The 57,671-nt window shown below is 31.7% G+C and carries 45 protein-coding genes and 1 tRNA gene (2 of these 46 cut by a window edge); 33 read left to right on the forward strand and 13 right to left on the reverse strand.

The window, feature by feature from the left end; genetic code table 11:
- The 4 genes in view from glyS to N508_RS07795 are tightly spaced (at most 34 nt apart) and all read left to right on the forward strand, a layout consistent with a single transcriptional unit that may run on beyond the window.
- Nucleotides 1-1,613 carry the 3' portion of a glycine--tRNA ligase subunit beta gene (glyS, locus tag N508_RS07780; RefSeq protein ID WP_023275858.1) on the forward strand. It extends 457 nt beyond the left edge of the window, so 1,613 of the gene's 2,070 nt are visible here — the last part of the coding sequence; the start codon falls outside the window, past its left edge; it ends in the stop codon at nt 1,611-1,613.
- Between the two features lie 34 nt (nt 1,614-1,647).
- Nucleotides 1,648-3,105 carry a two-component system sensor histidine kinase NtrB gene (locus N508_RS07785; RefSeq protein ID WP_023275859.1) on the forward strand — a complete coding sequence of 486 codons (1,458 nt, stop codon included), beginning with the start codon at nt 1,648-1,650 and terminating at the stop codon, nt 3,103-3,105.
- Nucleotides 3,106-3,111: 6 nt separating this feature from the next.
- On the forward strand, nt 3,112-4,440 hold the full coding sequence (locus N508_RS07790) for a radical SAM protein (protein ID WP_023275860.1): 1,329 nt from the start codon (nt 3,112-3,114) through the stop codon (nt 4,438-4,440).
- A 32-nt stretch (nt 4,441-4,472) separates the two neighbouring features.
- Nucleotides 4,473-5,591 carry a 4Fe-4S dicluster domain-containing protein gene (locus N508_RS07795; RefSeq protein WP_023275861.1) on the forward strand — a complete coding sequence of 373 codons (1,119 nt, stop codon included), beginning with the start codon at nt 4,473-4,475 and terminating at the stop codon, nt 5,589-5,591.
- 1 nt (nt 5,592) lies between these two features.
- On the opposite strand, the gene N508_RS07800 is transcribed toward N508_RS07795, so the two are convergent.
- The 5 genes from N508_RS07800 to dprA form a co-directional block, all read right to left on the reverse strand.
- Entirely contained in the window at nt 5,593-6,795 is a 1,203-nt protein-coding gene (locus N508_RS07800; RefSeq protein ID WP_023275862.1) for a M24 family metallopeptidase, read from the reverse strand.
- Between the two features lie 843 nt (nt 6,796-7,638).
- On the reverse strand, nt 7,639-8,556 hold the full coding sequence (locus tag N508_RS07805; protein ID WP_023275863.1) for a tyrosine recombinase XerC: 918 nt from the start codon (nt 8,554-8,556) through the stop codon (nt 7,639-7,641).
- Nucleotides 8,543-9,880 carry a methylenetetrahydrofolate--tRNA-(uracil(54)-C(5))-methyltransferase (FADH(2)-oxidizing) TrmFO gene (gene trmFO, locus N508_RS07810; RefSeq protein ID WP_023275864.1) on the reverse strand — a complete coding sequence of 446 codons (1,338 nt, stop codon included), beginning with the start codon at nt 9,878-9,880 and terminating at the stop codon, nt 8,543-8,545. Before trmFO ends, N508_RS07805 begins: the two co-directional genes overlap by 14 nt.
- A 22-nt stretch (nt 9,881-9,902) precedes the next feature.
- Nucleotides 9,903-12,239 carry a type I DNA topoisomerase gene (gene topA / locus N508_RS07815; protein WP_051350776.1) on the reverse strand — a complete coding sequence of 779 codons (2,337 nt, stop codon included), beginning with the start codon at nt 12,237-12,239 and terminating at the stop codon, nt 9,903-9,905.
- A gap of 12 nt (nt 12,240-12,251) precedes the next feature.
- Nucleotides 12,252-13,376 (reverse strand): DNA-processing protein DprA, encoded by a 1,125-nt coding sequence (gene dprA / locus N508_RS07820; RefSeq protein WP_179077833.1) that lies wholly within the window; start codon nt 13,374-13,376, stop codon nt 12,252-12,254.
- A 328-nt stretch (nt 13,377-13,704) separates the two neighbouring features.
- On the opposite strand from dprA, the gene N508_RS07825 reads away from it, so the two are divergent.
- The 17 genes from N508_RS07825 to N508_RS07905 all read left to right on the forward strand — a co-directional run bounded on the left by N508_RS07825 (nt 13,705) and on the right by N508_RS07905 (nt 37,358).
- Nucleotides 13,705-15,063, forward strand: coding sequence for an RsmB/NOP family class I SAM-dependent RNA methyltransferase (locus N508_RS07825; protein WP_023275867.1), 1,359 nt, complete (start codon nt 13,705-13,707; stop codon nt 15,061-15,063).
- A 7-nt stretch (nt 15,064-15,070) separates the two neighbouring features.
- Nucleotides 15,071-16,429, forward strand: coding sequence for a L,D-transpeptidase family protein (locus N508_RS07830; protein ID WP_023275868.1), 1,359 nt, complete (start codon nt 15,071-15,073; stop codon nt 16,427-16,429).
- On the forward strand, nt 16,426-17,970 hold the full coding sequence (locus tag N508_RS07835; protein WP_023275869.1) for a M99 family carboxypeptidase catalytic domain-containing protein: 1,545 nt from the start codon (nt 16,426-16,428) through the stop codon (nt 17,968-17,970). Before N508_RS07830 ends, N508_RS07835 begins: the two co-directional genes overlap by 4 nt.
- Nucleotides 17,970-18,596, forward strand: coding sequence for a thiamine phosphate synthase (thiE, locus tag N508_RS07840; RefSeq protein WP_023275870.1), 627 nt, complete (start codon nt 17,970-17,972; stop codon nt 18,594-18,596). Before N508_RS07835 ends, thiE begins: the two co-directional genes overlap by 1 nt.
- Nucleotides 18,583-19,512 (forward strand): thiamine-phosphate kinase, encoded by a 930-nt coding sequence (gene thiL / locus N508_RS07845; protein ID WP_023275871.1) that lies wholly within the window; start codon nt 18,583-18,585, stop codon nt 19,510-19,512. The genes thiE and thiL overlap by 14 nt, the downstream gene beginning before the upstream one ends.
- A 342-nt stretch (nt 19,513-19,854) precedes the next feature.
- Nucleotides 19,855-21,396, forward strand: coding sequence for a flagellar assembly protein A (locus tag N508_RS07850; protein ID WP_023275872.1), 1,542 nt, complete (start codon nt 19,855-19,857; stop codon nt 21,394-21,396).
- Between the two features lie 37 nt (nt 21,397-21,433).
- A complete protein-coding gene (locus N508_RS07855; RefSeq protein ID WP_023275873.1) occupies nt 21,434-22,909 on the forward strand; it encodes an AAA family ATPase in 1,476 nt (491 codons plus the stop codon).
- A 9-nt stretch (nt 22,910-22,918) separates the two neighbouring features.
- Nucleotides 22,919-24,265, forward strand: coding sequence for a Trk system potassium transporter TrkA (gene trkA, locus N508_RS07860; protein WP_023275874.1), 1,347 nt, complete (start codon nt 22,919-22,921; stop codon nt 24,263-24,265).
- Nucleotides 24,262-25,752 (forward strand): TrkH family potassium uptake protein, encoded by a 1,491-nt coding sequence (locus N508_RS07865; protein ID WP_023275875.1) that lies wholly within the window; start codon nt 24,262-24,264, stop codon nt 25,750-25,752. The genes trkA and N508_RS07865 overlap by 4 nt, the downstream gene beginning before the upstream one ends.
- Nucleotides 25,749-28,016 carry a carbamoyltransferase HypF gene (gene hypF / locus N508_RS07870; RefSeq protein WP_023275876.1) on the forward strand — a complete coding sequence of 756 codons (2,268 nt, stop codon included), beginning with the start codon at nt 25,749-25,751 and terminating at the stop codon, nt 28,014-28,016. The genes N508_RS07865 and hypF overlap by 4 nt, the downstream gene beginning before the upstream one ends.
- Before the next feature lie 129 nt (nt 28,017-28,145).
- Complete coding sequence (locus tag N508_RS07875) at nt 28,146-29,009, forward strand: DUF4340 domain-containing protein (RefSeq protein WP_023275877.1); 864 nt, start codon at nt 28,146-28,148, stop codon at nt 29,007-29,009.
- A gap of 613 nt (nt 29,010-29,622) precedes the next feature.
- Nucleotides 29,623-30,618 (forward strand): NAD(P)H-dependent glycerol-3-phosphate dehydrogenase, encoded by a 996-nt coding sequence (locus N508_RS07880; RefSeq protein ID WP_023275878.1) that lies wholly within the window; start codon nt 29,623-29,625, stop codon nt 30,616-30,618.
- A gap of 33 nt (nt 30,619-30,651) precedes the next feature.
- Nucleotides 30,652-31,578 carry a branched-chain amino acid transaminase gene (locus N508_RS07885; protein ID WP_023275879.1) on the forward strand — a complete coding sequence of 309 codons (927 nt, stop codon included), beginning with the start codon at nt 30,652-30,654 and terminating at the stop codon, nt 31,576-31,578.
- Between the two features lie 3 nt (nt 31,579-31,581).
- Nucleotides 31,582-33,969, forward strand: a complete 2,388-nt coding sequence (locus N508_RS07890; protein ID WP_023275880.1) for a DNA polymerase — start codon at nt 31,582-31,584, stop codon at nt 33,967-33,969.
- 18 nt (nt 33,970-33,987) lie between these two features.
- A complete protein-coding gene (locus N508_RS07895; protein WP_023275881.1) occupies nt 33,988-35,064 on the forward strand; it encodes a sensor domain-containing diguanylate cyclase in 1,077 nt (358 codons plus the stop codon).
- A gap of 1 nt (nt 35,065) precedes the next feature.
- Complete coding sequence (gene hisD / locus N508_RS07900) at nt 35,066-36,334, forward strand: histidinol dehydrogenase (protein WP_023275882.1); 1,269 nt, start codon at nt 35,066-35,068, stop codon at nt 36,332-36,334.
- Nucleotides 36,335-36,737: 403 nt separating this feature from the next.
- The gene (locus N508_RS07905) at nt 36,738-37,358 is read left to right on the forward strand and encodes a hypothetical protein (protein ID WP_023275883.1); all 621 of its coding nucleotides are present in this window, start codon (nt 36,738-36,740) and stop codon (nt 37,356-37,358) included.
- Between the two features lie 8 nt (nt 37,359-37,366).
- Here N508_RS07905 and relB read toward each other — a convergent pair whose 3' ends face one another.
- Nucleotides 37,367-37,591 carry a type II toxin-antitoxin system RelB family antitoxin gene (relB, locus tag N508_RS07910; RefSeq protein WP_023275884.1) on the reverse strand — a complete coding sequence of 75 codons (225 nt, stop codon included), beginning with the start codon at nt 37,589-37,591 and terminating at the stop codon, nt 37,367-37,369.
- 138 nt (nt 37,592-37,729) lie between these two features.
- The gene (tmk, locus tag N508_RS07915; protein WP_023275885.1) at nt 37,730-38,419 is read right to left on the reverse strand and encodes a dTMP kinase; all 690 of its coding nucleotides are present in this window, start codon (nt 38,417-38,419) and stop codon (nt 37,730-37,732) included.
- A 210-nt stretch (nt 38,420-38,629) separates the two neighbouring features.
- Here tmk and nikR point away from each other — a divergent pair, with 210 nt between their 5' ends.
- Nucleotides 38,630-39,034, forward strand: a complete 405-nt coding sequence (gene nikR, locus N508_RS07920) for a nickel-responsive transcriptional regulator NikR (protein ID WP_023275886.1) — start codon at nt 38,630-38,632, stop codon at nt 39,032-39,034.
- 30 nt (nt 39,035-39,064) lie between these two features.
- Nucleotides 39,065-40,606 (forward strand): bacteriohemerythrin, encoded by a 1,542-nt coding sequence (locus tag N508_RS07925; RefSeq protein WP_023275887.1) that lies wholly within the window; start codon nt 39,065-39,067, stop codon nt 40,604-40,606.
- A gap of 667 nt (nt 40,607-41,273) precedes the next feature.
- Here N508_RS07925 and N508_RS07930 read toward each other — a convergent pair.
- Genes N508_RS07930 through pyrG form a run of 3 tightly spaced genes read right to left on the reverse strand, consistent with a single transcriptional unit; the run spans nt 41,274 to nt 45,496 of the window.
- Nucleotides 41,274-42,056, reverse strand: coding sequence for a sugar phosphate isomerase/epimerase family protein (locus N508_RS07930; protein WP_023275888.1), 783 nt, complete (start codon nt 42,054-42,056; stop codon nt 41,274-41,276).
- A gap of 5 nt (nt 42,057-42,061) precedes the next feature.
- On the reverse strand, nt 42,062-43,900 hold the full coding sequence (gene glmS, locus N508_RS07935) for a glutamine--fructose-6-phosphate transaminase (isomerizing) (RefSeq protein WP_023275889.1): 1,839 nt from the start codon (nt 43,898-43,900) through the stop codon (nt 42,062-42,064).
- Between the two features lie 21 nt (nt 43,901-43,921).
- Nucleotides 43,922-45,496: a CTP synthase gene (pyrG, locus tag N508_RS07940; RefSeq protein ID WP_023275890.1), complete on the reverse strand. Its 1,575-nt coding sequence runs from the start codon at nt 45,494-45,496 to the stop codon at nt 43,922-43,924.
- Nucleotides 45,497-45,674: 178 nt separating this feature from the next.
- On the opposite strand from pyrG, the gene guaA reads away from it, so the two are divergent.
- Together guaA and N508_RS07950 are read left to right on the forward strand one after the other, a co-directional pair.
- Nucleotides 45,675-47,213 carry a glutamine-hydrolyzing GMP synthase gene (gene guaA / locus N508_RS07945; RefSeq protein WP_023275891.1) on the forward strand — a complete coding sequence of 513 codons (1,539 nt, stop codon included), beginning with the start codon at nt 45,675-45,677 and terminating at the stop codon, nt 47,211-47,213.
- A gap of 35 nt (nt 47,214-47,248) precedes the next feature.
- Nucleotides 47,249-48,076, forward strand: a complete 828-nt coding sequence (locus tag N508_RS07950; RefSeq protein WP_023275892.1) for an LpxI family protein — start codon at nt 47,249-47,251, stop codon at nt 48,074-48,076.
- A gap of 4 nt (nt 48,077-48,080) precedes the next feature.
- Here the strand turns inward: N508_RS07950 and N508_RS07955 are convergent, their stop codons facing one another.
- A complete protein-coding gene (locus N508_RS07955) occupies nt 48,081-48,530 on the reverse strand; it encodes a hypothetical protein (RefSeq protein WP_023275893.1) in 450 nt (149 codons plus the stop codon).
- A gap of 408 nt (nt 48,531-48,938) precedes the next feature.
- Here N508_RS07955 and N508_RS07960 point away from each other — a divergent pair, with 408 nt between their 5' ends.
- Complete coding sequence (locus N508_RS07960) at nt 48,939-49,496, forward strand: hypothetical protein (protein ID WP_023275779.1); 558 nt, start codon at nt 48,939-48,941, stop codon at nt 49,494-49,496.
- Nucleotides 49,427-50,323, forward strand: a complete 897-nt coding sequence (locus tag N508_RS07965; protein ID WP_143815552.1) for an IS3 family transposase — start codon at nt 49,427-49,429, stop codon at nt 50,321-50,323. The genes N508_RS07960 and N508_RS07965 overlap by 70 nt, the downstream gene beginning before the upstream one ends.
- Nucleotides 50,324-50,474: 151 nt before the next feature.
- Here the strand turns inward: N508_RS07965 and msrB are convergent, their stop codons facing one another.
- Nucleotides 50,475-51,593, reverse strand: a complete 1,119-nt coding sequence (gene msrB / locus N508_RS07970) for a peptide-methionine (R)-S-oxide reductase MsrB (RefSeq protein WP_023275894.1) — start codon at nt 51,591-51,593, stop codon at nt 50,475-50,477.
- 127 nt (nt 51,594-51,720) lie between these two features.
- Between msrB and N508_RS07975 the strand changes: the two genes are divergently transcribed.
- Together N508_RS07975 and N508_RS07980 are read left to right on the forward strand one after the other, a co-directional pair.
- Nucleotides 51,721-52,566 (forward strand): hypothetical protein, encoded by an 846-nt coding sequence (locus N508_RS07975; protein WP_023275895.1) that lies wholly within the window; start codon nt 51,721-51,723, stop codon nt 52,564-52,566.
- Nucleotides 52,567-52,666: 100 nt separating this feature from the next.
- Entirely contained in the window at nt 52,667-52,987 is a 321-nt protein-coding gene (locus tag N508_RS07980; protein WP_023275896.1) for a hypothetical protein, read from the forward strand.
- 91 nt (nt 52,988-53,078) lie between these two features.
- Here N508_RS07980 and N508_RS07985 read toward each other — a convergent pair whose 3' ends face one another.
- The gene (locus N508_RS07985; RefSeq protein WP_023275897.1) at nt 53,079-53,828 is read right to left on the reverse strand and encodes a hypothetical protein; all 750 of its coding nucleotides are present in this window, start codon (nt 53,826-53,828) and stop codon (nt 53,079-53,081) included.
- Nucleotides 53,829-54,301: 473 nt separating this feature from the next.
- Here N508_RS07985 and N508_RS07990 point away from each other — a divergent pair, with 473 nt between their 5' ends.
- From N508_RS07990 to N508_RS08005, 4 genes are all read left to right on the forward strand, one after another.
- A complete protein-coding gene (locus tag N508_RS07990; protein WP_023275898.1) occupies nt 54,302-55,270 on the forward strand; it encodes a hypothetical protein in 969 nt (322 codons plus the stop codon).
- A 122-nt stretch (nt 55,271-55,392) separates the two neighbouring features.
- Nucleotides 55,393-55,477: transfer RNA gene (locus N508_RS07995), tRNA-Leu, on the forward strand.
- A gap of 710 nt (nt 55,478-56,187) precedes the next feature.
- Nucleotides 56,188-57,072, forward strand: a complete 885-nt coding sequence (locus N508_RS08000) for an IS30 family transposase (protein WP_179077821.1) — start codon at nt 56,188-56,190, stop codon at nt 57,070-57,072.
- A 522-nt stretch (nt 57,073-57,594) separates the two neighbouring features.
- Nucleotides 57,595-57,671, forward strand: partial view of a helix-turn-helix domain-containing protein gene (locus N508_RS08005; protein ID WP_023275900.1) — the 5' end (the start) only. The gene runs 349 nt beyond the window's last position; 77 of the gene's 426 nt are visible here — the first part of the coding sequence; the start codon lies at nt 57,595-57,597; its stop codon lies off the right edge, out of view.

Consider the following 57,671-nt stretch of genomic DNA (forward strand, 5'->3'; position numbering starts at 1 on the left):
TTAAATTTGTCCGCCCTATTCACTCTATTTTGTCTGTTTATGATGAGAAAGCCCTTGTTTTTGAAACTTATGGCATTACTGCTTCAAATATAACTTATGGACACAGGTTTTTAGCTCCTGATAAAATTGAAGTAAAAAGTGTTGCAGAATATAAAGAAAAACTAGAAAATGCTTATGTTTATGTTGATACAGAAACTAGAAGAAAAATTATTCTTTCCCAAATAAAAGAAATAGAAGCAAAAGAAAATATTACAGTAGAAACTGATGATGAGCTTTTAAATACAGTATCTGATTTAGTGGAATATCCTTATGCAATACTTGGCTCTTTTGAAGATTCATATTTAACACTTCCAGAAGAAGTGCTTATTACTTCTATGAAAATACATCAAAAATATTTTCCTGTTAGAAACAGTAATGACAGGCTTATTAATAAATTTGTTGGTATTGCTAATATTAAATCCCCTAATGGTGATGGAACTATCAGGCAGGGTTATGAAAGAGTGCTGAGAGCAAGGCTTAATGATGCATTATTTTTCTTTAATAATGATAAAAAAGTAAAGCTGGAAGAAAGAGCAGAGCAGCTTAAAAAAGTTGTTTATCAGGAAAAACTTGGCACAAGCTATGAAAAAATGGAAAGGTTTAAAGCTGTTGCTGGATTTTTAGCAGAAAAATTATGCAGTGATAAAAAAGAAAGTGTAGAAAAAACTGCATATCTTTGCAAAGCTGACCTTTTAAGTGAAATGGTTTATGAATTTCCAGAGCTGCAGGGTATAATGGGCTATTATTATGCTAAACATGAAGGTTTAGATGATGATATTGCCTGTGGTATAAAGGAACACTATCTTCCTAAATTTTCAGGTGATGTTCTTCCAGAAACAGAAACAGGCAGGCTTACTTCTATTGCTGATAAAATAGATACTATTGCAGGTGTTTTTGCTGCCGGTATGAAGCCAACAGGCAATTTAGACCCTTATGGATTAAGAAGAAATGCTATAGGCATTATTTCTATCATTGAGCAGGCAGGTTATAGAATAGAATTAAAAGATATTATAAATATTTCGTTTGATAAATTAAGCTCACATCTTGATTTTGATAAAAATAGTGTAATGAAAGAAGTATTATCTTTTATTAACCTTAGATATAGACAGATGCTTGTATCAAAAGATATTGTGGCATCAGATGTTTTTGATGCAGTATGTGATAAATCAAGCGATATTTTAAAAACATTAAACCTTGCAAAAGTATTGACAAATGCAAGATATACTGATGATTTCCAGACTATTGCTCAAGCATTTAAAAGGATTAACAATATATTAAAGAAAAATAACTGGGAAAAAGAAGAATTTTCTGATGAACTTTTACAGACTGAAGAAGAAAAAGCTCTTGGCAGTTTGATAAGAAACCAGAATATGCAGGCTCTTTTAGATGAAGAAAAAAATTATGCAACACTTGATGAGCTTATGAAGTTTGCTCCAGCTGTTGACAATTTTTTTGAAAAAGTTATGGTAATGGCAGAAGATACAAAAATAAGAGAAAACAGGCTTGGTTTAATAGCATGCCTTAGGAAAGTATTTTTAATTATTGGTGATTTAGGTGCAATAGCTGCTAAATAAATAAATTTCAGCCTTAAAATATTTGAGGTGCAGTATGAAACTGATTGAAATTATTAACAAACGCTGTAATTGTAAAGTAATCCATGTTGTTATAAAAAGCAAAATTGGAGAAAGAGTTGCATACAGAAATGTTTGTGAAGATAATTCTAAAGAATATATCCACCGTATCCATTCAGGCAGTATGGAATTGGAGATAAAGTATTCTGCAGATAAAGAATTATCAGATGAAGCTGTCAGCTTGCTTACAGATTTAATTGATGTTTATGTGGAAAACAGAGCTGCATGGGAAATTGACGAACATGTTTCAAAAAGCCCAGATATATATGCAGGAAGAGCCACTCTTGATGAGATGGTAAAAGTTGCAACAAATGCACTTGTGTATTCAAGCCTTTTTGATAAAGCAGCAGTTATGTTTTTTAATGAAAGACTTATGGAGCTGCGTGGTATATATATGATAGGTATACCGCCGTATACAGAAGAACAGGTAAAAGCATTTAGAAATAAGCGGGTGCCTGTGGAGCAATCTATTATAAAGAAGCTGCAGGAATATAATCAGTATCCAGACGATATTGAGATGCATTTAGAGCTGGAAGATAAAATTTTCAGCTCAATAGACAATGTAAAATTATCAAATCCGCTTATTATTGCACCAATGATGACTGGTAATAAAATATATGGCATATTAATTACATATTCAAATAATAAGTATACTAATACCCATATATTCACTACTCGCTCAACTGCACGGCTTTTAAATACTATGATGATGGCTGCTATCTCTAACCAGAAATATGAATACACAACATCATTTTATAAAGAAATAGAATCTGAAATGCGTAATAAGCAAAGTCTTGTTACTCTTGGAAACTATGTGGCAACTATTGCCCATGAAGTAAAAAATCCGCTTATTTCTATCGGCGGTTTTGCAAAACGGCTTATGAAAGCTGTTACAAATGAAGATTTAAAGCGTATGGCAGGCATTATCGCTGCAGAATCTATCAGATTAGAGCATTTAACGGAAGATATTCTTTCTTTTTCAAGAAAACGACCACCTAAAAAAGAAAAAATACTGCTTAAAAAGCTTTTTAGTGAGATTAAGCCATTGTTTGAGACAAGAATGGCAGAGCATAATTTTAAAATGAATATTGATATTCCTGATGATGCTTATATTTATGCAGATATTGACCAGATAAAACAGGTAATTGTCAATTTAATAACAAATGCTATGAATGTAATGGAAAATGATGGAACAGTTGCTGTTAATTTTCAGGAAAAAGATGGCAAAACAAATATTATGATTTCAGACAGTGGGCCGGGAATACCACTTGAAGTTATGCCTAATTTATTTAAGCCGTTTTTTACTACATCAAATTCTGGGACAGGTTTAGGTCTGCCAATAAGTAGAAAAATATTAAATAATCATAATGGTGATTTAACAGTATATAACAGTAAAAATGGTGCTGTTTTTACTATTATACTGCCAGTGGAGTAGGTTAAAGTGGTATACACAATTACTAAAGATAATATTGATGATTTAAAAAATAATGGCTTAAAAGCTGATGCAAAAAGATATATAGAGCAGTATGAAAACTTTTTAGAATATATAAAAGAAAGCGGAGCAGGTATATCCAGCAAAGATTATTCTAAAAAAGAGCAGGAACTTTTAAAAAAGCTGGAAGAAAAAGGTGCTAAAATATGCAACAGTGGCAAAAGTGTTGTAATTAATGCAGTATCCCCATCATGTGAGCACTGCCATACTGGTATAGGCTCTGCAACTTATATTCTTACTTTAAAATGCAACCGTGACTGTTTTTTCTGCACTAATAAAAATCAGGCAGATTATGCAGCAGGTGTTAATAAAGTATATGATATTATATCAGAATTTAAAACTCATTTAGGGTATTATAAAAAAATGAAATCTGTTGGTATAACTGGCGGCGAACCGTTATTATACCCAGAAAAATGTATACAGTTTTTAAAAGAAGTTAAAAAATCAGATAAAACAATTCAAACAAGAATATATACAAATGGGGATTTAGTTACTGAAGAAATGCTTAAATCATTAAAAGATGCAGGACTTGATGAAATCCGCTTTGGCTTAAAACCAGATGAAAATGGCAAAGTAGACCAAAAAAGCCTTGATAATTTAGCATTATCAGTAAAATATATAAAACGCACAATGGTAGAAATGCCTTTAACACTTGGAAAAGTAAAAGAAATGGAAGAGCTGATGATGGCTCTTGATAAAACAGGTATATTTGGCATAAATATATTAGAGTTTTTATACCCTTATGTGCATCCAGATGAATATAAAAGCAAAGGATATGAAGTTACAAAAAGACCATATAAAATTCTTTATCCTTATACTTATGCAGGCGGTGTGCCGATTGCTGGCAGCAGCATAGAATGCTTGGAAGTAATGCTATACTCTCTTGAAAATAATGTAAAAATGGGTATGCACTACTGCAGCCTTGAAAATAAATTAACTTCACAGCTTTATCAAAGCAATCATCATATTAAAATGAGTGAAATAGAATATTTTTCTGAAAAAGATTTCTTTTTGAAAACAGCAAAAGGATATGGAGATGATGCTGCTAAAATAAAAGAAGTGCTTGATGTAAATAAAATAGACCACTATATGTATGATACATCAAATAAAGTCATAGAATTTTCACCAACATATATTACTTTGTTAAAAGACTATGATATGGAACTGGGGCTTACTTATTTAGCTGTTGATTTTGATGAAGAATATGGCAGAAAAGTATTAAGAGAATATCAGATAAATAGAGTAGAGCCTAAAACTTTTGAATTATCTGATATTTAATAATATATTTTGCTTTAAATACAGGTGGTATATTGTTTAATAAAATAGATATTGCAAATATGGTGTTTGAGGGGGTATCTCGTTCTATTTCTATTGCCCCTAAATTCTGCTCTAAAATAAAACACAAAAGCTCACCATGTATAATATGTTATTCTTTATGTCCTGCTGAGGCAGTAACTATTGGCGGACCGGGGGAGACTATAAAAGTAGACTGGGATAAATGCACAGGCTGTGGAATATGTGTAAGCCAGTGTCCTGCTCAGGTATTCAGACTCCGCCATGGCGGGTATAGAAAATTTATTGATAATTTAAGCCGAAGTATTACTTCTCGCGGTGATTTAGTTATCACATGCAGTGATAATCCTGCTTACAGCAGACAGACTGCAGTTGTAGATTGTGCAGGCATATTTAATGTGGTAGATTTTATTGTGCTTTATCTGCATGGAGCTTCCCGCATAACTATAAAATACGGGCTTTGTATGGAATGTCCGTCTAAAAACGGCAGGCAGATTTTAGAGCAGGAAATAAAACTTTTAGAGCAGTTAAAAACTATATTTGAAGACTTAAATGATTTAGAAATAATATATGAATCTGATAACATATGCATAATATTTCCAAAACAGCTTCCTATTATTCAGCCGAAAGAAGAAGAAAAACCAAACCCAACAGTAAACAGGCGTGGGATGTTTAATTTTTTTAAAAATACACTGCAGGAAAGTATTTTAAAAAGTGCAGATATGATTACTGTGGAAAATTTAGAAGACAGGACTAAAATAGATTTTTCCCATGAAGAAACAGCAAGAAGAAAAATATTTTTAGACAGTATAATGTCTTTGGGCAGAATAAAACGATTAGATGTTGAAACTAATAATTTATTTAATAATATTGTAATAGATGAAACATGTGTTTACTGCGGTATGTGTGCAAGATTTTGCAATACTGGTGCATTATATATAAATGATGAAAGAACTGAAATCACATTTAATCCATCAAAATGTATATCATGCAGGCTGTGCGAAAGGGCATGCTATCATAATAAGCTGCACTATAAAGATACATTAAACTTAAAAACATTTTTTCAAGATAATGTCCTTGTTTCAAGAAACAGCGAAAGGATAACAATATCAGATATGAAAACATTTGATGTATAAGTTATAAATATTTACCAGCAACTATTACATCGTCAGCCTGCCCGTTAATAGATACACCGCCTTCTGCTGTAACAATATATGTATGCTGCATACCTGTTACACCATAACCTTCTAATGATGAGAAAAATCCTAGATTTATTACCATATTTTCTACAAGTGGTTTATCATTGTTTTTTGATATGATAGGAAATTCGTCAACAGCAAGTCCTGTTCCCCTGCCAAGATGTGTAAGAGTGCTATCTCCAAGCCCCATAAATGTGCCTTGTATTTCTGGATGAATATTATCCATAATTTCTGTATAAATATCGCTTGCTTTTGCTCCTGATTTTAAAATAAGGACTGCCAAATCTTTTAAAGTTTTGCAGTGCTCATGCTGTCTGCGGATATAGTCTATAAGGCTGTTAAAAGCATAGCAGTATGTGCATACTGAATGATAGCCGTTAACACCAAATACTGATGGAATTGTAATTAAATCATTTTGTTTTAAGGTGATTTTACTGCTTCCAAAAAATGGGGAAGCAGCATATAACCCTGTTATACCTGCTGGAATATCATATTTATAAATATTTAATGAACTTTCACCAAAAGCCACATTTACTGTTTGAAACTCCATACCAGCTCTTTCAAAGCGAACTATACCTTGATGTCCATTTTTCATAAATTCATTAAAAATAAGCAGAGCAGCATCACGCTCTGAAATATCTTCGGTTAAAAGCTCTGGCACTATATTTGTCATAATATCAGCATGTATTGCACCTGCTTCTTTTAATATATCAAGCTCATACTTGCTTTTTACACTTCTGCACATATTCAGTGCCGTATCGCATGAATATATTTTGCCAAACTCAAATTGTGAATTAAATTCTTCTAAAAGTTTGATTGTTACAAAACTTTTGTCTACAAATGCAGGGAAGAAAACATTAAGTGCAAGCTCGTTTTTAATGTCCTGCAGTTCTTTATATGCCATAACTTTACAGTATCTTATTTCTTCGGCTGCTCTTTCTACACTTCTTTTTACAAAATATACAGGCTCTTCATCTCTTTGTATAAAAAGTATACCGTCCTGCATAGTGCCAGTGAAATAATAAATGTTTACAGGGTTAAATATAAAAATATACCGCCATGTATCATCAGCCATATCCATAAAAGTAGTAAATTTTTTAAGTCTGTTAATAAGTTCTGCACCGGGCACTTTTGAATACATAAAAGCCTCACAAATAAAATGCTGCATAAGAATAACATAAGCATATATATTTTAAAAGCACAAAATTAAATAATATAAGGTAACTATTTTGTATTGTATAAATTCAAGCTGTATTTTGGTATGTAATTTTAATAGACAGAAGTATCTTATAAAAACAATATATAAACTGCGACATTATGTCATTATAAGCGAATGCGAATAATATAATCTCTATTTATTCTGCTGTAATCACTTGCATATTCAAAAAAATCTTTTTATTTTAATTTTATAAAAGTATAAATAAAAACAGCAGGTGTGCCTGCCTGCTGTTTTAATTGTGCAAAATATGGGAGAATTGTAAGAACGAATAAATCTTACTATTTGAAAATGCTTATCACCAATAAGCCTGAGTGCTAAAAATCTTAACTAAACAACTCCTTATATAATAACTTATTTCGGCTTTTATTACTTTTTCCTGCCGATGATTATTAATACCATTATTGATAATAAAAGTCAATAAAAATTTTAAAAAAAAGAAAAAAAGTTTGATATACAGCATAACTCATTAATAATAAAATAGTTTTCATAAAAAATGTTTTTATAAATATTATTTGTAGATTATAGTTTTATATATCTTTAAGATAATAAAAATTTTTTAAACTATTAAATTAAGATAATAATAGAAAAATCCCACAAACATTTATTTATAGGATTTAGCATTTAGGATAAAGTATAATTTATTTAGGCTCTTGATTAGTATCTTTATAAACTCTTTTAACTTTTAGAAGCTTCTTTTAGTCTACGGGTTTATTTTATCATGGGTAGTGGTAAGTGTTTTTCTGAAAAATAGAGAAAAAATTTATTTTACTGCTTATCTTTTTTTGCCATAGGGTGAGATTCATCATATACTTTTAAAAGTGAAGATAAATCACTGTGGGTATATTTTTGTGTAGTGGCAAGTGATTCATGCCCTAAAAGCTCTTGTATAGAGCGTAAATCTGCACCGCCTTCAAGCAGGTGGGTCGCAAAAGTGTGCCTGAAAGAGTGTGGTGAATAATCAAGGGGAAGTCCAGCTTTTTTAAGATATGCTTCTACTACTCTGCGGACAGTTCTATCTGTCATGCGAGTGCCAAGTCTGTTTATTATTAAAGCATCGCTGTCTACTATCCTGTTATCTGCTGCAACATCATACATTACTTTATAATAATCTTTAATAAGAGATATTAGTTCTGGTGCAAGTGGCACAATCCTTTCTTTTTTACCTTTACCGCGGACAAGTATACGCATACCGTTTAAGTCAACAGCACTTCTGTCAAGCCCTACAAGCTCAGAAACACGGATACCAGTGCCATACAAAAGCTCCAATATTAAAGCATCCCGCATACCCATAGGTGTAGTTTTATCTGGCAAATCTAAAAGTGTAAAAATATCATCTATATTAAAAACAGTAGGCAGATATTTTTCTTTTTTAGGAAATTTAAGCATGCGGGCAGGGTTTTCTTCTATAATCCCCCGTCTGTATAAAAATTTAAAAAATGATTTAATAGTAGATATTTTTCTTTCAATGCTGGATTTAGAAAGCTGCCTGTCATAAAGAGTAGTAATAAATCCGCGAAGCATAAAAAAATCAAGAGATTTTATATTATCAGGCACTTTTTCATCATGAGCATAAATAGAAAGCTCGCTTAAATCTTTTGCATAGGCTGTAACAGAGTGTTCACTATATTCCCTTTCTATGCGGACAAAATTTATAAATTCTTCTATTGCGTTATCTATTTCCATAATTTTCTTTATAAAATAATTCTGCCTTTTGATATGCTGAATCTATCTGTATTTGTTTTTTTTGTTTTTTATCCCGCACTTTCTTTTCAAGTGGTGGCAGCATTCCAAGATGAAAGTTAGATGGCACATATTTTTTATTTTTAGAAAATTCAGAAATGCCAGAAATATATTCAGATAAACTTCCAAAAGCGGTGCCAGCTGGAAAATCTAAAAATGGTTTATTTTGCAAAAGTCTTGCAATCTGCAAAGATGCTATTAAGCCGCCTGCAATAGATTCATTATATCCTTCAAGACCTGTAATCTGACCTGCAATAAACAAGTTTTTATTACTATTAAAATTAAAATATCTAGAAATATGTTTTGGGCTTTCTATATATGTATTTCTATGGACAGAGCCAAACCTTAAAAACTCTGCCGTTTTTAAAGCAGGGATTTTCCTGAATATTTCAATTTGTGCTCCTATTGTCATTTTTGTCTGAAAGCCTACCATATTATATGCAGTGCATTCTTTATTTTCCTTTCTCAGCTGAATAACTGCATAAGGGCGTATATTTGTTTTCGGGTCTTCAAGTCCAACTGGTTTCATAGGTCCAAAAGTTAAAGTCTGCCTGCCTCTTTCTGCCATAATTTCCACAGGCATACAGCCTTCAAAATATGATATTTTTTCAAAATCATGGAAAGCTGTTTTTGGTGCAGCCATTATATCATCATAAAATATATTATATTCTTCTTCTGTTAAAGGAATATTAAAATAATCATCGCCACCTTTGCCGTATCTGCCAAGAAAATATCCTTTTTCCATATCAACAGTATCTGCATCTATTATAGGGCTTATTGCATCAGCAAAATATAATGCACCACCGCAGTATTCTTTTATATGTTCTGCTAAAATATCGCTTGTTAAAGGTCCTGTTGCAATAAGAAATGGAGTATCTGTATTTATAGGAAGTTCTGTTATTTCTTTATTTGTAACAGTAATATTTTTATGATTTTTTAATGAGTTAGTAATGATATTGGAAAATAATACTCTGTCAACAGCTAATGCACCGCCTGCAGGCACACTGCATTTAAGAGCAGTCTGCATAAGAAAAGAATTATAAAGCATCATTTCTTTTTTTAAAAGTCCGCTTCCTGTTGTAATATCCAATGATTTTAAACTGTTAGAGCATACAAGTTCTGCAAATTTATCAGTTTCATGGGCTGGAGTAGTTTTTAAAGGTCTCATTTCTATAAGATTAACTTTATATCCACTTTCTGCCAGCTGGTAAGCAGCTTCACTGCCTGCAAGCCCAGCCCCAGCAATTATAACATCATATTCTGCCACGAAATATCCTTATCTTTTAACTTTATTTTTTCTTAATAGGCTTTGCATTTTTACATTCTGGATAGCCAGAGCATGCGAGAAAAGCACCACGGAAACTTCTTTTTATTACCATTGGTTTGCCGCATTTTTCACATACTTCACCGCTTTCATTTGGAGTGTTTGGCTTAATACCAATAGTGCCGTCATCTTTCATTTCAATATTAGCAGTAAATTTGCATGCAGGATATCCTGAACAGGCTGCAAACATACCATTTTTACCAGATTTTAGAGTAAGTGGTTTAGAGCATTCTGGGCATTTTTCATCTAACACCTGCCCTGCTTCTAATATTTTAAACTTTCCGTCAGGAGTTCGCAGAAAGTTTTTAATATTTTTACATTCTGGATATTCTGGGCATGCTATCACTTCACCAAAGCGTGTTTTTTTAAATACAAGCTCAGCACCGCATTTTTCGCATTTTATACCAGTGCCTTCAAATGCTTTATCTTCTACAAGCTCTATTTCCCCTTTTTCATTTCTTTTAAAGTTAGATGTAAATTTACATTCTGGGTATGCAGAGCATGCAAGAAAAGCACCATTTTTACCCATTTTTATAACTAATTCACTTTTGCATATTGGGCATTTTTTATTAGTTTCTAAATTAGCAGATATTTTGCCAGTGGAAGCAGCATTTAATTCCTTATCAAAATTTTTATAAAAGTTTGATAATACATTATGCCAGTTTTCTGAGCCATCTTCTATTAAGTCTAAATCTTTTTCCATGCTTGCTGTAAATTTGACTTCAAATATTTTAGGAAAGTTTTCTATTAATATTTTATTTACAATTCTTCCAAGCTCTGTTGGGTGAAATTTTTTCTCTTGTAATTCTGTATACTGCCTTTCAACAATAGTAGAGATAATAGCAGCATAAGTTGATGGTCTGCCTATTCCCTGCTGCTCTAATGTTTTAACAAGAGTAGCTTCTGTATATCTTGGCGGGCTTTGTGTAAAATGCTGTTTCTTTTCTGTTTTATCTCTTAATGCTGGAGTATTTTCTGATATTTTAAATGAAATAGTAGTTTCATCATCTTCTTCATTTTTTACATCTTCTTCTTTGCTTTCAAGATAAAGTTTAGTAAAACCAGCAAAAGCAAGAGTTTTAGCAGATGCTTTAAATTCATAATCAAGACCTGTTAAGCGGACTACTGTTTGGTTAAATACAGCTTCTGCCATTCTGCTTGCCACAAACCTTTCCCATATAAGTTTGTAAAGCCTGTATTGGTCATTAGTTAAATATTTTTTTATATCATTTGGAGTTCTTAAAACTGATGTAGGGCGTATGGCTTCGTGAGCGTCCTGCACATTGTTTGATTTTTTAGCAGATTTTTTATTTTTTGTAACATAATCTTTTCCAAAAGTATTTTCTATATATTCTTTTGCCTGATTTTCTGCTTCTGGGGATATGCGGGTAGAGTCTGTTCTCATATAAGTGATAAGACCAACAGGACCTTCTGCAAGCTCAACACCTTCATATAAGCTTTGAGCAACTGCCATTGCTTTTTTAGCAGTAAAACCTAGTTTTCTAATAGCTTCCTGCTGCATTCTTGATGTAATAAAAGGCTCAGCAGGGTTTTGTTTAACTGCCTTTTCTTCTACACTTGTTACAATAAAATCTTTTGGCAAATCATTAAATATACTTTCTGCTTCTTTTTCTGATTTTAATTCTGCTTTTTTGCCTTTTATTTTATCAAGTTTAGCTTTTAATACACCTTTTTCTTTTGTAGCTTTGCTTTCTATATTAAAATCTGCACTGATGCTCCATGATTCAACTGGTATAAATTTTTCTATTTCTTCTTCTCTTTCGCATATTAATCTTAATGCAACAGACTGCACCCGCCCTGCAGAAAGACCGTAGCGAAGTGGTTTCCATAAAAGCGGACTTACCATATAACCTACAAGCCTGTCTAATATTCTTCTTGACTGCTGAGCATTTACTCTATTTAGATTAATATCTCCGGGATGATTTATGCCCTCTAATATACCTTTTTTAGTAATTTCATTAAAAAGCACTCGTTTAACAGGCTTATTTTTATCTATCTGGCTTGCAATATGCCATGCAATAGCTTCCCCCTCTCTATCAGGGTCAGGAGCAAGATATACAGTATCAGCTTTTTTTGCATTGCTTTTAAGTGATGATATAACTTTTTCTTTTCCTTCTATAACAATATATTTAGGCTCAAAGTTATTCTCAATATCTACACCTAATTCATTAGGCGGCAGGTCAATAATATGACCAACGCTTGCGATTACTTTGTAATCAGAGCCAAGATATTTTTCAATAGTTTTAGCTTTTGCAGGTGATTCAACAATTACCAGATTCATAATGTTACCCATTTATATTATTTTAATTATATATTTTTCATCTTGTGCTTTTTCTATTATGCCCTCAAGCTCAAGGCAGGCTATGGCACTCACAGCAGAAACAACATCAATATTTAATTTTAAGCATATATTATTTAAAGATAAAGGCTCTATGGATAAAGCTTCATATATCTTCTGCCCTGTTTCATCTCCAATTTCAAGAGATTTTGTGCTATTTTCAACAATTTCACTATTATTGTCATTCAGCTTAATTTTTAAGTCATATTGTAAATCAGAGATTATGTCAAGAGATGTTTCTAAAAATTTTGCACCCTGTCTTAAAAGAGAGTTTGTGGCACTGTTTCTGCCAACGGGAAAAGCAGGTGCTGCAAAAATCTCTCTATTTTGCTCTAATGCAAACCTGCATGTAATTAGCGAGCCGCTTTTATATCCTGCTTCAATAACTGCAATAGCTTTTGAAAGACCTGATATTATTCTGTTTCTTCTAGGGAAATTTTGCGGCAGCGGTGCTTCATCAAGAGTAAATTCACTCACCACACAGCCGCTTTTTTCTAATATTTTATCAATATATTTAGTATGTGCTGCTGGATATATGTTTGCAAGACCGCTGCCTAAAATACATGCAGTTGCACCATTTTCTATTGCACCAAGATGTGAAGCAATATCTATACCGTATGCAAAGCCGCTTACAACAGTTATGCCTACTGCTGCTAATTCTTTAGAAATTTTATATGCAAAATTTCCTGCTGATTTAGAGCAGCTTCTAGAGCCAACAACACCAACACATACATTATTTAAACATTCATAATTTCCAAGCACATAAAGCAGTGCAGGTGGAGTATATATCTCTTTAAGCATTTCAGGGTATCTTTTATCTTCAAGAGTTATAATAGATATTCCCGCATCTTCTGCACGCCTGATTTGGCTTTCAACAGCCTGCTCATTGAAAGATTTTGTAATAATCCTGTCAGCTATGGTATTTGGAATATTTGAGCCGTAAAAGAAATCTGCCTTTTCTTGAAATATGCCGGATATTGTGCCGCGTTTTTCTATAATTAAAGAGATGATAGTATCACTTAACCCTTTAATATGCTTTAATGCCATATATTCATAAACGGTATCTATAATAAACTCCATAAAATGATAATAAAAGAAAGAATATAATATAGGATACAAAATGTCAAATAGATAAATTGCAGGATAAATCATTTTTACTATATTATTTTATATAGATATTCTTTGTTATTCGTTATTAAAAACAAGTAATAAAGTTTTTAATTAAGAAAGTAGAGATAAATAATAAGGCTTTTGATATATATGAAGATTTTTTAGAAGAACATCTAAAAGCTGTTGTCAGCAGATTAAATATATTAATAGAAAAATACAGCCAAAAATAAACATATTAAATACAATTTGCTTTATATTTTCCCCTTGCATAAATTTTATTAATTTAATATGGTATGCTATGGAAAATAATTGGTTAGAGCGTTTCAGGGCGGAGTATAAGCCTTTATTAAAAGATAAGTATGATGAGTTTGAGTATGGGCTTGCATGCCCTAAATCTAAACATATCCGCATCCAGTCATCAAGAAATATTGATTATTTAAAAGAGCTTGAAAGTATATGTTCATTAGAAAAATTAAAAGAATATGATAATGTTTATAAAGCTGCAAAAAACAGTGAAAATATAGTAAACAGCATTTCTTTTCAAACTGGCGGCATATATATTATGAATCCATCATCTGTTGCACCAGCCAGTATATTAATGTCTTATATGGAAGAAAATCCTGTTATGCTTGATGTTTCTTCTGCTCCCGGTGGCAAAACATGTGCATTATCTGATATGAGTAACAGAAAAGGCGTAATAGTTGCTAATGAAATATCAGCAAGCCGTTTGAAATCACTTCACTTTAATCTGGAAAAATATGGTGCTTACAATGTAAAAACTGTTTCTATGGATGGCAGGCTTCTTCCAAATATTTTTGAAAATTCTTTTGATGGTATTCTGCTTGATGCACCATGCTCTAATGAAAATAAGATTTTCCGCAATAAAACTGTGCAGGCAGAGTGGAATAAAGAGCTTGTTGCAAGAATGGCAAATTTACAGCGTCAGTTAATAAAATCAGCCTTTTTATGTTTAAAGGAAGGCGGTGTTTTAGTTTATTCTACATGCACATTAAGTCTGGAAGAAAATGAATATGTAATAAAATATCTGCTTGATGAATTTGATAATGCAGAGCTTCTGCCATCAGGTGTTGACTATGGCAGGGGAATATCTGGAATAAATCATATTGATGAAAATGTTGCACGGATTATGCCTGATACTGATAAAATAGACGGTTTTTTTGCAGCAGCAGTTCGTAAAAAAGGCACTCTTATTCCTTATAATTTTATAAACTCTAAACTAAAAGAAAAGGAAAAAGATTTCTTTAAAAAATATTATCCAGCATTTTCTCATAATCACATATCAATCAGCGAATATGACAGACGGGGATATATAGAGACTGCTCCAGAAATCTTTAAAAAAGTAAGGTTTAAAAGGCGTGGTCTAAATATTTATAAAGATACAGGTAAACTTTTTGAGCCATCATGCCAGAGTGTATGGCAGTGGGGTTCTTTTGTTGAAGATAATATGAAATATGATATTTCAGCAGAATTGGCAGAAAATTTTTTGAAAGGGTTTGACATATCCTGTAATGATAATTATAATAATGAACTTTTATTTTTTAACAATATTCCTGTCGGCTATGCTAAAAAAGTGGACAGTAGATTAAAAAATAAATTAGACAGATATTTTTTATACGGTAAAAATATAGAGTGGTGAAAAAATAATGAAAGTATTATGCAGTATATTATGTGCATTAGTATTATCTTTTGGTATCAGCTATGCTTATGAAGAAATACCTGCTGATGCAAAAAGTCATACAGAAGATGTATCAAAACAGATGATAGCTTCTCAGGCACCTGCTGCAAAAAGCAGGCTTGGTAAAAATACTATTGTCAATTTATCTGCCAGCGGTGCAGAATTGTTACATGTTGTGCTTGTAGATAAATCTATTAAAAGGCTTTATATTGCAGTGCTTAATAATGATGGTATGGAAGTAATTAAAGAGTTTCCTATCCTTACAGGCAGAGTGGATGGTAATAAAGTAAAACAAGGGGATGAAAAAACTCCAGAAGGTGTATATTTTGTTGTTTCATACTCATCAGGTGATGAGCTTGTAAAAAAATACGGCAGCTATGCTTTAATATATGGAGCTGGCTCGTTTCCATTAAATTATCCTAATATTATTGATAAAATAGAGAAAAAAACAGGTGGCGGTATATGGCTGCATGGTGTTAAGCCTGATTTAGATAAAACATATACTCAAGGCTGTGTTGCCATGAATAACACTAATTTTGGGCTGCTTTATGATAAAATATCAATAAAAACACCAGTTATTATTGCAGAAAAGCTGTTATATTCTGATGATAAAGATTATGAAACATCAAGAAAACAACTGCTTAACACATTAAATTCATTTATTACTGCATGGCAGGATAATGATAAGGAAACTTTTAAAAGTTTAATTCACAGCAAATTTAAAACTTATAGTGGTGCAGATTATAAAAAATATACTAATAACAAAACAAATTTAATGGATAAATATCCTGATAAAGTTATCCGCAACTATAATACAAAAATATTTATGAAAGATGATGACTATACTGTTTTTGATACAAATCAGTATTACTGTGCTGCAAACCTTTCTACATATACTAATAAAAAATATTATTTTATAAAAGAAGACGGCAGATTAAAATTAATCAGTGAAGAAACATCTTCTATGCCTGTTGCAAAAGCACCAGAACTTAATAATGAAATTAAATCATTTGTGGAAAACTGGGCTGCATCATGGAGAGCTCAGGATATTGAAAAATATATGGCTAATTATGATATAAAATTTAAAACAGATAAAGAAAACTATAATCAGTGGAAATCAAAAAAAACTACACTTTTTTCACAAGGCGAAAAAATATCACTTAATATATCAAACATTAAATGGTCTTATTCAGGTGGTGAATACAGAGTGGAATTTATACAGGAATATTCATCTGGCAGTGTAAGCGATAAAGGCAAAAAAATATTAACTCTTTCAGGCTGTCCATCATTTTTTAAAATTAAGTCTGAAATATGGAGAGAAATTTGAGAGTATTAATTTATAGTTTAGTAATTTTATTTTCTACAGCAGAATTTTTATATGCAGATGTAAAAAGACCAGATACTATAAAAGAAGTATTTTTTACAGGCACAAATCATGAGCTTGAAGTTTATAAAATATATGGCAGAAAGGATGGTCCTACTATGCTTATTATTGGCGGCATTCAAGGGGATGAGCCCGGGGGACTTTTATCTGCTGATTCATATGCTGATATAAAACTTGAAAAAGGTAATCTGATAGTCATACCACGCACAAATTTTTATTCCATTATGCTTTTTAACAGGGAAGTAAAAGGTGTTGATATGAACAGGCTTTTTGATAAAGCTCCAAATGACTGGCAGGGAGATATTGTTAATAAAATAAAAGAATATATGAAAGAATCTGATATTTTTTTAAACCTGCATGACGGCTGGGGATTTCACTATCCAGAACATATAAACTGGCATAAAAGTCCAGATAGATTTGGCTATTCTGTTATTGTAGATGAAGAAGAATTTACATGCAGTAATGGAACAACTTTAAAACTTGGAGAAATGGCAAAAAAAGCAATGGAAGCAGCAAATGCAAAAATCCCTGATGACGACCCTAAAAAACATTACTTTAACACAGAAACAAACAAAAGCTCAAGCCGTTTTCAAAATATGAAAAAATCAGCCACATGGTATGCAGTGTCTGATTTATGTATCCCTGCTTTTGGTATAGAAGGCTCTAAAAATATGAAACTTGACAAAAATGTCCTGTATCATAATTATGTAATAAATGAGTTTATGAAAAATGCAGGTATAGAAATAGAATACCCTAACACTCATACTTATGAGCCTGAATTTACTGGGGCAGTTATAAAAGTGCATAATGATGAGCTTTTTATCCGCAGTGGAAAAGTGCTGGAAGTGAAAAAAGGCAGTGTAATAAAGGTGACAGAAATATTTGCAAATCATAAGCGTGGCATAACATGCGATATTGTAGATTTTGGAAACTTAAATGACATAAATAAAGACTATAAAGTAGAAAAAGACAGCAGAATTATTTTCCGTAAAGATAATATTGTTATGGGCAGTGTTACTGTTAAAGCTGTTGAGCAGGTCAGTAATATAATAACAGCAGAAAATACTAAAAATAAAGAAATAGAAATACCTGTTAAAGAGCATAAACAGGTAGAATTGAGCAAAGAAGAAAGCAAAATCATTTTAGAGCCTAACATAAAATATTTTCACTTAATTATTGATGGTAAAGATATACATATAAAAAATGGAGATAAAATCCATATAAAAGACAGCTCAAAAGTAGTATTTGTAAAACTTTTAAGCTCAAAAGTGCAGGACTATAATGTAGCTATTAATTTTAAGGGCTGGTTTCCTGCTGATATTTCTGCAAATATTGGTGATGACAGAGGGTATGAAATAATTTTTCCACCTGCAAATATTTTAAAAAAATATTCTGTAGGTCAAAAAGGCAAGCTTTATCCAGTGGTCGCTCATGATGCTGCTAAAAAGCAGGATATAGCAAAAATTTTAGTAGAGCTTGATTAATGGAGCTGTCAGAAAAACTTAAACTTTATTTGGTATTAGAAACAAAATATTTGCAGCTGCCTTTAAGTGATTTTTTAGAAAATGTAATTAAAGGCGGGGTAACCATTGTGCAGCTTCGCAATAAATCACAAAATTTAGATGAAAAAATCAAATATGCTTATATAGTAAGAGAAATTACTGCAAAGTATAATACTTTATTTCTAATGAATGACAGCATAGATATGGCAGTAAAAGTTTATGCAGATGGTGTGCATATTGGCATAAATGATGGTAATGCTGCATTAATCAGACAGAACTTTAAAGATATGATTATAGGCTATTCCTGCAATAATATGGAAGATGTAGAGATTGCAAACAAATATGCAGATTATGCAGGCATTGGACCTTTTACAGAAACATACACTAAAAAAGACCACAGGCAGATTTTAGGTGCAGAAGGTATATATAAAATAAATAATACATTAAAAATCCCTGCTGTTGCAATAGGCGGCATAAATATTGAAAGGGCAGCAGAAGCATTGAAATCAGGCGTAAAAGGTCTTGCAGTATCATCATTTTTATGCAAATCAAAGACACCTTATGATGATGCAAAAAGGCTTTTGGATATTATAAATGAAAGAATTTGAGTTTATTTCGTATCTAGAAAAAAGCATAATAAATAAAAATAAATATATAGGCGATGATGCAGCCCTGATTTATAACAGGCTGCTCGTATCAAAAGACATAATATCTGAAAATATCCACTTTTTACCATCTACCCCGCTGAAATATGTAATTCATAAACTTTTTACATGCAATATAAGCGATATTGCATCAATGGGTGCTGTATCAAAATATGTGCTTTTAGGGCTTGCTTTAAAAGATAAGTCATATTTAAAAAATATTATACCATTAATAGAAGAAGAATGTAATTTTTATAATGTGGAACTTGCAGGGGGAGATACTGCATCATCTGAACGAAATTTTTTTTCATTAACAGTGCTTGGAGAAAAGGGCAGAAATATAATATACAGAAGTGGTGCAGAAAAAGGGGATATAATATTTATTTCACGCCCACTTGGCAGGTGCAGAATATCTCTAGAAAAAGAATTAAATCAAAATTCCTGTAATATAGATAAATATTACCACTATTCAGTTAATGCAGAAGATAAGCTGGGAATATATCTTGGCAGTATAGATGGCATAACATCTATGACAGATATAAGTGACGGTTTAGGAGTAGATTTAAATAATATTGCTCTATCATCAAATAAAAAAGCTGTGATAGAGTATAACCGCCTTGATTTATCATATTTAGATGAATACGGCATAGATAATTTTGATTATTTTATTTCATCAGGTGAAGAATTTGCTTTGGTTTTTACAGTAAAGAATTATCTTGCATCAAAAATACAAAAAGATATTTTAGATTATTTAAATATAAATATAATCCCTGTTGGCAGAATAGAAGATGGCAGTGGTATTTATTTAGAAAAAGATGGATATTTGCAAAAAATAGATGTGGCAGGATACGAACATTTTAATAAAAATGGCAGTATTTAGTATAAAATTCTGTTTTGTATAATAAATTTATACAGCTTAAAAATAAATACTTCGTCTTTGGTTCAGTAAGACACGGAAGCAGATTCAATAAGACAATGCAGTGACAGAAATTGAACTTACTCAAAAAAGTTGGACTAGCCATATAATGAGTGTATATGGCAAGAAAGTATAGTTATGAGTTTAAGAAATATTTAATAACAGTCTTAGAGAGTAAATATACTTAATATTTATTATTTACCTTTATTTTTAACTCTAAAAATGGTGTATAAAGTAGAAAACTATTGCTTTTATATATTATATCTATTACTATAAAGTGTTATACTATAATATTTTAGAGGTCTTATGACTATTCGTATTGCTGGAGAGCAGGATAAACATCAGCTTGATTTTGCAGCTCGTAATATATATACACTGCCAAATGATGAATATAGGGTGCTGCCCTCATCACTTAAAGATGGAGATTATATTTTAGAGATTAAAACTATCAGGATTATTGAGCCTATTATTAAAGTTTTAGTTTCTGATGATATGCTTAGTGCAAGAGTGTCTTTCTATCCAGGTATAAATACAGATAGAAAAATAAAATATCAAGATGTAATTCTTAATTTAACAGAAAAACATAAAATCAGTCCGAAAAATATTGATGATAAAGCCTTAAAAGAAGCAATAGAGCTTTTAAATGAGGGATATATTGTAGAAGGTATATTAGTATGCCAGGGCACTCCGCCAGTTCAAGGCAAAGATGCTAATATAGAATATCTTTTTGAAAAACCTAATATAAAACCACAACTTTTACCAAATGGTAAAGTAAATTATAGAGAGTTTACAAAATTTATCTTTGTAAGTAAAGACCAGCTTATTATAAAACGCACTCCACCAGATAAAGGCATGGATGGCAGAGATATTTCTGGTAATATAATAAAAGCTCAAGAGGGTATAGATAAAAGTGTAGAAGTAGTTGAAGGAGTATACTCTAATTTAGAGAAAACTGAATACCGCTCAAAATATAATGGTCATATAATATTAAGCGGCAATACAGTAAGTGTTTTGCCTATGCTGCAGGTTAATGGTGATGTAAATATGCATACAGGCAACCTAAGATTTGAGGGGACTATTCAAATTACAGGCAATGTTCAGTCAGGGTTTATTATTGATGCTGATGATATTATAGTAGATGGTATAGTTGAAAATGCTGAATTAAAAGCATCTAATTCTATTATTATAAAAACAGGAGTTAAGGGTATTATCAATAAAGGCTCTATCAAGGCAGGTGGCAATATTTCAGTAGGATACTGTGAAAATGCAAATATTTCTGCAGGCGGCGAGCTAAGTATTGAGAAATACTGCTTTAATTCAAATATAGAAGCAGCACAGGTTACTGCTCTTGGTAAAGATACAATTATCAGCGGTGGAGTATTAGATATATTTTCTGAACTGCATGCTACACATTTAGGCTCAAAAAATTCTGGTAAAATGGAAATTAATCTTGGTTATTCACCACTTTTGCAAAATAAGGCAGAGAAAATCAAAGTTGAAATAAATCAGTTAAGCGAATCTATGGAAAAGATAAATGATGTTTTATCAAAATTAAATATCAAGGACCCTAAAATAAAAAGCAATCCAAAAGTAAAAATGCTGATTGACAGCTCTGATGCTTTTAAACGCAGACTTCCACTGCTTGAAAGAAAGTATAATGATTTAATGCAGAAATCTGTTTGTGATGCACCTAAAATAATAGTGGAAGATATAATATATCCTGGTGTTGAAATTAAAATGTTAAATATTTCAAGAAAAATAAAATCAGAAATGAGCCGTGTAGAATTTACATATAATGAGATTTCAAGAGAAATAACAAATAAACCTATACAAAATAGAGAAGTATAATAGATATATAAAACAGATAGAGGCATACAAGAAAAAAATGAGAACATTTACAGAATTTTTTGGCTTTTACCAAGACCCTTTTAAAAGAACTCCTGATGTAGATTTTTACTACCCAACACAAATGCATATAGAGGCATTAGATACTTTACAGTATTTAATACATTCTGATGAGCCATTTGCTGTTTTAACAGGGGAGCCCGGCACAGGTAAAACTATTACTATTAAAAAATTTATTAATGAGCTGCCATCAAATATAGTTTCTGCATATATATTATTTCCAAACCTTACTCCAGAGGAGCTTTTTATGGCAATACTGGAAGATTTTAATATACATGTAGATAAATCACTTACTAAAAATGCTCTTTTTGCAAAACTTCGTGATTTTTTAATAGAGATAGGCTCAGAAGGTAAAAAAGCGGTTATTATTATTGATGAGGCACAAAATCTGCCAAATGAAACTCTGGAAGAACTGCGTCTTTTATCTAATTTGGAAACAGAAAAAGACAAACTTTTAAAAATCATTTTAGCAGGTCAGCCAGAGCTTGATGAAAAATTAAATGAAGAAAGTTTAAGACAGCTAAAACAGCGTGTAACTTTATATGTTAAACTTGATAATATTAAGCAGGAAGATATAAAAAATTATATTTATTCCCACCTTGAAAAAGCTGGTAAAAGTTATGTAAAAATCCACAGTGGAGTTGTTAAGCGTATTGCTAAAATTACAAAAGGTAATCCTAGGCTTATAAATACTCTTATGGAAAGAACAATTATTGCTGCTTTTTTAGATAATTCTCATACTATTAATGAAAACCATTTAATAAGTGCATTATCCAGTGTTAATAATGTAATGGCAACAGTTCATAAGAAAAAGAGCGGTAAAGCAAAACATACAGTTATTGCAGCAGTTATCGGATGTCTTGCATTATTAGTCGGCTTTTTAGGTGCAGATAAAATATTTAATTTAAAAACTGAAAAACCTGCTGCACAAATTGCTGTAAATACTTATACTCCACAGGCAGCAGAAAATACTGCACCAGCAAAGGAATATACTGAGAATGCATTAAATAATAATGATATATATACAGATATTACAGCAGAGACCGTGGAAAATAATGCAGCATTAGTGCCAGATAATCAAGAAACTGCAAATATTACAGAACAGTATGCTGCAAATAATACAAATCAGCATACTGAAAATATTCAAATAATTCAAACTACACCTTATGTTCCTACGGTTTCGCAAGATGTAAATAATATTTATCAGGCAGAAGAACAGCCTGTAATAGAAGAACCAGAACCTGTTGTTAATAGACCAAAAGATGTGTATATACTAGCTGATTCTTTAAATGTGCGTGCAATTCCAAGTCTTGAATCTGCCCGTATTGCATCTGCAACAGTTGGTCAGAAATACGAGTATGTTTCTGAAAATGAAAACTGGGTGCAGATACAAATTTCACCAATACTTACAGGCTGGGTATTTAAACAGTATGTAAGCATTTCAGAAAGACCATAGGGAAATAAAATGAATATTGTTATAGTGGGTGCTGGTGAAGTCGGCACTCATATTGCATCACAGCTTGTGGCAGAACAAAAAGATGTAGTTATCATAGAAAAAGACCCAGAATGTGCTGCAAAAGCATCTAATATGCTAGACTGTCTTGTGATAACTGGAGAAGGCTCAAATGTAGATATTCTTAAACAGGCAGGAGCAGAAAATGCAGATATTTTTATTGCTGCTACAAGTGTAGATGAAGTAAATATGATATCCTGCTTTGTGGCAGGCAGTGCATTTAATACACCTGTAAAAATAGCCCGTGTAAGAAATGTTGACTATATGCGTGGCGGGCTTTTAAAAAATTCATCAATTGGTATAGATTACCTTGTAAATCCGGAAATTGAAGCTGCTTTTGATATTGTGCAGACAGTTCTGCATGGTGCATCAAGTGGTATATTTGCATTTCAAGGAACAAATGCCCAGCTGCGTGACTTTTTAGTAAAGGATGACAGTATTTTTAACGGAGTATTAGTCAAAGATATACGCTCTATTATTGACCAGAATTTTATTATAGCAGGTGTTTTGCGTAATGAAATGCTGCATATTCCAAAAGGTGATTTCCAAATCTTAACAGGTGACCATATATATATTGTTGCTCTTGGCAAATCTTTTAATAAAATATTAACTCGTGCCGGTATGACTGTTGATAAGCTCAAAAGAATAGTGCTTGTAGGTGGTGGATTAATTGGCAAGCATATTGCAGGTATGCTTATTGAAGACGGCAAAGATGTTCGTATTATTGAAAAAGATTATGAAAGGTGCAAGGAGCTTTCTGCTCTTTATCCAGAAGCTACTGTTATTAATGGCAATATTTCAGACCAGGATGTATTTGAAGAAGAAAATATTGCTTATACTGATGCCATAATTACAACAACTCAAAGCGAAGAGTTAAATATTCTTGCAGGGGTTTATGCAAAAAGCAAGGGTGTAAAACGAGCTGTAGCATTAATTGATAAATTAAACTATACCACTCTAGCTACAAATTTAGGAATAGATTCCTGCATTAGTGCTAAACTTAGTTCAGTAGATGCAATACTTAAATTTATCCGTAAAGGAAATATTAAAAATGTATATACAATATTTGAAGGTCAGGCAGAAGCTATTGAGTTTATAGTTGGCAGCAGTAATAAGAATATTATAGGCAAAAAAATAATGGATTTAAAATTTCCTTCAGGCTGTCTGATTATTGCAGTGCAGCGTCATAGAAAAACAATTATTCCAACAGGTTCACTTGTAATAGAAGAAGGGGACAGTATTATTACATTTGCAGCTCATGATGAAATAAGCAGGCTTGAGGAGCTTTTTAATAAATGATACACCAGTTAAGATTAATATTACGACCTATTGTATTTATTAACTTAATACTTTCATGTTTTATGGGTTTTTGTGGTATCTACGCACTTATTTATAGTGAACATAATGAGGCTGTATCTTTTTTTCAAACAATGGCTGTAATTATTATCTTATCTGCTGTTTTTGCTTTTTTTTCAAAAAGCAGAGAGAAAAAAAGTATTACAATAAGAAGCGGTTTTGTGCTTGTTGTGTTTATATGGGTGTTTACATGTATTGTTGGTGCACTTCCATATTATGTATCAGGTGCAATGTCTAATATATATGATGCAATATTTGAATCTGCTTCTGGATTTACAACAGTAGGTGCATCTATTTTGTCAGATATAGAAGGGCTGCCAAAATCTATTCTTTTATGGCGGGCAATTTCTCACTGGATGGGTGGTGGCGGAATAATTGTATTATCAGTTGCAATACTTCCACTTTTAGGTATTGGCGGCACCCATCTTATGCATGTAGAAACAACAGGTGTTACAAAGGAAAAGCTTACTCCACGCATAACTCAGACTGCAAAATATATATGGATATTATATCTTTCATTAAATATTATAGGTATAGTGCTGCTTTCTTATGGCGGAATGAATCTGCTTGATGCTTTTACTCATGCGTCAAGTGCTATTGCAACAGGTGGCTTTTCTAATAAAAATAATTCAGTTGCATATTTTTCATCAGCATATATTGACTGGGTTTTAACAGTATTTATGTATATTGGCTCACTTAATTTTTTAGTATTAATAAAAACTGTTCGCGGTAATTTTAAAAGTATAATAAATGATTCTGAAATAAAGTTTTTTACACTGATTATAGTTTTAATATCTGCATTAGTTTCCATTTTCTTATATATTCAGCCAAATGGGTTTACTGGAATGGATGGAAAAACTTATACATCTTTATTAGATGCAGTAAGGTTTGGCACATTTCAGGTAGTGTCAGTTATCAGCACAACAGGTTATGCAACAGCAGATTATAATTTATGGCACCCAGCTGCTCAAATATTAATATTTGTGCTGTTTTTTATTGGCGGTTCATCTGGCTCTACAAGCGGTGGTATAAAAGTTATCCGCCATATTATTATGATTAAACAGGCAGTAATAAATATAAAATCTCTCATACATCCAAAAGGTGTTTTTACAATGCGTCTTAATGGAAACCCTGTATCTAATAAAGTAGTTATTACTGTTATGGGTTTTATTGTGGTTTATATGGTTACTTTATTTGTCGGTGCATTTATTGTAGCATTAAGCGGAGTAGTTACACCAACTGAAGCACTTGGTGCAATGCTTGGCTGCCTTGGCACTGTTGGACCCGGTTTTGGAGCATTAGGACCTGCAAGTAATTACGGATTTCTGCCAGACTTTGTAAAATTAACTCTTTCTATATCAATGATTATAGGTCGTTTAGAATTATTTACTGTATTTATTCTTTTCAGTCCATGGTTTTGGAAAAAATGATTACACGGCAGATAACAATACAAGGAATAGTGCAGGGAGTAGGGTTTAGACCTTTTATAAAAAATTTAGCAGACAGTATGCAAATAAAAGGCTCAGTCATCAATACAAGTATGGGAGTTATTATAAAAGCAAACCTTTGGGATGATGAGCTTGATAAGTTTATTATAAAAATAAAGGAAAATGCACCTGCTTTATCCCATATTGCAAGTATTGATATAAAAGATATTAAGCATATAGATTATAATAATTTTTCTATTGAAACTTCAAAAGAGTTAGGAGGCATTACTCTTATACCGCCAGATATTGCAGTATGTGATGAATGCAGAAGCGAAATTTTAGATATAAGTGAAAGAAGATTTTTCTACCCATTTACTAACTGCACAAACTGCGGACCAAGATATTCTATAATTGAAAAACTTCCCTATGACAGATGCAATACTACAATGAAAGATTTTAAAATGTGTGATGACTGTTATGATGAATACACAAATACAAGCGATAGAAGATACCATGCTCAGCCTGCAGCATGTGGGGAATGCGGTCCAAAAGTAACCCTTAACTATAAGGGCAGAATAATTGAAAATCAGGAAGAAGCCTTTAAAAAAACAGCAGATTATATTGATAATGGCGGCATTGTGGCTGTTAAAGGTTTAGGCGGCTATCATTTAATATGCAGTGCAGAAAACGATAGTGCAGTATTAAAATTAAGGCAGTTAAAAAAACGCAATACTAAGCCTTTTGCAGTTATGGCAGAAAATATTCAGACTATTAAACGATATGCAGTTATTCCAAAAATTGTGGAAGATACTCTTAAAAGTGCAGAAAGTCCAATAGTTATTTTTGAATGGTTCAGGCGGCCGTTTTCTGATTATGTATCACCTGATTCAAATAAAATAGGCATAATGACAGCATATACTCCACTTCATATTATATTATTTCAGTATATGAAAACAAAATTTATTATAGCTACAAGCGGAAACCATAGAGATGAGCCTATTGCTAAAAATCAGTCAGAAGCAGAAAAAAATTTAAGTGAATTTACTGATGTTTTTCTGCATCACAGCAGGGAAATTTTTCAAAGAGTAGATGACAGTGTATGTGCATTAGCTGATTATGGCTATATACTTTTCAGGCGGGCAAGGGGCTATGCTCCATATCCTGTTGCACTAAAAAATGATAATCAGGAAGAAATATTTGCAGCAGGGGCAAACCTTAAAAGCTCACTGCTCTTTTATAAATCAGGTTTTGCGTTTTTAAGCCAGTATATTGGTGATTTAGACAATATTGAAACAGAGCAGATGTATGAAGAAGTGCATAATAATATGAAGTCACTTTTTAATATTAACCCATCTGCTGCAATAGTTGATTATCACAGCCAGTATCGCTCTACAGTTTTTGCAGAAAATAAATATAAAAAAATATATAAAGTGCAGCATCATACCGCCCATTTTGCATCATGTCTTGCAGAAAATTCATATTATGATAATGCAGTAGGGATAGTTATGGATGGTTTTGGATTAGGGGCAGACAATAAAGCATGGGGTGGGGAAATATTTGTAAAAGAAAAAAATATTATTACAAGATATGCTCATATAGAAAATTATATTCAGCCGGGGCTTGATTCTGCTGCTAAAAACCCTGTCCGTATGGTTATATCATACCTTTATACTGAAAATCTGCTTGATAAAATAATGGATAAGTTTACATATTCAGGATATACTTGCGAGCAGGAAGTATCACTTATAAAAATGGCAGTTGATAATAGAATAAATTCTATAGAAACAAGTGCAGCAGGCAGGCTTTTTGAAAGTGCAGGTTCACTTGTTTTAAATAAACGCTCAAATGAATATGAAGGCGAGCTTGCTGTTTTATTTGAAAACTATGCCTGTAAAGATATAAAAGAAAGCTATAATTTTTTGTATGAAGATAATAAAATAAAGCTTTCAAAAGTATTTGAAGAAATGGTAGATGATATATTAAATAATCAGGATATTAAAATAATTTCATCAAAATTTCATAACGGCTTTGCAAATGTTATATATGATATTTGTGTTGATATTAGGAATAAATTCGGTATTACAGCTGCTGCACTATCAGGCGGTGTTATGCAGAATATATTTTTAAGCAGTAAAATATATAATATGCTTACAAAGGATGGTTTTATAGTTCTTACCCATAAAAAAGTCCCTGCAAATGATGCTGGCATTGCATTAGGTCAGCTATACTGCTGTCTTAATAATATTATATTAAAAAGTGTAGAATAATATATACTGTTTAAAGCGGAAATAATTAATAAACATCTTTCATTATAGTTTACATTTATTACTTTTTTATTAAACTACTTGTTAAATTTTCCGATATAGTGTATTATTAAAAAAATCAAGGAGGATTTTATGCTGTGGGCTAATATTGGAATTATTGTTTTAGTGTTAATTTTAGCAAGTATATATTTTCTCCCATACAGAAAGCTTAAAGGAAAAGTTTTTAAAAAACTTTTGCCAGATCCGTCAGGCATTACTGCTATGGAATATAGAACAGCGGCATACAGCCTGCAGTTGGAAAAGCGAAACGGAATATGGTATATTATAGATTCTGACTGGGAAGCAGATAAATCAAGAGTTACAAAATTATTAAACAGACTGCGTGATTTAAATGTTGATGAAAGGATAACAGGGTCTCAAGATGACCCAGAATTCAACATTGGCAGTAACGGATATTTAATATTAGATTATGAAGGCAAAATTACTAATATTGCAATAGGAAACAGGGTGGAGCATGACGAAGATTATGTTTATATTACAAAATCTGGTGACCCTGATATATTAGTTGTTCATTCGGGTGCATTAAGTCTTCTTTCAAAAGATGGTCAAAGTTTTTCTGATACTGTTATTTTTGAAGCATATTATCCGCAGATAAAAAGTGTGGAAGCAAGTTTAGGCAGTGATTATTTTACACTGCACTGCACTGAAAATGGCTGGCTGATTGATGGAAAAAATCTTATAAAAGAAGAAAAAGCACAGACTTTTATAGAAACACTTCTTGCTGCAGAAGCTTTAGGGTTTGTAGAAGATGAAAATATTAAACTTCCGCAAAGACCAACAGCAACAATTACAATGAAAGTAAACAGACGCAGTGTAATAAGATATTTCTTTGCAATACCAAGCCTGCAGGATAAATTTTTAATGCCTTTAAAGGGCAGAATACTCTATGTAGAAAAAGATGTGGTAAAACAAATCTTTGCTTTTACAGGCAGATAATTTCGTTTTTATTATAGTTTATAAAGTGGATTAGTCTAATTTTTTGGATAAATTCAGTATCTTATCTATCCTTTATTTTCAAATTTTATCCAGCTACGGACTTTTGATTCCATCGCTACTCGCTCGGAAAGTCCTTGCGTCGCAAAAACGGGGTCTTGCCCATGTTAATGGCAAGCTGTTTTCTATACTCGGAGCGGAGCGTAGTAAAAGATGCTCCCCATGAATTTGAAAAAATACGCTTGGTCGCAGTAAATGCTCCCGTCACTTTCGCTATGCGACGGGACTTCCTGTCCCTACATTGTCTTGCTGAACCTGATTTTGTGTTATACTGAGATTGATTTACAAGAGAAGTATATAAAAACAAGATAGTTTAAGCATATTATGCTCTGCTGTAATAGATATAATTTAGATTTTTCGCCTTTAAAAATCAGGCTCAAAATAGCTGCAAACCAAAATCTTATATTTCAAATTCCTTTTGTTATTTTATCAATAATTTGTGTGTTTTTATAAAAAATTTTATTTGATATATTTATTATGCTTTATTTTCTTGCAAAATATTATTATAATCATTTCATATTTTTATAAGATTATTTATATGTATTTGGAGGATAAATTGAATAATAAAGTAGCAGTTATAGGTGGCGGCAGTTTTGGAACAGCTTTAGCAACACTTGCAGCCTCAGACGGCAGAGAAGTAGTAATGTATGTTAGAGAAGAAGAAATAATAAAAGCTATTAATGAAGCTCATGTAAATCCGGTATTTTTACCTGATTTATTACTTCCTAAAAATGTATCAGCAAAACCAATGAGTGATATAGAAAACTGTGATGCAGAATATATTATATGGTCAGTGCCTTCTCAGTTTACAAGAAGTATGGCAAAAACTTATGCAAAAAGTTTAACTGGTAAAAATATTCTGCTTGCTACAAAAGGTGTAGAAATATCATCAGGGCAGCTTATGCTTTCTGTTATATCAAGCGAAGTAACAGCAAAATACTCTGTGCTTTCAGGACCTTCTTTTGCAAAAGAGCTGGCTCGTAAAAAGCCTACTTCTGTCTCTATTGCTTCATATTCTGCTTCTCTTGCTAAATGGTGGCAGGAAACTCTGTCCTGTGATTATTTCAGAGTATATACTACTGATGATATGATAGGGCTTGAAGTAGGCGGTGCAGTTAAAAATGTAATAGCCATTGCAACAGGTTTAAGTGACGGTATGGGGCTTGATAATAATGCAAGAGCTGCATTGATTACAAGAGGGCTCGCAGAAATTACACGCTTTGGGCTTGCATACGGTGCAAAAAGAGAAACATTTGTGGGGCTTTCAGGTCTTGGAGATTTAGTTTTAACATGCACTGGTGAGCAGTCAAGAAATTACAGTGTTGGCAAACTTTTAGCTCAGGGTAAAGATATTGATGAAATAACTCACTCTATCAAAATGGTAGCAGAAGGTGTGCCTACTGCAAAAGCTGTATATTTAGCAGCACAGGAAAGAGGTGTGCAGATGCCAATATGCACAGAAGTGTATAAAATAATATATGAAAGAAAAAATTCTAAAGATTCTGTAAGAGATTTAATGACAAGACCATTGACTATGGAAATGCCATATTAAGATAATTAATAATAAAGAGAAAAGGAGAAAACTATGTCAGCTGTAAGTAATGATAGTAAAATTTGGATGAATGGAAAATTAGTGGCAAAAGAAGATGCAAAAATATCTGTTTTAACTCACACACTTCACTATGGTGTAGGTGTATTTGAAGGCATACGCTGCTATAAAACAGAAAATGGTTCAGCAGTATTCCGTTTAAAAGAGCATATACAAAGACTTCTTGATTCTGCACGCATTTTCATGATTGACCCGGGATATTCTATTGATGATTTATGTAAAGCGACAGTTGAAACAGTTATTGCTAATAATTTAGAAGAATGTTATATCCGTCCGATTATTTATCTTGGTGATGGCGGACTTGGAATTAAAATAGATGAAAAATATCCAGTAGAAACTGCTATTGCAGCTTGGAACTGGGGTGCTTATCTTGGGGAAGAAGGTCTTGCAAAAGGTATTAAAGTATGCACATCTTCTTTTAACAGATTTCATGTAAATTCTACTGCAACTCGTTCTAAAACATGCGGTAACTATGTGGCTAGTGTTTTAGCAAAAAGAGAAGCAGTTATCAGCGGATATGATGAAGCATTATTTTTAGATACTGAAGGTTATGTGGCAGAAGGCAGTGGCGAAAATGTGTTTATTGTTAAAAATGGCAGACTTATCACTACACCTATGACTTCTATTTTAAGAGGTATTACAAGAGATTCTATTATCATATTAGCTCGTGATTTAGGCTATGAAGTTATTGAACAAAGGTTTACTAAAGATGATTTCTACCTTGCAGATGAAGCGTTTTTTACTGGCACAGCAGCAGAAGTTACTCCTATAAGTCAGCTTGACGGAAGAAAAATAGGCACTGGTGCAAGAGGGGAAATCACTGGTAAATTACAATCTGCTTTTTTTGATATAGTTAAAGGCAAAAATAAAAAATATACTGACTGGTTATATCCAGTAAAATAATATATGGCAGAAGATTTTAATAAAGACAGAGTTACAGTTTTAATAGACGGTAACTCTGTCATATACAGAGCTTTTTATAATGTTCCCCCTTTAACAGCTGGTGGAGTGCCTACAGGTGTTATACATGTATTTTTATCTGTTTTAGAAAAATTAAGAAAAAACCCTGAAATATCAGATATTATTATTATATTTGATGCAAAAGGTAAAAACCGCCGTCATGAAATGTTTGAAAGTTACAAAGCAACAAGGCAGGCAATGCCGGAAGATTTAATATTGCAGCTAAATATTTTAAAAGAAATGCTGCCCTATACTGGATACCCTATATACTGCATAGAGGGCTATGAAGCTGATGATGTAATAAATACACTATCCCAGACTATTAATAATAAAGTATGGATAGTTACAAAAGATAAAGATTTACATCAGCTTGTAAATGATAAAGTGCAGATATATGACTATCAAAAAGATGAAATAATAGACAGGGAAAAGGTTTATGAAAAATTTGGCTTATATCCGGAATCTATTCCAGATATGCTTGCTTTAATGGGAGATACCAGCGATAATATTCCCGGCATTGCAGGCATAGGACCAAAGACAGCTAAAACTCTGCTGGATAATTATAAAAGCCTTGATAATATTTTTAATAATGTAGAAAATTTAAAAGGCAGAATAAAAGAAAAAATAATGCAGGGAAAGGAACACGCATACCTTAGCCGTGAGCTTGTAAAACTTTTCTTTATTGAAAATATGCTGCCATATCACATAGAAAGAGATGAAGAAAAACTGAAATATTATTATGAGCTTTATCAGTTAAAACAGCAGCTTTCATCATTAAATACAGCATCATCTGTAAAAGCATTAGAATATAAGCCAGTAAAAAGTGTAGAAATAATGGCTTATTTAAATGATAAAATATATGCAGTAGATGAAACGGCTTACTATGAATATGAACAAGGTGAGCCATTATATTATTACGATATAAAATCACTTATTAAAAAAGGCATAAATATTCCAGAAAAAGCATTTGATATTCTGCTTGCTGATTACCTTATGGACCCAGATGCTGGCGGCATAAGACAGTTAAAAGATGAAAGTGAAGGTGAATTTTTTGCAAAACTATATAAGAAACGCAGAGATTTATTTAATAAATTAAAAGAAAATTCTCTTGATAAGCTTTATTATGATATGGAACTGCCAGTTGCTCGCATTTTAGCAGAAATGGAGCAGACTGGTATTATGATTAATGCTGAAAATATAAAATCAGTTGCTGAAAAATTAAAAACTTTTGTGGATATAGAATATGATAATATAAAAGATATGGCAGGGCAAGAGCTTAACCCTAACTCTCCAAAGCAGTTATCCGCATATCTTTATGATAAACTAGGCTTAAAAGGTATTAAAAAAAATAAAAGCGGTTATTCTACAGATGAAGATACATTAAAAGATTTAAGAGTAACTTATCCAGAGTATGATAATTTTATTTCTTCCATATTAAAATACAGGGAAATAAATAAGCTTTATTCTACATATACTCTTAATATGCTGGAATATGCAGTAGATGATAGAATACATACAGAATTTAAGCAGACAGGCACAGCAACAGGCAGGCTTTCTTCTATTAACCCTAATATGCAGAATATACCACAAAAGGGCGAATATGCTGAAATTTTAAGAAGCTCATTTGTTGCAAAACAAGGCTGCAGACTTGTTTCTCTTGATTATTCTCAAATAGAATTAAGAATACTTGCTCATTTATCTCAGGATGAAAATTTAATCAAAGCCTTTAATGAAAATAAAGATATTCACACAATGACAGCTCACAGTATATTTCATTTATCGCCAAATGATGTGGTAACTCATGATATAAGGAGGATAGCAAAAGCTGTTAATTTTGGCATACTTTACGGACTTTCTTCTTTTGGACTTGCAAGAGATACAAAAGTTACAAGAAAAGAAGCTCAACGCTTTATTGACGGCTATTTTGCCCTTTATCCAAAAGTAAAAATATTTATAGATGAGATAATTAAACAGACCAGAGAAAAAGGTTACTGCAGCACTATTTTAGGCAGAAAACGAAATATCCACGATATTAACAGCCGTAATGCAAATATCCGCACAAGAGCTGAGCGTATGGCAGTAAATGCACCAATACAGGGCAGTGCGGCAGATATAATTAAACTTGCAATGATTAACTGTGATAAATACATTAAAGATAATAATATAGATGCAAAATGTATTCTGCAAATCCATGATGAACTGATTTTTGAAGTAAATGAAAATATTATATCAGATTTTACTCATAAAATGACAAATATTATGGAAAAAGCTGTTTCCCTGTCTGTTCCGCTTTTAGTAAATGCAGAAACAGGTGATAACTGGGGACAGCTGTAAAAATATCAGGAGCATTAAATGTCTAACATAAGCAATTTATTAAAAGAAAATTATGACCTTAAAAATGAACTTGAAAGTATGGTTATGCGTGTTAAAGAAAATGAAGCTAAACATAATGGTTTTAAAGTTGTTCAATTTTCTATGCTTTTAAGTGATAATCTTGAAGAAATAGACAGTAAGCCTATGCACTATATTGAAGAAATATTTGATATTGAAAGAGCAGTGCTTTTTATTAAAAAAGACTCTATGGCTGTAGTGCAGAATTATGCAAATAAAGGTGTGCGAGTGCGTGTTATTGAAAGTGATGCTTTTTTATATACATTTTTAGGCAGCGATACTCGTTCTGGCACAGATAAATCTGTTATACATAAAGATTTTCAGCTTATGCCATCAGATGAAAACTATTCTTATGTGCTTGCACCAATTACTGATAATGGCAGAATAGTTGCAGCACTTGGGTTTTATTCGCAGGATAAAAACAGATTTTCAAGTGATTATAATTTTGATTTTGTAGAAGAGCTTGCATTAATTGCTTCTATTGCTCTTAAAAAGCTGGATAATGCTTTTTTACTTGAAATGCAGGCAAATACTGACTATTTAACAGCTCTGCCTAATAAATTTATATTTGATTTAACTGGCAGGTCAAGTTTTGAAGAATATAAGAAAAATGGCAGAAATTTTGCCTTTATTATGTTTGATTTAAATAATTATAAATATATTAATGATAAATTTGGTCATTTAGCAGGAGATGAAATACTTAAAATGATATCTTATGCTATGAGAAGCCAGATAGGCGATTATGATATACTTGGCAGGTTTGGCGGCGATGAGTTTTATCTTTTTACAGAAATAACTGATAAAAATGCTCTGCATGATTATATTATAAAAATGCAGAATGCTGTTGAAAAAATTGTATATGAAGAAGATAAAAATATGATATTTGGTTTCAGCGGAGGTGTAGTTACTGCAAATGAAAGAGATTTTGCAGGCTTTGATGATATTGTCCGCCTTGCAGATACAAGGCTTTATGAAGCCAAAACTCATATTAAAAAAGAGCATGGAATATCTATAGAAAGTGTTATAGTAGGGATATAATATGATAATAAATAAAAATGATAAAAAATTAGATGATATTAAAAACCGCGGAGCAGCTATGGAGGGCGATTATCTGCATACTGCTTCTGAGATTATATCAAATGTGCGAAAAAATGGCGATAAAGCATTATTTGAGTATACTAAAAAGTTTGATAATTTTGATATTAATAAAGATAACATAAAAGTCAGCAGGCAGGAAATAGAAGAAGCCTATGATAATACTGATGAAAAGCTGATAGAGAGTATAAAGAAAGCCCATGATAATATACTAGCATTTCATAAACTGCAAATGGAAAAAACATGGCTTTATGAAACAAAACATGGTGCATTACTGGGTCAAAAAATTACTCCCCTTGACAGTGCTGGAATATATGTGCCGGGTGGAAAGGCGGCTTATTTTTCTTCTGTTTTAATGAATGCTCTTCCTGCTGTTGCTGCAGGTGTAAAAGATATATCCATGTTAAGCCCTGCCGTAAATGGTAAAATTAATAGTGCAGTTTTAGCAGCAGCTGATATATGCGGTATAAAAGATATTTATAAAGTTGGTGGTGCTCAGGCAGTAGCTGCTTTTGCATATGGAACAGAATCTGTTAAAAAAGTAGATAAAATAACAGGTCCCGGAAATATATATGTAGCAATGGCTAAAAAACTTGTTTTTGGTGTATGTGATATTGATATGATAGCAGGTCCCAGCGAAATATTGATTATAGCAGGGGATAATGCAGAGCCAAAATATGTGGCTGCTGATATGCTTGCTCAATGTGAGCATGATGAGCTTGCCTCAGCCGTTACTATTGTCTGGAATAAAAAACTGGCAGAAGAAATTGAAAAAGAAGTAAAAAAACAGCTGGAAATTCTGCCTAAAAAAAATATCGCAAAGGTATCTATTGAGAAACATTCTGCTATTATTTTAGTAGATAATTTAGATGAAGCATGTGAAATAGCAAATAATATTGCACCTGAGCATTTAGAGCTATATATAGATGATGCTTTAAGCCATATTGGTAAAATTCGCCATGCAGGAGCAATATTTGTAGGCAGCAATTCACCTGAAGCAGCAGGGGACTATTTTGCAGGCCCTAACCATGTGCTTCCAACAGGCGGCAGTGCAAAATTTTTCTCACCACTTGGCACTTATGATTTCTTTAAGCGTTCAAGCATTATTTACTATAATAAAGCATCTTTGCAGGCAGGAAGTGATGATATTATCACAATGGCAGAAAATGAAAATCTGCAAGGCCATGCAAATAGTATAAAATTCAGGGTTTAAGATATAAATTAAGGTTATTCTGGGCTTGATTTATAAGCTAAATATCTAAAACAGATAATTTAAATATACTATACTATTGTGTAATATAATATAGTATAATTTAGATTTTTCGCATTTAAAAATCAGGCTCAAAATGACTGCTGTATAAAATTTTTGGGTAAATTCCAAAAAATTTTATAATAAGACAGCAAATTAATTTCTTTTTCTGTAAAGTGCAAGTCTATTTAGATATGTTATTTTAAGCATAAACCGAAAAATCTAAAATATTAATACTTAAATAAATAATCTTATATTATTATATTATTATAATAAATGCAGACTATAATAAAAATAGACAGATTATGATACTGCATTATTTATATAATTCTTGACCATATAATAAAAAAACAGTAATAATATCTGCATGGAAAAATTATTACAAACTTTTACACTTAAAAAAACTGTGGCAAAACCTTTGGGCTATGTTCGTTTTGGGCTTTTCTTTTTAACATTTTTAATAGCCCGTATACCTTTATGGTTTGTAATAATATGTGCTTTTTTATTAAACGGCACTATTGGTATTACTTATACAGTATTTCTTTCATTTGCTGTTATAATTTGCAGAATATTTATTGATTCAGAAATAGCAGGCGGCAGCAGAAGTTTTTTATTTTTTTTAGGGATGTATCTTTTAAGGGGACTGGGAGCATTGCTTTTTTATTTTACAGTGTTTGGAATAATAATATATATTATTGCACCGCATAGTGATACTGTTGGCAAAATATCAATGTTTTTTGTAATAATACTGCTTTACTACTTTATGTCTGGAAACAGAATTAAGGCATACTGGAATGGATACTATATTCCTTTTAAGATTTCTTTAATAGTAAGTTTTCTATGGCTTTATCTTGCATTTATACCTGATAATTTATTTATGAATGCAATGGTAGTGCTTTTGATATATATTTTAGAATTTTATAATCTGTTATATAATAAGCCTCTTGGAATGCTTCCAAACAGGTATACAATTAATAGTTTAATATAACTATAATCTTATTTCACTAAACCCAGCTCACGCATTACTGATGAATGAGTATATGCTCTTGGGTTACGGCTGTATTTATTTATAGCAGTTTCATATACTTCCATATCCATTTCATCTTTAATTCGTTCCAGTATGGTATTTTTTATAAACTCAGCAGTAGATATATTATTTCTGACTGCACATTTTTCAAGCATGGCGGTTTCTTCTGCTGTTAACTCAAGTGATAAGTTCATAAAAGCCTCCTGATAGAGAGTATAAACCAAAATTTAAATTTTTTGCAACCTGAAATTTTAAACAAGATTGTAAAATTTGTAAATAGCGGCCTTAATATTTATATTATCGCTTGAAAGCATTAATAACTTTATAAGATTTTAAAATAATTTTTCAGGGTCTTCTATGGGGTAACCTTTTTGAGCAAGAGCGATGACAATATCTTTTATTATTTTTTCTTCGCTGAACATATTTTCTCCATCAGCTGCCTGAATTATTACCCAGTTTTCATCTTGAGCCATTTGTTTATACATTTGATATACTTTATCCATATAGCTGTCATTAGCTTCATGTATATCTTTTGCTGCATCAGTATATGACCTTTTGCCTTTTAAAGCTACCATTCTGCCTGCTATTACAGGGTCAACATCTAAAAATATTATAACATCAGGTGAAGGCATTTCTAAAATATTATATTCAAGCCTTTTTACCCAGTCGGCAAATGTTTTACGCTGATTTTCTGGAAATTTTACTGCCTGATGAGCAATATTTGACGGAACATATCTGTCAAAAATAATATTTGAGCCACTGTTAATATCTTTCATAATTGATTTTCTCATCTCAAACCTGTCCATAGCATAAAGCATAACAGGAAATTGAGGCGGCACTTCATCTAATGAGCCAAAACCTCCGTTTAAATATTTGCCTACTTCAAGTCCAAAATTAGTGCCTTTGTAGTTTGGAAAACTGTATAATGCGTTATCTATACCTTTTGCACTCATTTTTGCAGATAATATTTGAGATTGAGTTCCTTTACCAGAGCCGTCTAATCCTTCAAATGCGACTATCATATTTCACCTTTTATATTAATTAATAATTAAATTTATATATTATTTTTTATGTGTATGCAATGAAAGTTTTTTGTGTAAGTTAGGTTCCAGAAAAATAATGAACTCATTTAAATGTGGATTGTTTAAGATAAATAGGGTAAAAAAATCTTGACTATAAAAAAAATAAGAGTAATATGTTAAACTAACCTAAAATGCTTATGTGGGATGAAGATGTCAGAATTAACAAGATTTGGGGTATCTCTTGATAAAGATTTGCTGGAACTGTTTGATAATCAGATAAAAGCACAGTCTTATGAAACTCGTTCAAAAGCAATATCAGATTTAATAAAAGAATATGTTGAATCAGATATTATTAATGCAGATGGTGTGCTTGCAGGTGCTGTAACATTCCTATATAGTCATCATAATAAAGATTTGGTATCTAAACTTTTAGAAGTGCAGCATGACAGTCATGATTTAATAATTTCTATGCAGCACATACATTTAGACCATGATACATGTCTTGAAATACTTGCCATTCGCGGAGAAAGCAGTCTTGTAAAATCGCTTTATTACAGAATAAAAGCATTAAAGGGTATTAAACTGGCATCAATCAGTGCCACAGGCATATCATAATTTTTATTGTGCGTTATAAGGAGTTATAAGATGAAAACGCTAAGTATTGTTTATACAGTTATTGCTTTAATAGTAACATTAATATTAGCAGCAGCTACAGATTTTCATGCAGGAATAGGGGCTGTTGTAATATTTCTTCTTTCTGTAGCAATAAATGTAGCAAAAGATGCAATTTTTTACAAACAAATGAAAATATTAAATGACTATATTGATACAGCATTGATAAGCTGTCCAGCTCAGCCTCCACAGACTGCAGGTCGTTTTACTTACATTGGTGCACATGTTCATGAATTATCCAGTAAATTATGTGCACTAGGAGCAAATTTTAGAAATGCTCAAGTGCGAGTAGCTTCTGCTGCTGGAGATTTAGTATCAGTGCAGACAAATCTTTATGATAATGTGATGACTGTAAACCAAAGTTTAGAAACAGCAAGTGAAGAAATTTGTGATTTAAAAAATACAGCAGAACATGTAAAATCAATATGTGATGATTCTCAAAAAGCTGCTGAATTATGCCTTGCAAAAACAAGTCAGGCAGGTACAGCTATGGAAACAAATATATTAAAAATGAAGCAGATAGAAGAAACTGTTGACTCTATTGTTGCTACAATGGGAGATTTCGTCATTTATTCTAACGATATTAAGCAGAGTATTGGAAATATTACAGATATTGCAGACCAGACAAATCTTTTAGCATTAAATGCAGCAATTGAAGCAGCTCGTGCAGGGGAATCTGGCAGAGGGTTTGCAGTAGTTGCAGATGAGGTGAGAAAACTGGCAGAAAAAACTACATCATTTACCGCAGAAATAGAAAAAGTTGTAGATAAACTTCACTCAAGAACATCCGATATTTCAACACAGGTAAATATAAATGCCGAACAGGTAAAAGAAACTATCGGCATAACAATGGATACTGGTGCAATAGTTATAGATATTCGTGATGAAACTAACGGTATGCTTAAAATTACAAAAAGTATTGTAAAAGCTATGAATGACCAGTATGATGGTATAGAAAATATTACAAAATCTATTGAAAAAGTATATGAAGAAAATGGTATTGCATTAAACAGAACTCTTGAAAGCCAGAAACTTGGTAACAACCTTGACAACATTGCAGCAGAAATGAAAGAAAGTTCAAAAGGTTATTCTGCTGGAGAAGGTCAGTTTATGACATTTACTTCTTCACTTTCTGTAGGTTATAATGCAATTGATGAGCAGCATATTAGATGGATAGATTTAATTAATGCAGTATATAGTTCTCTTTCTTCAGGTTCATCAAAAGAAAAACTTGGTAAAGTATTAAAAGATTTAGTTGACTATACTGTATGGCACTTTGGATTTGAAAATAAAATGATGACAGAGTATAATTATCCAGATAAAGAAAGCCACATGAAACTACATAAAGATTTTATTGCTGAAATCAAAAAACTTGAAAGCAGATATGATGCGGGTGAAGATATTATGGGAGTAAATGTCCTTGAATTTTTAAAAGACTGGCTTTCTGACCATATTATGAAAATTGATACACGACTTGGTGCCTACCTTGAATCAAAAGGTGCAAAACCGATATAAAATTATAATGAAATATTTATTAAAAGCTGGGCTTATGCTCAGCTTTTTTTATGTCTGAATGAGAATATATTTTTTGATGTTTTCATACATTGTTTTACTGAGCTTAAAATATAGCGAAGTATCTAAAAAATATATACTTAAAATATATTATATGCTGTTGCAATATGTATAATTTAGATTTTTCGCCTTTAAAAATCAGGCTCAAAATGACTTGTAATGTTAAAACTGTATGTCAATACTGAGTTTGAAATATATCAAAGTATTTTAATTTATCCTTTATTAAAAAATACTGTCCAGCTGCTGACTTGTAATTCTATCACTACTTGCTCGTAAAGTCCTTGCATCGCAAAAACGGGGTCTTGCCCATATTAATGGCAAGCCGTTTTCTATACTCGGAGCGGAGCATAGCAAAAAACGCTCACCCTGTATTTTTTAAATCATACTCTGCTAAAATAAGTTCGGCTATCGCTTACTTTCAGACAGGACTTCCTGCTTCTTTCTATGTCATACTGAGCCTTTGGCGAAGTATCTAAAAATATATACTTAAAATATATTATGTGCTGTTGTAATATGTATAATTTAGATTTTTCGCCTATAAAATTAGGTTTAAAATGACTGTTGTAATACAAAATTTTTAGGTGAATCCACTTTTTAAAACATTATCTAATCATTTTGATTTGCAGTAATTTTTTAATTGTTCCATATCCAATACAAAATCATTAAGATTATCTTTTGATGCTTTTTCTGTTTCTACAGAAATAACTGAATTTTCTGGAATAAGCGAAAAAAGCACATTAAAGTCAAAACTGCCTTTGCCTATATTATAATGCTTATCTATTTTGCCGTTTATTTCACCATCGCTTATATGAAACATATATGGCTTTAAACTTATAAATTCTTTTAAAAAAGATACATAATCAATATTTAAACTGTTTGCTGCACATATTCCATGACCTATATCTAAACATAAGCCTGCACCGCTTTCCTGCATAATATATTCTATCTGCTCAGGATTATATCCAACACAAACATCATATAATGAAAGAGCTGATGTTTCTACTGCCACATGATACGGCTTATTTTCTATTAAAATTCTTTCATCATTAATCATTCTTATCTGGCGGGCAGTCTGCCTGTAATCTCCTTTTATACCCGGATGAAATATTATTTTATCAGCATTAAGATAGTCTGCATATTTTAATGCTTCATAAGCAAGTTTTATATTGTCATTCAGCTTTTCTTCACATGAAAAATCTATACCGTGCATAAAATGGGGTGCATGGATAATGTATGGAATATTTAATGATTTCCATAACTCTGCATATTCATCAAAAGATGATGGGATAGCATAAAGCTCTATATAGTCATAGATATTTTCATCATAAAGTTTTTTTGCAGTATCTATATAGTTTTCATTTACAGACCAGAGCTTTAATCCAAACTTATACATAACTATTATTCCACAGTAACACTTTTTGCCAGATTTCTTGGCTGGTCTATTTCTCTGTTATTAAGCTTTGCTATGTGGTATGCAAAAAGCTGCAGTGCGATAACTGATAAAAACGGGAATAAATGGTCTTCCACATTAGGAAGCACTATTACATCTTCCACTCTGTTATCTAATAGTTTAAAGCCTTTTTCATCAGTTACTGCTAATGCTTTTGCTCCCCTTGCCATAACTTCTTCACAGGCATTTACCATTTTATCAAACAGGCTGTCTGCAGGCATAATGCTGATAACTGGCATTTCTGCATTAATTAATGCAATAGGTCCATGTTTGATTTCTCCTGCAGGGAAACCTTCTGCCTGCAGGTATGTGATTTCTTTTAATTTCAATGCACCTTCTAATGCAATAGGATAGTTTACATTTCTGCCTAAAAATACAAATGTTTTCTGCTGATAATATTTTTCTGCAAGTTTTGAAATATAAGCATCTGCAGAAACTGCTGTTTCTACTGCAACTGGAAGTTTTGCTAGTTCATTAAGAAGTTTATCTTTTTTCTGTTCATTTATACTGCCTGCTGCATCTGCAATTAATACTGCCAAAGAAAATAATGCTGCAAGCTGTGCAGTAAATGCTTTTGTTGATGCAACACTTATTTCTGAACCGCATTTTGTATAAAAGGTATGGTCGCTCATTCTTGCAAGTGTTGAGCCAAACACATTACATATTGATACTGTTTTAAATCCTGCTGCACGAGCTTTTTCTAAAGCTGATACAGTATCTGCTGTTTCGCCGCTCTGGCTTACAAATACTGCTAATGTTTCATCTGGCATTGCTGCCTTTCTGTATTTATATTCTGAAGCATATTCCGCCTGACATGGAATATTACAGAATTCTTCTATCCAGTATTTTGCAACCATTGTTGCATGATATGCTGTGCCACAGCCTATCATTAAAATATTTCTTATATTTTTAAGCTCATCTTTTGTTATACCAAAAGCTGTGTTTATATCATGCAGCACTGCTTCTATTGTGCTTCTGACTGTTACAGGCTGCTCATTAATCTCTTTAAGCATATAATGCTCATATCCGTTTTTGCTTGTCCCATCTATTCCATGCTCTAATTCTACTATATTATAGTATTTTTCATGTAAATTATTATCATATATTTTTATTTCATTTTCTTTTAATGCTGCTATATCATAGTCATCTAAATATATGGCATGCCTTGTCCACTGGTTAAATGCAGAAACATCTGAGCCTAAAAAGTTTTCATTATCCCCTGCACCGCATACAAGGGGGCTTTTTACACGGCTTCCTATTATCATACCAGAAGCTTTTTTCCACAGTATGCCAACAGCATAGCTGCCTTCTAATTTTTTAGTAACATCTGCTGCTGCCTGTAAAAATCTTTCTTCATAATTACTGTCAACTGTTTTTAATTCTTCTTCTAACAGGTGAACAATAACTTCTGTATCTGTTTCTGATTTAAATGTATGTCCCTTCTTTAATAATTCTTCTTTTAATGACTGATAATTTTCTATTATACCATTATGAACAACTACTATATTGCCTGTGCAGTCTGTATGTGGGTGAGAATTACATGTGGTAGGCTTGCCGTGAGTTGCCCATCTTGTGTGAGCTATACCTGTTGTGCCTGTTAAAGTGCAGTTTGATGCTTCACTTTCTAATACTGCCACTTTGCCTACGGATTTAACTATTTTTATACCATCTTTTTCTTCAACCGCCAGACCTGCAGAATCATATCCCCTGTATTCTAATGCTTTTAAACCTGATATTAATACTGCTGAGCTTGCTTTATTACCTGTGTAGCCAACTATTCCGCACATAATCTATACCTCATATACTTATTACCTGTGATTTTTAACACATGCTTCAACAAAGCCTGCAAAAACAGGGTGTGGTTTATCAATACTTGATGTAAACTCTGGATGAAACTGGCAGCCAATAAAAAACGGATGGTTTTCTATTTCTACAATTTCTGGAAGATTGTCATGAAAAGCAGATATTTTGAGACCAGCTTTTTCAAGCTTTTCAGCATATGCTGGATTAAATTCATATCTATGCCTGTGCCTTTCTACTATATCTTCCCTGCCATACAGTTTATAAGCAAGGGTATTTTTTTTGATTTTTGCACTGTATTCACCAACACGCTGAGTGCCGCCTATATTTACAATTGTTTTCTGATTATTAAGCATTGCAATAACCTGCTCTTTTGCATTATTATCAAATTCGCCGGATGCAGCATCCTTTATGCCTGCCAAGTTTCTTGCAGCCTCTATTACTGCACACTGCATACCTAAGCATATACCAAAGAATGGTATATTATTTTCCCTTGCATAAGTGATTGCAGAAATTTTGCCTTCTACTCCCCTGTAACCATAGCCGCCGGGGATAAGAATGCCGTCAAAGCCTTTTATTTTATTAATTAAATCAGTGTCTTCTGCTTCAAAATATACATCTTCTACCTTTACTCCCTGATGAAGTCCTGCAAGGTATAATGATTCTGCAATGGATTTATAAGCGTCTTTCATACCTGTATATTTACCAATAACAGCTATGCGGGTAGTTTTAGTTAATTCCTTTTTTATTATATCAAACCAAGATGTATCAAACTCTTTTTTAGGTGTAAGATTAAGGATTTTCATAACAAGTTTATCTATTCCCTGCTTATAAAATGCTTCTGGTATTTGATAAATTGACTGGCAGTCTGTAGCTTCCATAACTGCTTCTTTTCTAACATTGCAGAAAAGAGCTATTTTTTTCTTAACATCATCGTCTAAATGTTTTTCGCTTCGGCAGATAATCATATCCGGCATAATTCCCAATTCTCTAAGTTTAGCAACAGAATGCTGAGTTGGTTTAGTTTTAAGCTCCATAGCTGCTCCTATAAAAGGAACAAGAGTTAAATGTATATGCAGTGCATTCCCTTTACCTTTTTCAAGAGTAAACTGTCTGATAGCTTCTAGAAAAGGCAGCCCTTCAATATCGCCAACTGTGCCGCCTATTTCTATTAAAGCAATATCAACTTTGCCTTCAAATTTATTGATACGGTTTTTTATTTCATCAGTAATATGTGGAATAACCTGAACAGTATTACCGTTATACTGTCCCTTTATTTCTTTTTCTATTACTGTTTTATATATATCACCTGATGTATTAGTATTATCCTTAGTAGTTTTCATTCCAAGAAAGCGTTCATAGTAGCCTAAGTCTAAGTCAGTTTCAGCACCATCTGAAGCAACATATACTTCTCCATGTTGATAAGGGTTCATTGTGCCCGGGTCCACATTAAAATATGGGTCAAATTTAGCCATAGCAGCACTAAACCCGTTAAGCTGTAACAGCTTTCCAATACTGGCACCAGATACTCCCTTGCCTAGTGAACTGGCAACACCACCTGTAACAAATATCCATTTAGTCATAAATGTTTGTTTCCTCTATTTAAAATCATAATTATCTAATCACCATAACATATATATAAATTTTCTTCAAATAATAATTTTAGCAAATAGTTAAATATTTTTAATGCAAAAAAAATATAAATTTGTTATACTGTTTTATCCAGCATTAATGCTGTATTGTTTGGAGTTTAAAACTATTATGGATTTAGAAAAAATACTTATTCTTGATTTTGGCGGCCAGTATAGCAAACTGATTGCCAGAAGAACAAGGGAATGTGGTGTATTCAGCGAAATATTAAGCTATACATCAAGTCCTGAGCGTATTATGGAAAAAGGGTATAAAGCCATTATTCTTTCAGGTGGTCCTGCAAGTGTGTATGAAGCTAATGCACCACAGTGCGATAAAGCAATATTTGATATGGGTTTACCTGTTCTTGGTATATGCTATGGTGCTCAGCTTATGGCAAATTTACTTGACGGCTATGTAGAAAAAAGCGGCTCACCTGAATACGGCTCTACTATGGTGCAGGTTGATAAAAAAGCTGCACTTTTTGCATCACCTAATGTGGAAGATGTTACTGCTACATGGATGAGCCATACTGATTATATTAAAACTGTCCCATATGGATTTAATATTACAGCAAAAACTGAAAACTGCCCTGTGGCTGCTATGGAAAATAACAGCAGAAAACTTTATGCAGTGCAGTTTCATCCAGAAGTAACCAACTCTATCCATGGTATGGATATGCTTAAAACATTCCTTTTTGATATATGCGGATTTAAAGGTAACTGGAAAATGTCATCATTTATAGATGATGCTGTTGCTAAAATTAAAGAAAAAGCAGGAAATGGCAAAGCATTATGTGCATTAAGCGGCGGTGTAGATTCTTCTGTTGCTGCTCTTTTAGTTCAGAAAGCTATTGGCGATAGATTAACCTGTGTATTTGTTGACCATGGACTTTTAAGAAAAAATGAAGGGGATGAAGTAGAAGCAGTCTTTTCTAAATTTGGTTTAAATCTTATAAGAGTTAATGCGGGAGAAAGATTTTTAGCAAAACTTAAAGATGTAGAAGACCCTGAGCAGAAACGAAAAATTATTGGCAGTGAATTTATTGCAGTTTTTGAAGAAGAAGCAAAAAAACTTGGCTCTGTAGATTATCTTGTGCAGGGCACAATTTACCCTGATGTTATAGAAAGCGGTGCAGGAAGCTCTGCTATGATTAAAAGCCACCATAATGTTGGCGGACTGCCAGAAACTATGGATTTTAAAGGGCTTATTGAGCCATTAAGAGAGCTTTTTAAAGATGAAGTCCGCAAAGTAGGTCTTGATTTAGGGCTTCCAGAAAACCTTGTTATGAGACAGCCTTTTCCCGGACCTGGATTAGGGGTTAGAATTATAGGCAAAATCACTGCTGAAAAAGTTGCAATATTGCAGGATGCAGATGCTGTTTTTAGAGAAGAAATCGCTGCAGCAGGGCTTGATAGAGAAATAAGCCAGTATTTTGCAGCGTTAACAGATATGCGTTCTGTTGGTGTTATGGGTGATTCTAGAACATATTATTATACTGTTGGACTTCGTGCCGTTATCACATCAGACTTTATGACTGCAGAGTGGGCAAGAATACCACATGAAGTGCTTGCAAAAACTTCTAACAGAATTGTAAATGAAGTCCATGGTATTAACAGAGTAGTCTATGATATTACTACTAAACCACCTGCAACTGTTGAGTGGTTATAAATATTTCAAATCATTTTTATTTAATGGATATGATTATGACTAAAAGGCATGTTGCAATTATTGCAGGTTATGGTTCATTACCATTAATTGGTGCTAAATATGTTAAAGAAAAAGGTGACGAGCTTTTAATTATAGCTTTAAAAGAAAGCTGCACATTAAATGAAGAGTTAAAACAGATTGCTGATTACTACTATGAATTTAGTGTAGGACTTGCAGGCAAAATGTTAAAAACATTAAAAAAACATAAAATAACACATGCTCTGCTTTCTGGTAAAGTGGAAATTAAACTGCTGCACAGCACACGGTTTGATTTAAAAGCACTGCTTATACTTGCAAAAATAACTTTTAAAAGCACTGATTCTATTAATTTTGCTATTATAAATGAATTAAAAAAAATAAATATTGATATGCTCTCTCAGAAAGAAGTATATGCTTCTATTATTCCAAAAAGTATGCAGTTTACTGATAAATCTTACTGCGAAGCAGGGCTTAAAGAGACTGTAAAAGAAGGTTTTTTATTTGCAAAACATATTGGTGCTCTTGATTTAGGTCAGTCAATTGTAATAAGCAGGCAGGGTATACTTGCAGTAGAAAGTGCTGAAGGGACAGATATTACTTTTGCAAGGGGGTCAAGCCTTGCAAAAGGCGAAGCTCTGTGCATAAAAACTGGAAAAGCATATCAAGATGAAAGGTTTGATTTGCCTACTGTTGGGCTTGATACATTAAAAAATATTGCAGAAAATGGTGGACTTGGGCTTATTATGGAAAGCGGAGAAACAATAGTTGTGGATATGGATAAATGTGTAGAGTATGCAAAAGAAAAAGGGTTGATTTTTTCAGCTGTAAGTAAAGATGAACTGTAATTTTTTATTCTGCTATTTTCATATACCACCTGCCATTTGCAAGTTTTAAAGGGATAACTGCATATTTTTCCCCTAGCTTTACATCTGCATAATATGTAGTATCATCTATTTTTTCCATACTTATAAACTCCATATCTTTATCACCTAATATAATCTTAAAACTGCCATATAAATATTCTTCTGAGCTTAAATTATCAGGTGTAATATTATCCTTATTCAAAGCATAAGACATTATATTAAACAAATCATAATTATCAATATTTGCAGCCATATAACTAGAAACAGTATATCTTTCTTCAGGCAGCACCATATTCCAGAAAGCTGGTATATCACCATTATTATAAAATTCTATAATTTCATTTACTGCATGTTCTGGGGAGTTTTTATTAGAACAGCCTGAAACAATAAGAAACTGTGTAATTAAAAGAAAACATAAAAATAATTTTTTATACATATTTATATCCTGCCTTAATATATAATTTCAAATTTAAAAAATACAGGTAAATTCTAAAAATGATTTTAGAAAATTGAATAAATAAAAAAGTGGTTGTTAAAACTCTTTAAATAAAAGAATATTTTCAGCTAAAAAATAAAATAAATTAGCTTTCAGCCACTGATATATACTATACTAAAAAAAGCAAATAATAAACACTTAAATCTAAATATAATATGGCAGATAAAAAGACATTAAATAATAAAAATAAGAAAAAACACAAACAGTAGAAGCATAAAAGATGGCTCATCCTGAGCCTAAAAGGCGAAGTATCTAAAAATATAGATAATTTAAATATATCATACACTATTACAATATATATAATTGAACTTACCCAAAAAAGTTGGACGAGCCATATAAGGAGTGTATATGGCAAGAAAATACAGCTATGAGTTTAAGAAGTTTATAGTAACAGTCTTAGAAAGCGGTATAATGAGTGCCAGTGAATTATCAAGATGCTGTAAAATTCATAAAGGAGTAATATGTAATATCTATAACAGATATAAGCATTCAGGCGAATCAAGTTTACATCATAGCTTTACCCGCAATGAATATAGTAGAGATTTTAAATTAAATGTGTTAACTTATAAGGCATCAAATAATTTAAGTTATGAGCAGACAGCACTATATTTTAATATACCATCAGCATCAGTAATATATGACTGGAATAAGTTTTGCAGTAAGTTTATTGGAGATAATATGTCAGATAAGAATATCCCGAACAGTAAAAAGAGTAAACACTCAAACTCTACTGATATTAAACTCACTAAATCAGATGATAGTGAAGAAGTAAGACAATTAAAAGAGAGAATATCAGAGCTTGAAAAAGAGCTTTATTACAAGTCAGCGGAGAATGCATATTTAAAAAAGCTGGAAGCCTTAATGCAGTCAAAGGAACAGAGAGTTCAACAGAAAAAGCACAAATAATAACTGCATTAAGGCTGTATTACAGTTTGGATATCCTGTTGTCTGTGAGTAATATGAAAAGAAGCACTTACTATTATAATGTTAAAAAGCCTGCTGCATTAGATAAATATGCAGAAGTCAAGACATCTATATTAGAAATATATGAAAAATCTAACAAGACTTATGGTTATCCAAGAATATCAAAGGTATTAGAGAAACTGGGTTATACTTATGACAGGAAGACAGTGTATAAATTGATGAAAGAACTAAAAATTTCATCACTAATCAGGGTTAAGAAAAGGTATAAACAAGGCAGAGTAAGTCATATATGCAGCAATAAATTAAACAGAGCCTTTACAAGTGAGAGACCATGTTTAAAATGGGTAACAGATGTGGCAGAGATAAAAATTAATAATGAAAAGGTGTATTTATCAGCAATAATGGATTTGTATAACAGAGAAATAACAGCATACAGTGTAAGCAAATATAATAATGAAGAAATGGTAATAGATAATTTAAAACAGGCAATAGATAAAACAAAAGATACAACAGGGTTAATGATACATTCAGACCAGGGTATATTATATCAGGCTAATCAATTTAGAAAGTTATTAAAGGAAAATAATATAGAGCAGAGTATGTCAAGGCGTGGCAACTGCTATGATAATGCTGTTATGGAAAGTTTCTTTGCTACTTTAAAATGTGAATTGGTTTATATTAACAAATTCAAAAATATAGAACAGTTTAAATATGAACTTGAAAAATATATTGATTTCTATAATAATTACAGAATAAAAGCTAATGGACTTACACCTTTACAGGAAAAAGAAATTTATTTAGTGGCTTAGTTCAAAATTTTTGGGTAAGTTCAAATTTAGATTTTTCGCTTTGCTTAAAATGACTGTAATATAAAATTTTTTTTAAAATTCATAAAAAACACCTTCCCTTATTTAATTTATAAGGGAAGAGTTTTTGAGAAGAGGTATGAGAAATATATTACTAATCTACTAGATGTATTAAATGTCCATATCCTTGTGCTTCCATTTCTTCTTTTGGAATAAATTTTAATGAAGCACTGTTTATGCAGTAACGCATACCGCCTTTATCTTTTGGTCCGTCATTAAATAAATGACCTAAATGAGCATTGCCAGCTTTACTTCTAACTTCTGTCCTAATCATACCATGGCTTGTATCTCTGTTTTCTTGTAAATCTGTGCCATTTATTGGTTTTGTAAAGCTTGGCCAGCCGCTTCCTGAATCATATTTATCTTTTGATGAAAAAAGCGGCTCTCCCGTTGTAATATCTACATAAATGCCTTTCTTCTTATTATTCCAGTATTCATTTCTAAATGGAGGCTCTGTGGCATTATGCTGTGTTACATTATACTGCATATCTGTTAAAGTATTTTTTAATTCTGCCATATTTGGTTCTGCATATTCTTTTTTATTACTTTCTGCTGCATTTATGCTTGTATCAACAGCTTTTGCAGCTTCTTCAAATTTATCTTTTCCTATGTGGCAGTAGCCAGAAGGGTTTTTATCCAAATATTTTTGATGATACTCTTCTGCCTTATAGTAGTTAATAAGTGGCATAAGTTCTACTGCAAGTTTTTTGCCTTTATACTGTTCTGCAAGTTTTTGCAGTGATTTTTCTGCTATTGGTTTATCTGTTTCATCAATATAGTAAATACCTGTTCTATACTGTGTTCCTTTATCATTACCCTGCTTGTTAATAGAAACAGGGTCTATTACTTTATAATACATATCAAGTATAAATGGCAGGCTTACTATTTTTGGGTCATATACAATATGCACTGTTTCTGCATGGTTTGTGTTTCTGTAAACTACATCTTCATAAGATGGATTTTCTGTATACCCATTTGCATATCCTGCATCTGTGGATATTATACCATTAATAGATGCAAAATATTTTTCTACACCCCAGAAACATCCGCCTGCTAAATAAATTTCTTTATAACCATTTTTCATATCTGTTTTTAAACTTTCTATATTAGAAGGTATATTTTTTTTATCCACTGCCACAGCCATCCCATTTTTATATAATAAAATCACTACTGCTGCAAGAAAAGCTAAAAATATTACTGCATATTTTTTCATAAAATTTCCTTGTATTTATATTATAATCTTGTATACTGTAATAGAGTATTTGAAAACTTTTTAAAATAATATCTACATAATTTATACATAATAATAGTAATAGTTATTATTTTTATTTAGTTAGAATATGAGAAAATTTGTATATTTGTTATTAATATTTGTAACAGCATGCGGCGGAGATACTGGTTTAGATGACAGCTCATCTTCAAATGCCTCAGGGTTATATGCTGCACCAATCTTAGATGGTGATTATGTTGAAAAACCTGCAACAAGCATAGTTATTAATGTAGACGGGGGGGGGTATACACCAGATAATACATTAATAGAGCTTTCTCCAAATAAACCTGTATTTGTTGAAGCTGTATTACAGCCTGTTTCAGTGAAAAATGCTTCTTTTTTTGAAAGTATAAGTATGCAGAAAAAAAGTTTTATTGCAACATCATCATGCCATACAAGTCTGTATAATGGCAAGTGTCAAACTTCTTTTGTGTATAAGCCGCACTGCAGTGGAGTTGATGCTACATATATTAAGTTACAGGCAGATAAAAGTGCACCTGTAATATTAACAGTGACAGGTCATTCAGATGGTTTTAAAGATAACTGTTCTAAATATCAGCTTGATAATATAACATTAAGTGCAGAAAAATCAGGCCATCGTTTTACATATTCTGGTGAAATATTTTATTTTACAGTAAAAGCTGATAAAGATATACCAGACGGATTTTCATACAGCACAAATGGTGCATTAAATGGATTTTATTATTCGTATTCCTGCTTTTCAAATGACAATACCTGCTCTGGCTTTGCACAGTTTTTAGGAAAGGTTGGAAAGCATGAATGTAAAGGCGAAACAACTGTCTCTTTTAAAATATTTGCAGACCCATTTAACTCAAAAGGTCATACTCCAGCTGCTATCACTCTTTATGGTGCAGGAACTGGAAGAGATGAAAAATATCCCTGCCAAATGAAATAAAAAAGTATTAAGTAAAATATAATAAAAGCCGATAACAGATATAGTAGTATATTTATTATATCTGCATGGATGCAGTAAGCATATAAGCATGGAGGCTTTTATGGATTTATTTATACCTTATATAACAGTGCAGCCTGTCAGCCCTGTAAATGACAGTATTGAAACAAAACCAGATTATAATACAACAGCTGTTTCTCAAAACAGCGAATTTCAAAAAATATATTTTGAAGAGCTTGCAAGAAAATATTATGAAGAAGATGGCAATTTTAATGCAATATCAAATATAGCTCGTATTCACTACGAAGAATATTATGGCGGCGGCTCTACACCTTTGAAAAGATGGAAAATATATTTTTCTAAATATAATGTATTAGTAAATATTGAAGATAATAACGGTCAGCTTCATATTAAAGCTGCATAGATTATATTGAAAAATAATAAAAATATAAAATACTTCATAAAATTTTAATACACAGCATTTTATATTTTCATAAAAAAACATTAAGATTTGCTTATCTTAAAGCAATTATTCTTGCCATATCAGGTCTGCCAGGCTCTTTATTTGGCTCCATTTTTACAAGCACTCTTATATAATTTTCAAGCCTGCCATACATATTAGTTTCACTATTACGCATTTCTTCAACAATAGCATCTTTATTAACTGCATCATAATCTACCACACCAACATGAGTAGAGCCGCTTTCAAGCTCTACAACAATAAGTTTGCCTTTTATGCGGATAATAGATGCTTCTAATGGGTCGTTGTCTAATTCATTTACATTTTTATTTTTCTGCTCTAAAAGATTATGTCTGTATTCTGATATAAATGTCATTATTTTATTTAAATCCTGTTTCTGCATGCCATAGGGAGAAACTTGATAAGCAATAGTATCATCAATATCGTTAAAGGAATTTTTAACAACAATATATACATTTTCCAGTATATTTGTAATAAGTTGATTTTCTTCCAGCTTTTCATTTTCATGCAGACTAAGGTTTATATGCAGATAGAGTGCTTTATCAGCTAATAAAAGCATATCAGGTTTATGTTTAATAAAAGCAGCAGCCTTACTGTTATCTGTATTTATTGTAACATGAATACCTAGTTTTGCACCATTTTCATTTTCTACAATAAAATTTAGTTTACTTATGTTATCCTGACTGCTGAGAGCAGTAATAGATTTAAATTTATCTTTTAGGTAAAACTGTAAAAGATAATCTATTACATATCCTTGACCTATATATTTACTGCTTTGAACCATAAATAAACTCCCTAATAATAGTAGATATGAATATGTTTTTATGAAAAAGCAAGAGAACATATCCTTTAATATGTATATAATATAATAATAAAATATAGAAATTTATACATATTTTTATATAAAAGTCAATCAGTAAAAAACAAAATAAAAACAAATATAATATTTTATTAAATTTGTCTATATCAAATAATAAACATAAAATTTATTATCTTTTTATTAACTTGATGAAAAAGTATTGTAACATATAGAGCATTATAATAAAAATACTACTGAGCTTTTTTGTTAATATATTTTCAAATTTTATATATTGTAAAATTTTCAGTATAAGTCATATTATGATTATCAGTAATTTTAAATCATCCTTACAAATTTAAACTATAAAATAATAATATAATAATATAATAATGCAGTATTATAGTATTTTTATTGAGTTAATGTAAAAAATATATTATATTTATTATTGAGAGGCTGTAATGAAAAAACGAGCAATATTATTAATCTTTATATTATTGACTGCTGCATGCAGCAAAGATAACAGTAAACCAGACTTGCAGGATACATCTAATTATAATGCAGATAATAAAGCTGCATTAAGTCATAATGAAGTAAAAGGCAGGCATGAGCAAATGACTGCACCTGAAAAAAATCCACGCAGGGCTTTAGAGCAGCTTGGGTTTTGGAATAAGAAGTATTATAAGCTGGAGTATAACCCTTTATACGGCTATTGTTATCAGCATCTATTTCCTTCTATGGATACATCACAGGAAAAAGATGTTATTCCATTTCATGTAAAAACACAGCCCTTTGACCCTATGGTTATTTTTATTGTGAATAAAGTAGCATATAAAAATGGAGAGTTTGAGCTTTCTGGCACTATTAATGACATTAAATATATAGTGCATATAAAAGTGCAGGATGGTAAAACAATAAATGTCCGCCTTGGTGAATTTGAAATTAATGAATCTTATGATTTATCAAGCGGTATAGCTTATTCTTCTTTTATTAATACATACGCATATCAGGATGAGCCAGTGTTTGATTTATCATTATATGATACATGTGAAGAACAGGATATTGCAATTATATCAGATATTTCAGATAAATTAACTGATGATAAAGTTCAGGAGCAGCATGGTATAAATGTAAAAACAGAAAAAGGCTTAGACTGCTGGGGTAAATGGGCAAATGTTAATAACAAACAGAATGTATATTACGAACTGGATAAAGAAAAGCTTCTTTTTAAAGATTACAGCGAACAGATTTTTTCAAACGGTAGTGTAAGAACAAATGTTATAGAAGATATGACATATAAAAACGGCATATTTTATTTTAATTTTGAAGATAGTGAGTTAATAGGCCATATGTGCCTGCCGATAGATAATAATACATCTATGTGGGTGCTTGATGATGTAAACTTAGGTATTTTTGAAAAATATAAGTAGTGATTATTTTATAACATATTGATATATAAACCTTTTAAAATTTTTTAAAAAATATAAAAAACTGCTTGACAAAATATAGAAAATCGTGTTTTATATAAATCTCTTAAAGAGAGTAAATGTCTGCCCGAGTGGCGGAATTGGTAGACGCAAGGGACTTAAAATCCCTCGGGTATTTCACCTGTGCCGGTTCGATTCCGGCCTCGGGCATTTTTACTGTCATTAATTAATAGGCTGTTGCTAATATAAGGTCATTAATCAGTAATATTTATTTAATTCTATACAAATCAAATAAGCATATCCGTTGCTCGTTGCATTTTTTTAATATCCACTAAAATTTTATGATATATGATATACAGGATTATTTTTAATACTGTATATGTTATTTACTGGAAGATTTTTTTTTAAAAATTACAGTAAATAATATTTAACATTAAAATTGATATGAAGCAGTATTAAATATTTCAGATAAAGTTAGATATTTTAAGCAGAGTAGCATTTTTAACCAACATATTATTAAATAATATAATAAGACTTATAAGTTAAATTTAAGCATTATCCTTTTATAATATCTAATATTAGATTAGCAGCAGATAATATAACAATAAAAATTAATAAGATTGTCCTTTGTTTTTCACTCATTGGTAAATTCTAAAAACGATTGCGAAAAAGTGAATAAATAAAAAAGTGGTTGTTAAAACTCTTTAAATAAAATAATATTTTTTAGCCAAAAAATAGAGTAAGAGAGGTAACAACCACAAATGGATACTACACCAAAAAATCGTAAAAATAAACACTTAAATGCATTTGAGTGTTATAAATTAGAAGGTCTGTTGAAATCCAAAGTTAGTGTGTTGGAAATAGTGTAGATATTATGCAGGTCTAAAAGCACGATATACCGAGAAATAAAGCGAGGGACAGTGGAATTTCTCAACAGTGACTTGAGTGTAAGGAAAGAATATAGTGCATACTATTCTCTAAATATAAGGCAAGGTTTAATGAGTAAAACAGGTAGGAAATTACAATATAACATTGAATATGGCTTATTAGACTATATACAGAGTAAGTTAGATGAGAAGTATTCCCCAGATGTTATATCTGGAGAGTTAAGGCATCAGTGTATATCAACAATAAGTACCCAAACAATATATAACTATATATCATTAGGACTATTAGAAAGTATAGAATATAGAAAATATACTAAACAATGTAAAAGTAATCCACGAACAGCCTATAATAATACACGCGGCAGAAGTATAGACGAACGACCATTTGAACTGAAAGAGCGACTATATGGCAATTGGGAGATGGATACAGTGGTGGGCAAACAAGGCAGTAAATCAGCCTTACTGGTGCTTACAGAACGAGTATCACGGTTTGAAATAATAATCAAATTAAGAAATAAAACACAGAAAAGTATAATAGCAGCATTAGATAAGTTAGAAAGAAAGTATAAAGATAAATTCAGCTTAATATTTAAGAGCATAACAGTAGATAATGGTGTAGAATTTTTAGATATGGCAGGTTTAGAAAAATCAGTGTATGATAAAGTATCTAAACGAACAACTATTTATTATGCTCACCCTTATTGCTCTTGGGAGAGGGGAAGTAATGAGAATAATAATAAACTTATAAGGAAATTTATTAAAAAGAAAACTGATATTAAAAACTTTTCAGCTGCTTATATTAAAAAAATACAAGACTGGATGAATAATTATCCTAGAAAATTATTTAATTATAAATCGGCTAATGATATATTTTATGAGAACTTAAACAACTGCTTAAAATGTTGCAATCGTTTTTAGATTTTACAGTTTTTCACTCATTTTCTTTTACTCTTGACAAAATCACGAAGAAAGGTTAAATTATGGGTAGAGACACATGGTTATATACCATGTATCTCCATTTTTTAAAGCAGCTCTCTAATAAGCCTTATGATTTCAATGATTGCTAGCACAATCATTGAAATGTCAGCCAATGAGAGCTTTCTTTTTTTATCACACTATATAAAACTTTTCCCAGCAATACTTTTGTTTTCTAACTATTCAAATTTTAGCTGCTAAAATTTATATAATGACTAGTTTATAAGTATTACACCACATAATTATTTTATTATCAATATTTCTAAAAAACAATGCTAATATAAAAGTTATACAGTATATGATGGGATACATCTTATTGCAGCAGCAGAACAATATTTAGCAAATGACAGGGTAAAATCCAAAAACGATTTCAAAACAATTGAGTCAAAAAAAGTGGTTGTTAAAACTGTTTAAATAAAATAATATTTTTCAGCCAAAAAAATAAAAAGGAGTTAACAACCACTAATGTATACTACACTAAAACGACAAAAAAATAAACACTTAAGTTCATCAGAATGCTGCAAACTAGAAATATTATTAAA

The sequence above is a fragment of the Mucispirillum schaedleri ASF457 genome (assembly GCF_000487995.2).
In the GTDB taxonomy this organism is placed as follows: Bacteria; Chrysiogenota; Deferribacteres; order Deferribacterales; family Mucispirillaceae; genus Mucispirillum; species Mucispirillum schaedleri.

Coding starts and splice junctions, on each gene's coding strand:
- topA (WP_051350776.1), bottom strand. CDS start 12,239: ATGAATCTGGTAATTGTTGAATCACCTGCAAAAGCTAAAACTATTGAA.
- N508_RS07825 (WP_023275867.1), top strand. CDS start 13,705: ATGGAAAATAATTGGTTAGAGCGTTTCAGGGCGGAGTATAAGCCTTTA.
- N508_RS07955 (WP_023275893.1), bottom strand. CDS start 48,530: ATGTATAAAAAATTATTTTTATGTTTTCTTTTAATTACACAGTTTCTT.
- N508_RS07985 (WP_023275897.1), bottom strand. CDS start 53,828: ATGGTTCAAAGCAGTAAATATATAGGTCAAGGATATGTAATAGATTAT.
- N508_RS07905 (WP_023275883.1), top strand. CDS start 36,738: ATGGAAAAATTATTACAAACTTTTACACTTAAAAAAACTGTGGCAAAA.
- relB (WP_023275884.1), bottom strand. CDS start 37,591: ATGAACTTATCACTTGAGTTAACAGCAGAAGAAACCGCCATGCTTGAA.
- guaA (WP_023275891.1), top strand. CDS start 45,675: ATGGATTTAGAAAAAATACTTATTCTTGATTTTGGCGGCCAGTATAGC.
- thiE (WP_023275870.1), top strand. CDS start 17,970: ATGGAGCTGTCAGAAAAACTTAAACTTTATTTGGTATTAGAAACAAAA.
- N508_RS07785 (WP_023275859.1), top strand. CDS start 1,648: ATGAAACTGATTGAAATTATTAACAAACGCTGTAATTGTAAAGTAATC.
- N508_RS07990 (WP_023275898.1), top strand. CDS start 54,302: ATGAAAAAACGAGCAATATTATTAATCTTTATATTATTGACTGCTGCA.
- N508_RS07950 (WP_023275892.1), top strand. CDS start 47,249: ATGACTAAAAGGCATGTTGCAATTATTGCAGGTTATGGTTCATTACCA.
- nikR (WP_023275886.1), top strand. CDS start 38,630: ATGTCAGAATTAACAAGATTTGGGGTATCTCTTGATAAAGATTTGCTG.
- N508_RS07875 (WP_023275877.1), top strand. CDS start 28,146: ATGCTGTGGGCTAATATTGGAATTATTGTTTTAGTGTTAATTTTAGCA.
- hisD (WP_023275882.1), top strand. CDS start 35,066: ATGATAATAAATAAAAATGATAAAAAATTAGATGATATTAAAAACCGC.
- hypF (WP_023275876.1), top strand. CDS start 25,749: ATGATTACACGGCAGATAACAATACAAGGAATAGTGCAGGGAGTAGGG.
- N508_RS07930 (WP_023275888.1), bottom strand. CDS start 42,056: ATGTATAAGTTTGGATTAAAGCTCTGGTCTGTAAATGAAAACTATATA.
- N508_RS07850 (WP_023275872.1), top strand. CDS start 19,855: ATGACTATTCGTATTGCTGGAGAGCAGGATAAACATCAGCTTGATTTT.
- thiL (WP_023275871.1), top strand. CDS start 18,583: ATGAAAGAATTTGAGTTTATTTCGTATCTAGAAAAAAGCATAATAAAT.
- N508_RS07855 (WP_023275873.1), top strand. CDS start 21,434: ATGAGAACATTTACAGAATTTTTTGGCTTTTACCAAGACCCTTTTAAA.
- tmk (WP_023275885.1), bottom strand. CDS start 38,419: ATGATAGTCGCATTTGAAGGATTAGACGGCTCTGGTAAAGGAACTCAA.
- N508_RS07960 (WP_023275779.1), top strand. CDS start 48,939: ATGGCAAGAAAATACAGCTATGAGTTTAAGAAGTTTATAGTAACAGTC.
- N508_RS07975 (WP_023275895.1), top strand. CDS start 51,721: ATGAGAAAATTTGTATATTTGTTATTAATATTTGTAACAGCATGCGGC.
- N508_RS07885 (WP_023275879.1), top strand. CDS start 30,652: ATGTCAGCTGTAAGTAATGATAGTAAAATTTGGATGAATGGAAAATTA.
- N508_RS07925 (WP_023275887.1), top strand. CDS start 39,065: ATGAAAACGCTAAGTATTGTTTATACAGTTATTGCTTTAATAGTAACA.
- N508_RS07890 (WP_023275880.1), top strand. CDS start 31,582: ATGGCAGAAGATTTTAATAAAGACAGAGTTACAGTTTTAATAGACGGT.
- trkA (WP_023275874.1), top strand. CDS start 22,919: ATGAATATTGTTATAGTGGGTGCTGGTGAAGTCGGCACTCATATTGCA.
- N508_RS07800 (WP_023275862.1), bottom strand. CDS start 6,795: ATGTATTCAAAAGTGCCCGGTGCAGAACTTATTAACAGACTTAAAAAA.
- pyrG (WP_023275890.1), bottom strand. CDS start 45,496: ATGACTAAATGGATATTTGTTACAGGTGGTGTTGCCAGTTCACTAGGC.
- N508_RS07830 (WP_023275868.1), top strand. CDS start 15,071: ATGAAAGTATTATGCAGTATATTATGTGCATTAGTATTATCTTTTGGT.
- dprA (WP_179077833.1), bottom strand. CDS start 13,376: ATGGAGTTTATTATAGATACCGTTTATGAATATATGGCATTAAAGCAT.
- glmS (WP_023275889.1), bottom strand. CDS start 43,900: ATGTGCGGAATAGTTGGCTACACAGGTAATAAAGCAAGCTCAGCAGTA.
- N508_RS07865 (WP_023275875.1), top strand. CDS start 24,262: ATGATACACCAGTTAAGATTAATATTACGACCTATTGTATTTATTAAC.
- N508_RS07895 (WP_023275881.1), top strand. CDS start 33,988: ATGTCTAACATAAGCAATTTATTAAAAGAAAATTATGACCTTAAAAAT.
- N508_RS07805 (WP_023275863.1), bottom strand. CDS start 8,556: ATGGAAATAGATAACGCAATAGAAGAATTTATAAATTTTGTCCGCATA.
- msrB (WP_023275894.1), bottom strand. CDS start 51,593: ATGAAAAAATATGCAGTAATATTTTTAGCTTTTCTTGCAGCAGTAGTG.
- N508_RS07980 (WP_023275896.1), top strand. CDS start 52,667: ATGGATTTATTTATACCTTATATAACAGTGCAGCCTGTCAGCCCTGTA.